The organism is Dysgonomonas sp. Shenzhen-Wh21 (assembly GCF_043392705.1).
Lineage (GTDB): Bacteria > Bacteroidota > Bacteroidia > Bacteroidales > Dysgonomonadaceae > Dysgonomonas.
This window is the reverse complement of record NZ_JAIXHZ010000041.1, coordinates 1-57,671: the sequence shown is the minus strand read 5'-3', so window position 1 is coordinate 57,671 and position 57,671 is coordinate 1. Positions and strand designations below refer to the sequence as shown.

The window sequence follows — 57,671 nt, the reverse complement described above, 5'->3', positions numbered from 1 at the left end:
ATCGGAATTTTGTCGCGAATAATCTTAAAGCTTAGTAAATCAGCTATTCCCTTGCGTTGTACTTTCAAGTTTACAGATGTTCCTTTCGGGCCTTTAAGACGTGACATAACATCTTTGGTAGACATTTTAACTCCGGCAATAAGCGTATCGTCTACATACAATATCTTGTCTCCTGCCCTAAGACCTACCTTCTCGGATGGCCCTCCCGGAAGCGCTTCGATAACATAAAGTGTATCCGTAAGCATATTGAAAGATATACCTATACCATCGAAATTACCTTCCAGCGGCTCGTTCATATCTTTTACCTCATCGGCACTGATATATGTAGAGTGAGGGTCGAGTTTTTCTAACAAAGCTTTCACTGCATCTTCGGCCAATTTGCCGTCGTCTACCTTATCTACATACATATTCTCAATAACGGCAATTGTTGTAGCTACTTTCTTAGATCCTTCGCTCATCTTAAACTGAGCAGAGGCGGCCAAAACAATGACAAAAAAACCGAGAACCGACATTAGAACTCTTTTCATACTAGAATTACATTTTGGGTAATCGCAGGTAACGCTGATTACATCTGATTTTTAATTAATCATTATTCAGTCCAGACTCATACCTTTGGGTATAAACTGACTGACATCGTGTCCGAATCGCAACAGTTCGCGTACAATAGTAGAACTGATATGTGTTAGTTCCGGTTCGGTAAAGAGTACGATTGTCTCTATTCCCGATATATTTCTGTTCATATCGGCAATCGTTTTTTCGTATTCGAAATCATTTACAGAACGGATTCCACGTATTATAAAATTTGATCCTGTTTCTTTGGCATAGTCCACAGTAAGGCTATCATAAGTACCTACCACTATGCGGCTGTCGCCTTTATACAAAGAACGGATCATATCGATGCGCTTGTCGAGCGGAAAGTAAGTTTTCTTGGTATCATTCACTCCAATAGCAATAACGATCTCATCTACCAATTCGAGAGATCGTTTCACTAATGAATAATGTCCTATTGTAAAGGGATCGAATGTCCCCGGAAAAATTGCTTTTCTCTTCATTCTTTAGTTAGCCATATCGGAGATAAACTTGATCCTGACAAGGCGTATTTCGTCTTCAGAATATTCGCCAAGTTCATTGATCGCAGCTTCCAGATCGTCCGATTCTGCTTCTTGAAAATATTCAAATATATCGTCGAGATGGTCTTCATCAATAACCTCTCTGAGGAAATAATCTATATTTATTTTTGTTCCTGAAAATACGATAGCTTCTACTTCGCTCAGCAATTCAGCAAAATCAATTCCTTTCGATTCGGCCAAGTCGTCTAATGCTACTTTGCGGTCGATAGCCTGTACGATGGCTACTTTTAGTTTCGATTTGTTTGCTACTGTTTTTACACGTAAATCTTCAGGTCGTTCTATTTCGTTTTCTTCAACGTGCTTCTTTATTATTTCAAGAAACTCTGTCCCATATCTCTTTGCTTTTCCTGCTCCTACCCCCGGAATATTTTGCAATTCCTCCATTGTTATCGGGTAGATTGTAGCCATAGCCTCCAGAGAGGGGTCTTGAAATATCACGTATGGGGGAACATTGTTGTGTTTTGCCATCTTCTTGCGAAGATCTTTCATGATAGAAAACAAAACCGGATCTACTGCCGATCCTCCTCCGCCGCCTTTCACCACTACATCATCGATATTCTCATCATCAGACAAGTCTTCTTCGTCTGCTGTGGTAATCTTGAACGATGCCGGTTTTTTCAAGAAATCTTTTCCTTTTTTGGTTACTCTCAGTAAGCCGTAATTTTCGATATCCTTATCAAAATACCCGGCTATTAATGCCTGACGTATAACGGCGTTCCATGTTTCATCATCGGTATCATCACCTGATCCAAATACATCTAAATCCTGATGCCCGTACGTTTCTATCTCGGAGGTTTCTTTACCTCTCAAGATATTGATAACGTAATCAGTTTTAAACTTTTCTTTTAATGCAATTACAGCTTCAATAGCCGTCAATAATAAATCTTTAGCTTCCACTTGTTTTTTAGGATTTACACAATTGTCACAGTTCCCACAATTTTTCTCTTTATATTCTTCTCCAAAATAATGAAGAAGTACTTTCTTCCGGCATAATGCAGTTTCGGCGTATGCTGCGGTCTCAAGGAGTAGCTGTTTTCCTATTTCCTGTTCAGCAACGGGCTTACCCTGCATAAATTTCTCCAGTTTCTGTAAGTCTTTGAATGAATAAAACGCTATACATTTTCCTTCACCACCATCGCGTCCGGCTCTACCGGTTTCCTGGTAGTATCCTTCAAGGCTCTTTGGCATATCGTAGTGAATCACATAGCGCACATCGGGCTTATCAATTCCCATACCAAATGCAATGGTAGCTACAATTACATTCACTTTTTCCATCAGAAAAGCATCCTGATTGGCAGAGCGTGTACTTGGGTCTAGTCCGGCATGGTACGGCAATGCATTGATATTATTTGTTTGTAATATTTCGGCAAACTCTTCTACCTTCTTTCTACTCAAACAATATATAATTCCAGACTTTGTGCCTTGCGATTTAATGTATTTTATTATATCCTTATCTACTTTATCCGTTTTTGAACGAACTTCGTAATAGAGGTTTTCCCTGTTGAATGATGATTTAAACACATCTGCTTCCACCATTCCAAGGTTCTTCTGTATATCCATTTGCACTTTTGGTGTTGCCGTAGCAGTAAGTGCAATGATAGGATGCTTGCCTATTTCGTTTACAATGGGACGTATACGTCTGTATTCAGGACGGAAGTCGTGCCCCCACTCCGAAATACAATGTGCCTCATCGATAGCATAAAACGATATTTTTATCTGACGCAGAAAGTCTATATTCTCTTCTTTTGTAAGAGATTCGGGTGCTACATATAATAGTTTTGTCTTTCCCGAAAGTATATCACCTTTTACTTGTTCTATCGCAGCTTTGTTTAGTGACGAATTCATGAAGTGCGCTACGCCGTCCTCTTCACTAAAATTTCGCATGGCATCCACCTGATTTTTCATCAGGGCTATCAGGGGAGAAATAATTACTGCTGTTCCCTCCATCAAGAGTGCCGGTAGCTGATAGCAGAGGGACTTTCCGCCACCCGTAGGCATCAACACAAAGGTATCTCTTCCATCCAGCAAGTTTTGAATTATTGCCTTCTGGTTACCTTTAAAATTGTCAAAGCCAAAATGCTTTTTCAATGAACACGTCAATATATCCTCTATATCCGGCATATAAATAGGCTATTAATTATTACGAAGATAAACCCCTAAATTTAATTCTCCAATATAAAATAGGCTATTTTTTGTCAAAAAAACAAACTTTATAATGAATTTCTTAGTTTTACGACTTGTGAGTTCTCCAATTGCTCTACGGCGTACTCTTTAGTAACATGCAGTTGAGCCTGCTTTGTGGAAGGGATATTAAACATAGCATCCATCATGATGGTTTCGACTATGGATCTCAATCCTCTTGCTCCCAATTTATATTCCACTGCCTTGTCTACAATGTACTCATATACATCATCTTCGAAGGTAAGATCAACGCCATCCATTTTGAACAATTTGACATACTGCTTAATGATAGAGTTTTTCGGCTCGGTAAGTATCCGGCGAAGAGCACTCCTATCCAGAGCGTCAAGATATGTCAAAATAGGCAGACGTCCTATAATCTCAGGGATCAGTCCGAAAGACTTCAAATCCTGAGGTGCTACATATTGCAGCAGATTGTTACGGTCTACCTGCGCGTTGTTTTTAGATGAAGCATAACCCACAACCATTGTATTCAACCGTTGCGCTATCTTCCTTTCGATACCGTCGAAAGCTCCACCACACACAAATAATATGTTTTTGGTATCTACGGCAATCATCTTCTGGTCAGGATGTTTACGTCCTCCTTGAGGCGGAACGTTTACAATCGACCCTTCCAGCAATTTAAGTAAGCCCTGCTGTACCCCCTCACCGCTAACATCACGGGTGATTGATGGATTGTCGCTCTTACGGGCTATTTTGTCAATTTCATCGATAAAAACAATTCCTCTTTCTGCTGCTGCCACATCATAGTCGGAGGCTTGCAACAGCCGGGTAAGAATGCTTTCTATATCTTCGCCTACGTATCCGGCTTCGGTAAGCACGGTTGCGTCTACGATTGCGAAAGGGACATGCAGTAGTTTGGCGATGGTACGTGCCAACAATGTTTTTCCTGTACCTGTAGGGCCAACCATAATGATATTCGACTTTTCTATTTCTATATCATCTTCCTTCCCTTGTAGTATACGTTTGTAGTGGTTATAAACAGCCACAGACAGATAGCGCTTGGCATTCTCCTGACCGATAATATATCCGTCAAGATACTCTTTTATCGTCTTTGGGTCGGGCAATTGTGTTTTATCTATACCCAAAGATGTTTTCTTTGCCTCTACGCTTTCTTTTACAATCTGATATGCTTGTTCAGCACAGCTATCGCAGATGTCAGCCGACATACCGGAGATAAGCATATTTACATCCTTATCGCTTCTGCCACAGAAACTGCAATAGCCGTTAGTATCTTTTTTTGCCATTTATCTTTTATGAGTAAATGAATCTGATTTTTGAATTATTGTTTATTTTTCATCAAAACATCATCCACCATTCCATAGTCTTTAGCCTCAGCCGAAGTCATCCAGTAGTCACGGTCTGAGTCTAGTGCCACTCTGTCAAATGGTTGTCCCGAGTGGTCTGAAATAATAGTATAAAGTTCTTTTTTTACCTTACCAATCTCACGAGCTGTGATTTCGATATCTGAAGCTTGTCCCTGAGCACCTCCCAGCGGTTGGTGAATCATAACGCGTGAATGCTTCAATGCAAAGCGTTTCCCTTTCTCTCCGGCAACAAGCAATACGGCTGCCATAGATGCTGCAATACCTGTACAGATTGTAGACACATCGCTGTTGATAAACTGCATAGTGTCATAAACTCCATAACCTGCATATACCGATCCTCCGGGAGAATTTATATAAATAGATATATCTTTGCCCGAATCGGCAGAATCAAGATATAGCAATTGAGCCTGTATTACATTGGCTGTATAGTCGTCGATCTGAGTTCCCAAAAAGATAATACGATCCATCATCAAACGAGAGAACACATCCATCTGAGCAACATTCAACTGACGTTCTTCGATAATAGTAGGTGATATATAACTGCTTGTTATATCGATATATTTATCAAGAGCTAGCCCATTCAAGCCTAGATGCTTCGTTGCATACTTTCTAAATTCATTGTTCATAACATTTTCTTTTTTTATTAAATAATGTTTTACCATTATTACTATAAACAATTATCATGCCACTCGTACAGGCATAAAAAAGAGGCTAATAGCACAGCCTCATTTCTTATAAACAAAGTTATAAATAAAAAATTGAAAAGCTGGAATAATAATGTATGTATTTTCCTTATTTATAATGTTAAAGACAAACGGACAGAAAGAAAACACTATCCTTCCTGTCCGTTATTTTTATCTTTTTTTCATTTACGCTTCTGTTTCTGCTTCAGCTGCTTCTTCTTTCTCAAAGAACTTGCGGAACTCGTCAAGCGAGATTACAGTTTCTTCGAGTCCAAGTTTTGATTTCAATACGTCGATGATCTTATTTTCCATTGCGCGATCGAGCAGGTTGCGTGCATTGTCTTTGTTTTTCAACATATCATTTGCATAGTTCTCAACCATTTCGTCAGGAAGATTCATCATTCCATATTGAGCAAACTGAGCTCTTGCCGCTTGCATAGCAATGATTTTCATATCTTCGTTTTCGATCTTGATATCGTTATCTTTTGCTATTTGCTCTTTTATCAGGTGGAATTTAAGATCTGCTATGATTTTCGGATAATCTGCTTCTACAGATTCAGCAGTTCTTTCTTCGCCCGAAGCAATAAGCCATCTTTTGAGGAATGCATCAGGGAATTGCAAGTCTCCTGTTTTCTTTTCAAGAAGTTCTTTCGCATCCAACAGGAATTTGTAGTCACTATCCGGCGCAAACTGCTCTGCTATAGTTTCTTTTACTTTTGCTTTGAAGTCAGCTTCGGTAGTTACATTGCCTGCACCAAAAACCTTATCGAATAGATCTTGGTCAAGCTCTGCTTCCTGATAACGAGTGATCTCTGTGATAGCAAACTGGAACTCAGCAGCTATTGTTTCTACCGCATCCTTTTCGATATGAAGCATAGATGCGATTTCTGTTTCGTTGCCATTGTAAGCTTTACCCGGATTGAATACAATCACATCTCCGGCTTTTGCACCTACAAATTTAGCTTGCTCTGCTTCGTCTTTCATATACGAAGGCATTACAATACCGGCTTCTACAAAGATGCCACCTTCTTTTACCTTACCATCTTCCAATTCAGAGATTGTACCTCTGATAAGGTCTGTTTCTTTTGCACCTTCTTCTATTTTTTCATATTTGCCATAGTTAGCTTTGTACGAAGCGATTTGTTTATCAACAAGCTCTTCGTCTACCTCAATAGCATAATATTTTACTTTATCTTTTTTTGTCAGTGATAATTTTATTTCCGGAGCAAGAGCCACGTCGAAATAAAATTCATAGTCACCTTCGAGTGAGAAATCTATTGGTTGTTGCTTTTCTTCGTTCGGAAGAGGCTCACCCAATACATTTAGTTTGTTGTCTTGTATATATTTATATAGATTTTCGCCAACAAGCTTGTTTACTTCTTCTGCCAAAATCGATTTACCATACATTTTTTTCACCATACCCATAGGTACAGTTCCCGGACGGAATCCCGGTATATTAGCTTTTTTTCGGAATGTCTTAAGTGCGTTATCAAGCTTTTCTTGATAATCCTCTTTCGTTACATTTATTTGTAATATAGCGTTTACACTATCTACATTTGTTAGAGATACATTCATCTTAACGAGTTTATTTAGTTATTGTTACAAATTTCAATCGAAATGCAAATGGAGTAAAAACACCACTCTATTTTTTGGTGGTGCAAAAATAGTCTTATTATTGTAATATTCAAAGTGAAATATAAAAACTTTATTTGTTTAACATACTAAAACATTAGATAGTTTATTAACAAACTAACTTTTACACAATTCATACTTTCTGAATTATTTAGGTATATCAGTGCAAAAAACTTAACAAAACAAGAGAGAGCTTAGCTGTAAATTATAAAATCAGAAGCGTCATTTTTCAAATAACAAATTATCTAATCTTAGAAATATTTACCTTCATCAACCGAAAGCGAAAAGTAACACTTAAAAAGAGGGAAGAAATCTGTTACTTTTACATACGCTCCGCTCCTGTGACCGCTGGTTGTTACTTTTTTTAGAAACGAAACACTTCCGCATGTATAAATACAAGCAAAAGAAAAAATTCGAGCCACCTACTCTACACATTACGTGATATTTGAGTATACAAAAGGCCTTTCAAGCACAAAAAAATTATATAAAAAAGAGGGGCATGCGTTAAAAAGATGTTTTGCAACATGTTTTATAATATTTTTTGATTAACTTTGCTTATAACATATTTTACATTATCAGTTTTGAATGATGACAGATAGTAATGCTGTTAGCTTGTCGGAAAGTATTCCTGAAATATGGAATCTGTTGAATGACAAAGAACAAACTATAATTGCCGCTAATGCGAGAATTATGGACTTCAAGAAAAATGAAGTGATATACAGGGAAGAAGAAATTCCAATGGAATTGATGTGCCTGTGTAGAGGGAAAGTGAAAATATACAAAGACGGTGTTGGCGGACGCAGCCAGATTATCAGAATGATAAGACCTACTCAGTATTTTGGATACCGCGCCTTTTTTGCCAACCAACCTTACGTCACGGCTGCTTCGGCTTTCGAACCCTCTACCATCTGTTTCATACCAATGAAACTTATCAACGAGATAGTCGCATCAAATTCTAAATTAGGAAGTTTCTTTATAAAAGAATTGGCAATAGACCTTGGAATAGCAGACGAGCGGGTTGTAAACCTCACTCAGAAGCATATCCGTGGACGTTTGGCCGAATCGTTGATATTCCTTATCGAGAATTACGGACTTGAAGAAGACGGTGCTACAATAAGCATCTACCTTTCAAGGGAAGACTTGGCTAACTTGTCCAATATGACTACATCAAATGCCATCCGCACCTTGTCAACGTTTGTTGACGAACATATCATTACGCTGGATGGTCGCAAAATAAAAATTATAGACGAAGAAAAGCTCCGAAAAATAAGTAAAATCGGATGATTACCCGAATCGCTCACAAGTATCTGGATTACCGATACAAAGAGATTGATAGCTTTATCAACAAACCTATCGAAACGCAAGAGAAGATATTGGAATATCTGCTCCGCAACGGTGAGCAAACATTCTTTGGGCAGCAGTTCAATTTTTCGGCTATAAAAAACAAAGACGATTTCAGAAAACAGGTTCCAATCTTCCACTACGAAGATTTGCGCCCCTATCTGGATCGGATCATTGTAAATAAAGAACAAAATGTACTTTGGAACAAGCCCGTACGTTGGTTTGCCATGTCGTCGGGCACTACAGAGGATAAGAGTAAATACATACCCGTAACTCACGAATCACTCACCAAAGGACATTACAAGTGCGGAGAGCAAATGCTTGCTATCTATGCACAAGCCAATAAGGATGCTAAATTCTTTTTTGGCAAAACACTAGTACTAGGCGGCAGCAAGCAAATAAACAACATAGGTGACGGCATATTCACAGGAGACATCTCTGCTATCCTTATCAAGAATCTATATTTCTGGGCAAAGCTTAGCCGTACACCCGAAAGTATCTCCTTATTACCTGATTGGGAAACGAAGTTGCAGGCACTGACCGACTATGCTATAAAAAACGATGTGAGGGCTTTTATGGGCGTACCTTCATGGCTACTCGTCTTATTGAAAAAGATAAAGACAGATACCGGACGCGACCTCACTGATATATGGCCTAATCTGGAAGTTTTCTTTCATGGTGGCGTGAGCTTTACTCCATTCGAAGAGCAATACAAGAAACTGATACAAAAGCCCGATATGTACTATTGGGAAACATATAATGCATCGGAAGGTTTCTTTGGGGTACAGTTCTCCAAAAACTCTAAAGAAATGCTGTTAATGTTGGATAGTGGCATCTACTACGAATTTGTCCCGATGAGTGAATGGGACAAGGAAAATCCCAAAGCATTAACACTGGATGAAGTAGAAACCGGACAGAATTACGCTATAATTATTTCAACAAACGGAGGGCTTTGGAGATATATGATAGGCGATACAATAGAGTTTTCGTCTACTACTCCTTACCTGTTTCATATAACAGGGCGCACCAAGAACTTCATCAATGCCTTTGGCGAAGAACTGATTATAGACAATGCCGAAAAAGCTCTGGCTGAAGCATGCAAGATCACGGGCGCACAAATAAACGAATATACAGCCGCTCCCGTTTACTTTGGAGATAACAACAACGGAGCACATGAATGGCTGATAGAGTTTACTGTAGAACCCAACAGCCTCGAAGATTTCACCCGTTTATTAGACAGCGAACTAAAAAAGGTAAACTCTGACTACGAAGCCAAGCGTTCATACAACCTATCGCTGAATATGCCAATTGTAAGAAGCCTACCGAAAGGAACTTTTAACGAATGGCTAAAGCATCTTGGCAAACTTGGAGGACAGAACAAAATTCCACGATTGTCAAACAACAGAGATTATCTGGAGAAAGTAATCGCATTTTGCGACACAATGAATTCATAGCCGGATACAAATCAAAAGAAGAAACATAAGACTATTCAATACGCCATTTCACCCATCTTTAACATATAAAAAAAGAAGCTACCCCTATGCGAGATAACTTCTTACGATATATATTTTGATGCTTCGTTTACAACAAACTTGCTGCTTCCTCATCTAAGAACCAATAAAGATATCCTTTCTTTGGATTTACTTTAGCAGCCGGATATTTATTCAAAAACTGTTCTCTGTTTTTAATGATATCCCTTACCTTCTCAGCTTTGTTCTTTCCTGTAGCAAGAAAAACGACATACTGTGCATTATTCACTACCTGACCGCTAAGGCTTACACGTTTCATTTTACTTTCGGGATGCTCACCTATCACACAGAAGTCTTTGCTATCCCACAATGATATCTGATCGGGGAAAATAGAGACAGTGTGTCCATCGTCACCCAGACCCAGCATTACGATTTCGAAGCAAGGAGCATTACGGCGCTGCATAACTTTTGTTTCCAAAATTTTGCTATACCATTCAGCCTCTTCTTCAGGCTCATTCTCGCCATGAATACGGAAAATGTTATTATTCGGAATTTTGGGAACTTTGTCAAACAAATGATCCTTTGTCATTCCATAATTATTCATAACATTTTCGGGCGGAACGCAGCGTTCGTCACCCCAAAAGAAAAACAGTCGCTGCCAGTCGATTGAATCTTTACAGTTTTCTGCCCAATAGTCAAAAATCACTTTTGGGGTAGTTCCACCAGACAATGCAAGGTTTACACGCGGATATACATCCATTAACTTTTGCAAAAATGCCGTAAAACCCTCACTCAGGGCTTTCGCATCCGAATAAATGTTAATCTCTTCTTTTATCATAATTCACAATATATTCCATCATCAGACAGGTTCTTACAAGGATATCTCCATGTGAGGTTTTTACCCTCAATCAGCTCATCGGCACAATTTGGCCCCCACGAGCCGGAAGGATAGCCATGTAAGGGAGCATCGGGGTTCTTCTCCCAGAAGTCGAGCAACGGTTGTACAAACTTCCATGTAGCCTCCAAAGCATCGCCACGGATATACAGAGTAGAATCGCCAACCATACAATCGAGTAAAAGACGTTCGTAAGCCTCAGGCAGATAAGTATCCTGTAGTTGTGAATAATGAAAGTCCATATTCACATTCTTAACCTGATAGCCACTTCCGGGTACTTTCATCTTTGTTTTCAACAAAAGACCTTCATCCGGCTGAATACGTATCACCAATTGATTTTCGTCGTTACTCATATCTGCACTTTCGGGAAATAATTTCTGAGGTGCAGGTTTGAAGTGAATAACAACTTCAGAGACACGAGTCGGCAAACGTTTACCTGTGCGTATATAGAAAGGAACTCCACCCCAGCGCCAGTTGTCTATAAAGAGCTTCATAGCCACATAGGTTTCGGTACGGGAATCGGCATCCACATCTTTTTCCTCACGGTATCCCTTGGCATATTTTCCTTTAACGTTAGCTGCAGTGTATTGCCCACGAATAACATTCTTAAACAAGTCATCGTTCGACATAGGTCGTAGAGCCTGAAAAACTTTCAATTTCTCGTTGCGAATCGAAACAGAGTCTATAGACATTGGCGGTTCCATTGCCACCAAAGCCAGCAACTGCAATAAGTGGTTTTGCACCATATCACGGAGTGCTCCCGAATGATCGTAATAGCCACCTCTGTTTTCTACGCCGATGCTCTCAGCAGCAGTTATTTCCACATGGCTTATATAGTTTCTGTTCCAAAGGGGTTCGTAAATACCATTCGCAAAACGTGTTACCAACATATTTTGCACAGTCTCTTTACCCAGATAATGGTCTATACGATATATCTGATCTTCATCATAACTTTCCTGAAGCGAAACATTCAGCTCCACAGCAGATTTAAGATCAATACCAAAAGGCTTTTCGATAATAATCCGTCTAAAATTACCATTCTCCTGATTCAACCCTTGCTCTGCCAAAAACTTAGGTATAAGCGGATAGAGCGAAGGTGGCGTTGACAAGTAAAATATATAATTACCTGCTGTACCCTCTTCCTTATCGAGAGCTTCGAGCCGTACTTTCAATTTGGAATATTCTGTCCCGTCATCTGTATTGATTGGCAGATAATGCAACTTCTGGCAAAACTGCTCTATTTCTTCATCCAAAGCATCTTTTGCCAATGCAAACTGCTTGATACCATCCTTCATCTTATCGCGGAAGGTATCGTCTGTAAACTGACTACGAGCTACACCAAGCACAGCAAAATTCTTGGGTAGTGAATTTTGTTTATGCAAGTCAAATATAGCCGGTATCAGCTTTCGGTATGTTAAATCACCAGAAGCTCCGAAAATAATCAAAGCTTGGTCTTGTATTGATTTTGATTTCATTAGCCCCTCCATTCTCCCCCAAAAGGGAAGTTTTTAAGTTAGCATTTCGTTATATTCTTTTCAATATTTCCTCGGAGATACTGCGGGGCTTAGTCTTTTTTGATTTCGTGACCACCAAACTGATTACGCATGGCAGCAAGAAGTTTCATTGCATACGAAGTTTCTTGTCGTGACTCGAAACGAGTGAAAAGCGATGCTGTAATAACATGAGCAGGAACATCAAAGTCCATTGCTGTTTGCACTGTCCAGCGACCTTCTCCGCTATCGGCTACATAATCTTTGATTCCGTCAAGATTTTCGTTACCCTCCAATGCATTACCGATCAGCTCGAGCAACCATGAACGAACAACCGAACCCTCCATCCACACACGTGATACTTTTTCCAAGTCTACCCCGTATGGTGAGTTCTTCATTATCTCAAAACCTTCGGCATAAGCCTGCATCATACCGTATTCGATACCATTATGCACCATTTTCACCATATGACCTGCACCACTTTCTCCACAACGCATATATCCGTTTTCGGGAGCCAGGCTTTTGAATATAGGCTCTGCAAAGTCACAAGCTTCTTTGTCTCCACCATACATAAGGCAGTAGCCATTCTGTAATCCCCATACACCGCCACTGGTACCACAGTCGAGGTAATGAACTCCTTTTTCTTTTATTTTCTTTCCTCTCTCTACAGTTTCTCTCCAGTAGCTGTTTCCTCCGTCTACGATTATATCATTCGGGCTAAGTAGCGTCAATAGTTCCGCAATGTTTTCATCCACAGGTTTTCCTGCCGGAACCATCAGCCACACAAGCTTGCGTCCTTCCAGTTTATTTACTAAATCCTTTATGCTTGTAGCCGGAATAGCACCCTTAGAGGCAGCCTCATCAACTTCTTTCTGAGTAAGGTTATAAACTACGACTTCATGTCCATGATTCAAAAGGCGTTCTACCATTTTGCCGCCCATCTTACCTAATCCAACGAATCCAATTTTCATCTTATTCTTATATTATCGTTTGTTATTTTATATAATTAAACAAGCAAATGCCTGAAAAGTTAATTTTCAAATCCTTGCTAAGTTACAATTTTTATAAATAACATCATAAACAACATGCTATTATAATATTCATAGATATGTATTAACACTAGAAATCAACACTTTAAACTCAAATTATACAATATAGAATTCTTCTATATCACAGAAACCATAATATAGTACACCTATTAATATAATATTCTTAAATACAGTGATAATTTGATGTTACAAGAAATAATATAGAAATGCAGGTCTAAAATAGTGATAGAAATTATAAATCTACCGTGAGATGGCTATACCATAAAACGAAAGAGGCGATTATTTTCAATAACCGCCTCCCTACTATATATAATTTCGATAATTATTCAGAAACTACTTCGAAAGGTATTTCTACAGAAACTTCTTTGTGAAGTTTAGCGATAGCTTTGTAGCTACCTACTTCTTTCACAGCTTCTTTGATAAGAATAACTTTTCTATCTACATTGTAGCCTAATTTTTCAAGAGCTTCTGCTATTTGAATATTAGTTACAGAACCGAAGATAGTACCTGTAGAACTTGTTTTTGCACCAATAGTAAGTGAAATTCCTTCCAACTTAGCAGCCAAATCCTGAGCATCTTGTTTGATTTTCTCAAGTTTGTGAGCGCGTTGTCTTAGGTTTTCAGCTAATACTTTCTTTGCAGACTCTGATGCTATCACAGCTTTACCTTGGGGAATAAGGTAGTTACGTCCATAACCGTCTTTTACAGTTACGACTTCATCTTTATATCCTAAGTTAAGGATGTCTTCTTTTAATATAACTTGCATTTCTTACTCCTCCTTATTTATTTCATTAAGTCTGTTACGTAAGGAAGCAAAGCCAAATGGCGAGCTCTCTTTACAGCTTGTGCAACACGACGTTGGAATTTCAATGATGTACCTGTAATACGACGAGGAAGAATTTTTCCTTGTTCGTTAAGGAATTTCTTTAAAAACTCAGGGTCTTTGTAGTCGATGTATTTAATACCATTCTTTTTGAAACGGCAATATTTCTTTTTCTTCACATCAACTGAAGGCGGAGTCAAATATCTGATTTCTGATTGTTGTGCCATAGCTTAATTCTCCTTTACTTCTTCTTTTTTAGATGATTTTAAACTTCTTCTCTTCAATGCATACTCGTGAGAGAACTTATCTTGACGGAAAGTCAAGAAACGGATCACACGCTCGTCGCGACGGAAGTTAATTTCAAGTTTAGCGATAACAGACGGATCAGCTTCGAACTCTAACATCGCATAAAAACCGGTTGATTTCTTCTGAATTGGATAAGCCAATTTGCGAAGTCCCCAGTTTTCTTCACTTACTATTTTGGCCCCTTCATTGACCAAAAGAGTCTTGAATTTTTCTACCGCTTCCTTCATCTGAACATCAGACAAAACGGGAGTTAAAATGAAAACGGTTTCGTAATTGTTCATAAATTAATTAATTATAAATTAAACATACATTTTTACAAATGAGGTGCAAAGATAGGCTTTTTTATCAAAACAACAAATGCTAAACTGTCAAAAATTGTTGTACTTACCAACTTCTTATCTTATTTTTGTGATGAAAATCAGAAAACAAACATGCATGAAGACCGAGGAAACATTGAACTTAGATCAGGATTTAGACCTGATATTTCCCATTATCAACGGTAAAGTATCGATGGCCATTAACAGAATGATGTACAGGAACTTCAAAAAAGAAGGTCTGGATATCACTCCCGAGCAATGGACTGTCCTTGCTTTTCTGTGGCGCGAAGACGGGGTTACACAACAGACGTTATGTAATTCAACATTTAAAGATAAGCCTAGTATGACACGCCTGCTAGATAATCTTACAAAACAGAATCTGGTGTATCGCAATGCTTCGGTTAGCGATCGTCGGTCCAACCTTATCTATCTCACCGATTTAGGCAAGTCGATCAAGGAAAAAGCCGGAAAAGCTGTTTACACCACCATGGAAGCCGCACTCGACGGAATAGACGAGGAAGGGCTAAAACAGGTAAGAGTACTGCTTGCCGCAGTGTTCGGCAACGTAAGTCAAGCCTTGGACGACAAATAAATCAGGGACTGATAAGCAGATTCATATAAATAGGTAAATGATCACTGTATCCACCAAGATATTTGAAGCCTGAATAGGTCCTGAACGGTTTTTGTCCACCATACTTTTTATTGTCTGCCTCTAACAAGAATTCAGCCGAAAAAACGTGTACGGTTTTATCTTTTACAAATACCTTTCCTCCTTTTTCTAACAGCTTTCCATTGACAACTATTTGATCAATAAAACCCCATTTACCCTTATACTTATAAGAGCCTGCTCCCTTTTTGTCAACCCTGTCGTAAAGAAGGTTATACAAACCTTTAACCGAGATATCGGATTCGATCCTTTTTCCTCCGAGCACTTCGGACATACTTACATCATTCGGGTAGTCGTTAAAGTCTCCCATAATGATAATGTTAGCCCCTTTACGAAGGTGCAAGACACTGTCTACTTTGTGCCTCAACAGTTGGGCGCACTTTATACGGTGCGGTCTGGTCTTGCGGATACCTTCACGCCGTGATGGAAAGTGACAAATAAAAACATCTAACAACGTACCATTGATCACCTTGCCCGTGACATGCAATATATCTCTGGTAGAGCGCACCGAGTCTCCTAAATCAGGCGTATATGATTTCCGGCTCACGATCTTTATCTGATCACGTTGATAAAGAAGAGCAACATTAGAACCCCTCAAGTCTTTCGACCGAGTGATCACATATTCATATTTATGTTTCTGTAATGCGGTTCGCTTTGTAAGATAATAAAGAACAGAGTCGTTCTCCACTTCGCATAGCCCTACTATCGCCGGAGGATATTCCTCCCCTACCGAAGATATGACTTTGCTGATGTTATGCAACTTCTGCCAATAGCGATAATTAGTCCAATGCAACTGTCCGCCGGGAGTAAATTCATCATCGTTTGTCGCCGGATTATCTTTCGTGTCGTACAGGTTTTCAACATTGTAAAACATAACCCGAAACTTTTCCTGCGCCGTCAGAAACAAGACGAAAGCACACAAGAGCACCAAGAACAACAGCCTTTTACTCACCCCGTTCATAGCAGCCAATATCAGAATCGGTATCCGCAAGTCTCGAACGTCCTTTTAGATCGTAAGGAAGTAGCAACGAATAAGATTTGTCTGCCTTACCGATAGCAGGTGATGTGGCTTGCAGTTCGAAATTATATGAATAGTCCTTATTATTATTTATATTTACAAACAATGGTTCTGCGTTCCATACAGTATTTACAAAGTGCTCATTCTTTTGTTCAAGGGCTTTAATCAGGCAGTTCTGAAATTTATAGTTGTACTCGACTGTACTAACTCCACTTAGCAGCAGTTCACCCGAAGCTGAGCCGGATACAATAGAGTTGATAAAATCACATTTATCCAAACCATAAGCCTTTCCCTCATACACATTCCCGACAACCAGACACTCCTTTTGACGCATCGACCATCTATAATAATTAGCCAGCGTGCAATGTAAGAAGTTGTATTTCCCGCCGATCAACGAAATAGCCGCACCTTTTGAATTCGAAAACAGGCAATTCTGAAAGTTTATATAACAGTTTATCGCCAACAAGCCATACTCTGATGTATTCTGTACAATTGTATTTGTAAATTCTGCCTTCTTGTATTGGGTATCTGCCGGCGAAAAAGTTACTCCCCGCACTGCATTTTTTACAATTACATTATTGAGAATATTCTCATAACTATCAGCATGGAAAGTTATCCCGGTCCACTGTCCGGGAGTATTATCGTATGGTATATTTCCGTCTATATTATCAAAACGGCTACCCCTGAAAACGATTGGTTCTTGTACCGTTCCTTGCGCCCTGATAGTACCATGTACATCTACAGTCGCATTGTTCCGCAAGAAGAAAGTAGTACCTTTCTGCACTTCCAGAGTCACACCTTTATTTATGGTAAGCGAATTGTATATAAGCAGTGGTTTATCTCCTGTTATCACCGAGTCGGTTGTCACCACCTTGTCTTTCCAGATATATGCATCTTGCCCTACGGCCTCCAACTGCACATACTGTATATTACCGTTCACAGCCAAGCGAATAGAATCCCTTATCAGGACTGGGTTCTTTGTATTGGTGGGATCTACCGTTACCTCAACAAATCCGTAGAGACTATCCTTTTTCAGTATATCCACATTGGAGAGCTTGGTTCCTTTTTCGCCGTCTATGTTCATACGGAAACTGCTTTTTGAAGCGTTCACCAATTCGATGGATTGTATGGTTAGTGAGTTATTATTTCTATTATATATCTTAAACTGTTTTGTAGCCGAGCCCAAGGTTGTAAAAACGGTATCGAAACGAATTGTATCATTAGAGAATGAGAGCGTGAGTTCTTCGCTATCCGAAAAGTCATTACCCTCCTGACAGCTATTAAATAACATAAGAAACAAGACTAGCAGGACAGAAGCCCCGGTGGACTTCATTAATGAAGAAAAGACATTAATCTTGCTTGGCTCTACTACTCTATATTTCATTTGTTACAGTTATTAAGTTTGGTGTTACTTTTTGATTACTTCGTATTCATCTATCATACAACAACTTTCATTTCACTGATTGTTAAAAAGTAACAAAAGTAACACTTTTTCTATTGTTTTTATTTGTCACCTTTTACATTCGGCAACTAAGCCTCTTCTACTAGATAATTATAAATATAAAAAATTGTGCGTTAAACAATTAGCATTATCCGATAACAATATTATACAAAAAGTCTTAGTATCACAAGAAAAGAGGCTGTCTTATAGTTTTTTTTCATCAGAGCTTCTTTGTCATCATCTTCACTTTCCTCTCCCGATATCCAATTCAAGATGTTCAAGATATCCAATATGACAAAAAACAGTAAAAACTACCAGATAGCCTCTTTTATATATCAGATCTCTATAAGCCGCATACTCCGTCTATCGAGCACGATTGACCGCTTATAATTTCTCCCTTTCCGGACGAAGCCCCGCTTGCTTCCCATTCGGCATAAGCCTCATTCAGCACTTTGAGATAATCTTCCACAGGGATAGAGCCTTGCACCACTTGCTTATTATTAAACAAATAGAAAGGAATATATTCCAATCCAAGCTCGTTTTCACTGTATTCTATATCCTTCTTTATTTCCGAAAGATATTTATCACTATCGAGCATAGCCAAGATTTCAGATTCTTGCAGACCGATGCTTGTACCTAACAGTACCAACACAGCAGGGTCGCTTATATTCTTACCTTTGACAAAATAAGCATCAAACAAAACTTCTTCGGCCTCAGTTCCCAAACCAGACTCCTTTGCCAGTTTCACCAATCTCAAAGCATCGGATGTGCTAACCACAACGAGATTATCAAAGTCATAGTCTAACCCAACTCCCTTAGCCATCTGCGCCACTTTGGCCTGCGTACGGCGAGCCTCATCTTCGGACATAGCAAACTTCTTGGCAAAATAAGTGTAAATAGATTGTGTTCCGGCTTTCTTCGGCAAGCTAGGATCTAATTCATAGCTGTGCCATACAACCTCTACATTCTTACGATGCGGGAATTGCTCCAAAGCTTTTTCGAGCCTACGTTTTCCAATATAGCAGTGCGGACAAGCTATATCCGACCATATATCTATTTTCATTTTATCCATAATTCAATTGATTTAATTAATACTAAGTAATAAGAACAATATACGATTGTATTTGTTACTTGACTACTTAAAAAAAGAGAAAAAAAGATATGAGCGTATGTCAAAAGTAAATCTTTACAATCAAAGTCACTTTTTACACACACCCATACTCGTATTCTTACAACCGGCTTCTCTTTATTTAGCCGGAATATTCTTCAACACTTCCAATAAGAAAGGCCACCATTTGGCTACAGAAGGAATTTCTATCTGCTCTTCGGGAGAGTGCGCGTTACGAATTGTCGGACCACATGAAATCATATCCAAATGCGGATATTTCTCCAAGAACAGACCACATTCCAATCCGGCATGTATAGCCATTATTTCAGGTTCTTTACCATACAGGCTTTCGTATGCCTTCTTAGCCACCGCCAATACTTTAGAGTCCGGATTTGGCTTCCATCCGGGGTAGCCTGCCGAATGCACAACCTCAGCTTTAGCCAATGTAAATACTGCATTTACAATATTACCCGCATCATCTTTCAACGAGTTGGTAGAGCTTCTTTGGCTTGTTGTTATAACAATTGTATTGCCTTCTTTCATCTTCACGGATGCCAGATTTGTAGAAGTTTCTACCAAATCGGGTATTTCATGGCTCATCGCCAATACACCATGAGGACAAGCATAAATTCCGTTCAGCAAGTTACCGGTTGTTTCCTTATCGATAACAAAAGCCGGTATATCTGTCGAAGACACCGTCATTTTCACATTCGGGTCTACAACCTTGAGTTCGCCCTCTATTTGCGGAACGAGCGTATTCAATTCTACGATTACATCTTCCTTCTTGCTGTAAGGTACTCCGGCAATAGCATAAGCCTCGCGGGCAATCGCATTGTGAAGGTTTCCTCCATCGATCTCGGCAAGGACCAAATCTTGTTTTTTATTGAGTTCCCACAAGTAGCGGTTCAATATCTTATTGGCATTACCCAATCCTTTGTGAATTTCGGCTCCTGAGTGTCCTCCGTTCAATCCATTTACCTGAACTTTGAACCAAAAATAATTTGCAGGTACTTCTTCTTTCTTATATGTAAATGTAACAGTGGTAATCTTCCCTCCGGCACATCCTATATATATTTCACCTTCTTCTTCTGTATCCAGATTGATAAGCACGTCTCCGGTAAGGAAATCTTTTCCTAAAGCATACGCCCCTGTCAAACCTGTTTCTTCGTCTACGGTAAACAAACATTCGAGCTTGCCATGCTCTATTGTATCAGACGCCAAGATAGTCAAAGCAGCAGCAACACCCATACCATTATCAGCACCCAGGGTTGTTCCTTTGGCTTTGAGCCAATCTCCATCTATATAGGTTTCTATCGGATCGTTGTCGAAATCGTGCTTGGTTCCGCTATTTTTCTCGCACACCATATCTACATGCCCTTGGAGTATTACGGTCGGAAGATTTTCTTTACCCTTGGTTGCCGGTTTTGTTATCAAAACGTTGCCTGCATCGTCTTTTTTGGCTTGCAGGTTATGTTTTTTTGCGAATTCTAATAGGTAGGCGATTATTTTTTCTTCTTTTTTAGAAGGTCTCGGAATTTGAGTTATTTCGTGGAAATAATTCCATATACCACTCGGTTTTAAATCTTTAATTGTCATATTAATATTTTAATTATTACTTACACTTTCATAATAACATATAAAATTAAAGAGATATACCTTAAAATGCAATTTTTTTACAACTTTTAAAGGTTTAAAATTGATGTTGTTTTAACATAAAGATATATCTTTGCCAAGTCGTTAAAAAACACAGGCATAATTGCGCCTTGTTTTTTGCTACAGGATAAGATTAACTAAATGTTTTTATAAATGAAAAATATCTCTTACATTATTAATGGCGTTTTTGCTGTTGCAATAATCGTCCTTTTCATTTTATTTTTCACATCTAATAAGGGAAACACAGGAACTGAAGACTCATCTCTCACATTCACAAAAGGAGACTCTACCGGCATGCTTCCTATAGCTTATGTAAATGTAGATTCACTTTTGATAAACTACAATTATGCTAAAGATGCGAATGATGCGTTGATGAAAAAGTACAATAGTTCAAATGCTACTCTTACCCAAAAGCAAAGACAACTAGAAGCCGAAGGCGCAGAATTTCAGAGAAAAGTTCAAAACAATGCATTCTTAAGCCAAGAAAGAGCACAGCAAGAAGCTGCACGCATCCAGAAACTGGAAAGTGACCTGCATGCAATGGCTCAAAAATTGCAAGAAGATTACATGAGAGAACAGCAAAAAGTAAATACACAGATGGCCGATTCTGTTCGCCTGATATTGAAGGAGATGAACAAAACAGCCAACTACCAAATGATATTTAGCAATACAGGTTTGGATAATGTTCTGTTAGCCAAAGATGGTTATGATATTACACAGAAGGTGATAACCCTGTTGAATAGCCGCTACAAACCTGAAGCTTCTAAGTAATAGGTAAATGATTAAAAAATAGGGTAACACCAAATTGGAGTTATCCTATTTTTTTGCAGTATAGAGAAAAAATCAGCATTATGGACACGTATGGACTAATCGGATACCCTCTGAAACACTCATTTTCCAAGAAATTCTTTACCGAGAAATTCGAAAAGGAGGGAATTGATGCAGAGTATCTCAATTTTGAAATTGAAGATATCTCTCAATTTACTGATATTATCCGCAACTATACAACCCTTAAAGGTCTGAATGTAACAATCCCATACAAAGAAAAAATAATACCATACCTCGATGGACTCGACAAAGGGGCTGAAAGTATCGGGGCAGTAAATGTGATAAAAGTAATCCGAGACAAAAACAATGCAACAAGATTGATCGGATACAACTCCGATATTATCGGATTTCAGGAGTCTATCAGGCCGCTTATCAATACGGCTATCCATAAAAAAGCATTGATATTAGGAACAGGCGGTGCATCCAAGGCGGTAAAAGGAGCGTTAGATGCACTAGGCATAGAGTGGATATATGTATCGAGAACTCCGAGTGAAGGACAATTATCATACAACGATATTGACTCACAGGTAATGGAGAAATATACCGTCATCGTCAACACATCGCCACTCGGCACTTTTCCGGACGTAGACAATGCCCCCGACATCCCATACACCCTACTCACAGACAGACACCTACTGTTCGATCTGGTGTATAATCCGGCTGAAACAAAGTTTCTGAGGCTGGGCAAAGAGAATAAGGCTAGTATAAAAAACGGAGCCCAAATGCTCGAGCTGCAAGCCATTGCGGCATGGAAAATATGGAATGAATAAATTCCTTGGTAAGACAAATAGAAATGTGAAAGAAAACTTATACCTTTAAAGTCAAAAATCAAGATGAGAATTATAAATCTTTCAGAGCAAAACACTATCCTCAATCGTTTTGTCAGCGAATTGCGCGATGTAGACATCCAAAAGGATAGTATGCGTTTCAGACGAAATGTTGAACGCATAGGAGAAACAATGGCTTATGAGATCAGTAAAACACTGAATTATGCGCCGCTCGAAACTCAAACACCTCTGGGTACATCGATTACAAATGTGCCTACCGACCCTATCGTTATCGCTACAATACTTCGTGCAGGACTTGTTTTTCATCATGGATTTCTGGAATGCTTCGACAAAGCAGAGAATGCTTTTGTTTCTGCCTATAGGAAATACAGAGAAAACCATCAAAGTTTTCATATCCACATCGAATACATCGCTTCTCCACAAATAGAGAATAAGGTTTTGATCCTTACCGACCCGATGTTAGCTACAGGTGGCAGTATGGATTTATCATATCAGGCGCTATTGACAAAAGGTGAGCCAAGCCATGTGCATATAGCGACTATAATAGCAAGCAAGCAAGCTATTGACTATTGTGCAAAAAACTTCCCTCAGGAAAAGACTACAATATGGGCTGCGGCTATCGATCCAGAACTGAACGAATCGGCATATATCGTTCCCGGATTAGGCGATGCCGGAGATTTGGCATACGGAGAAAAAGAATAAATACGATATTTATAAAATCAAAAAAGAGGAAAAACTTATCTTTCCTCTTTTTTTGCTATATATCGCTCTACTAATTAGTTCCTTTTGGAATACAACCAAGCTGTTTCGTATTTTGGATTCTCTTTACGGAATGTGTCCAAAAAGCCTTCGGCTTCAGGCTTATCAGAGAATGAAGCTACATAGATACGGAAACGACCTCCTGCTTCTAAGATATTTACACTCTGAAGACCACTCTTCTTAATCTTGTCCAACAAACGTTCTGCTCTCGATTGCGTATCCTCTCCTCCTACAATGATATAGTATGTACGTAAAGATTGAGGCGGTGTTTGAGACTCTTTATTCTCTACCTTGGCTTCTACAACCTTAACAGAATCAGGATCTAATAATGGTTTTACTTGTTCTGCAAGAGAATAGATAAAGCCCGATTGCTGAGGTATCCCGCTTTGCATATCTGTATTGTTACTTACATTTGCCGATGGCACTGTGAATAAAAACATGGCAACCACAGCAGCAGCAACACTTCCGAGAGCATATTTAATCGGAAAGCTTTTTCTCGAAACAGACTCCCGTCTATTTATATCCGACAGATTGCTTAACCCTACAGCGGTAAGACCATAAAGAGATGGAAACACAAAAGATGGATTAGCCTCGAACAGAAGTTTACCTTCCTTATTCATATATAAACTACCCAATCTTCCACAAGTTACAGGCTTTTGAGTAGAAAGCTCTTGTTTTAACCCTTTGACAAAATCTTTTATTTTTTGCAATGCAGCATTATATGTCATTTTCCCGTCTCTTATATAATAAGAGACGATTACACCATCATCATGCTTCAGATCAGGGTTGAAAGTTATCATATATCCGGGTACGGAAACATTAGCATCAATATGATGCAATGGTTCCTCCTGATTGACAATAAACCCACCCAACTCTGGTATAATCACACAGTTATGGATTGGCAAGGCAAATTCTAAATATGTAAAGACTTTGTTTTCCATAGAGGCAAAGATAATTATAAGTTGTAGAAATGAAAAAGATGATGTTCTCTTTTATTTAAAAAGTTACTAACAATTAACCGTGAAAATTGTTAAAAAAAAGTTACTTTTGGGACTAATTAGCTAAAACAGAATATGGAACTTGAACAAATTATTACAGAGCACATCCGAAAGTCTATCTCTGTAAAGGAATCTATACTATCCAATCCGGCGATCATGGCAAGTATCAAAGATGCTGCTACAGCAACAGTGGATGCTTATAAAAGAGGAAAAAAAACACTGATTGCAGGAAATGGAGGAAGTGCTGCAGATGCACAACATATAGCCGGGGAGTTTGTCAGCCGATTTTATTTCGATAGGCCCGGAATTCCTTCCATAGCATTATCAACTGATACATCTATTATAACAGCAATAGGAAACGACTACGGATTCGACAGACTTTTTGAGAGACAAGTGCATGCTCAGGGTGCAGAAGGCGATATTTTTATCGGTCTTACAACATCCGGCAACTCCGAAAACATTGTCAGGGCACTGCATGCATGTAAAGGAAAAGGCATAAAATCTATAGTTTTGACGGGTAAATCGGGAGGCAAAGCTTCTGAGCTATCTGATATTTGTATAAAAGTTCCGTCGGAGGAAACTCCAAGAATACAGGAATCACATATACTTATAGCTCATATTATTTGCTGTATCGTTGAAGAAGAGTTATTTGGAAATCAAAAGTAGCCTCAATCTTGATTGTATTGAAACCGACTCCGGATACCAATATATATATTATCTAAAATTGTTTTAACTTAAAAATTAGCTACATTTGTAAAGTTAAAAATAACAAACATTGTATGATCGAGACACAATATCAAAATAGATTACCCCTGAACCATCTGACAGGCACCTAGATACACGCTGATGGTTGTTGCAAAAGGATATTTATAGATTATTGAATTGTTTACTAAAATAATAAACCTTGAATACAAATTAACATAGAAAATCTAGAGTCATTGCTTTTAAGCCTTTAATATTTTAAATATATGAAAAGAGTTATTCTTTATTTTTTTATTTCATTAATTTCAGGAAACCTGTTGTTTGCCCAGATGTCCGACTCACAGGTCATAGAATATGTTAAAACAGAGGCAGCCAAAGGAACTTCCCAACAAATGATTGCTACCGAACTTTTGAAGCGGGGAGCAACTCAAGACCAGCTATTAAGGATAAAAAGTCAGGTAAATCAGCAAAATCAGAATACCAGCAATATAAACACCCCGACAAGCAGACCGACACTCAGAAAAGACGTAACGAGTGAAACGTACGCTCTTAGAAATGACTCCATAGCCAGACAGTTGGAATACCAACGAGAATATGGCCTTTTAGAAGATAACAAACCTGTAATTTTCGGTAAAAATATATTCAACCAAAAGAATCTTTCATTTCTACCTAATATGAATATCCCGACGCCCGAAGATTATAAATTAGGACCCGGTGATGAAATAGTCATTGATATCTGGGGGGCTTCTCAAGCATCACTGCAACAAATAATTTCTCCGGAAGGGAGTATTGTAGTAGACAGGCTTGGCCCTGTTTACTTAAACGGAATGACAATAAGAGAAGCGAACTCTTATATACAACAAAAGTTTTCTAGTGTTTATTCAGGCATCGGTAACGAAGGAGGATCTTCCCAAATAAAACTTACTTTAGGCCAAATACGTACTATCCAGATAAACATATTAGGAGAGGTTGCTGTACCGGGTACATATGCCTTATCTTCTCTCTCATCGGTATTTCATGCTTTATACAATGCAGGAGGGATAAATGACATCGGTTCTTTACGTTCTATTCAACTGTATCGTAAAGGTAAGCTCATAAAAACAATAGACATCTATCAGTATCTATTGAATGGGAATGCAAGTGGCGAAACCCGTTTGATGGATGGAGATATTATTATGGTTCCTCCATACATCTCTCTTGTAGAGATAGTAGGGAAAATAAAACGCCCTATGTTTTATGAGATGACAGTAACCGAAACCCTTTCAGACTTAATTAAATATTCGGGAGGTTTTACAGGCGATGCATACAAAGACAAAATAGATATTACTAGAAAAACAGGAAAATACGATAAGGCCTATACTGTTAGTTCTAAAGATTTTGAGAATTTCATATTAGACGATAAAGATAGCATCTTTGTTAGTGCGGGCTTAAATCAGTTTGACAATAGAGTTGAAATAAAAGGTGCAGTATTCAGACCCGGTTACTATGAAGTGGGCGAACAGATAAAAACAATAAAGAATCTAATCGAGAAAGCCGGAGGTATTAAAGAAAATGCATTCCTCAACAGAGCGATACTCACAAGGGAAAGAGCAGACTTAACTCGTGAAACAGTTCCTATTAACTTGAAAAATCTTCTTGAAGGCCGTACCGCAGATATCAATCTGAAGAAAAATGATATGCTTCTTGTGGCTTCAGATAGTGTATTAGTTGAATTGGGCAGCTTCACAATTTATGGCGATGTACAGGTTCCGGGTGAATATGACTATGCCGAAGGAACAAGTATCGAAGACTTAATCATCAAAGCTGGAGGTCTTCTGAAATCAGCCTCTTTAGCAAAAGTGGATGTTTCGAGAAGGATCGTTGACCCTTTAAGTATTGAGAGCCCAAATGTGATAGCCGATATCTATACATTTAATATAAAGAATGGATTGGTAGTAGATGGTCCACCCGATTTTGTATTGAATCCATACGATCAAGTTTACGTAAGGCGTAGTCCGGGATATATCGAACAAAGAAATATAGAAATTGCGGGCGAAGTTCTATTTCCGGGCAAATATGCTTTGAAGGAGAAAACCGAAAGACTATCGGATATTGTAAAACGAGCTGGCAATTTAACCCCCCATGCATTTTCTGCCGGAGCAAGGTTGTTAAGAGAGAAAACAATAATGGAAATGACTGAAGAGAGAAAAGCTATGCAAGCCCTATCAAAGGGACTGAAGGACTCTATTTCTACAGATTTACTAAACATTAATCCTTATTACTCAGTAGGTATAGAATTGGACAAAGCGATTGCAAATCCAAAATCAGAATATGACCTTGTTCTTCGAGAAGGAGATCAACTTATTGTACCGGAATATGATAACACTGTAAAAATTAATGGTTCCGTCATGTACCCAAATACTGTTCTATACAAAAGAGGACAGAAAGTATCTTATTACATTAATCAAGCTGGAGGATACAGTGATTTGGCAGAAAAGAAAAGAGCATATATTGTATATATGAATGGAACTGTTGCTAAGGTTAAGGGTTCAAATAGAGATGCAATCCAACCCGGATGTAATATTGTTATCCCATCTAAGGAACAGAAAGAGAAAATGTCATTAGCTCAGATATTAAGCCTAGGTACCAGTGTTACATCTATGGCTTCTGTCGTTGCTTTATTAATAAATAATTTGAGCAAGTAAAATGGAAGGACAAAGACAAAATAATATATCAGAGGAAAAAGAAATTGACCTGCTAGCATTAGGTAAGAAAATCTGGCTAAAGAAAAAGTTTATACTAAAAGTTGTTGGTATAGGTTTTATTTTCGGATTGGTAGTTGCCTTTAGTATACCTAAGGAATATACAACGACGGTGGTGCTACTCCCAGATACCCAGTCCTCATCATCTGGGACATTGAGTTCTTTGGCATCTTTGGCAGGCATAAATTTAGGGGGAGCTCCCGGAACAAACGCTTTGGCCACGCCAGATCTATACCCAGATATTGTGAATTCTTCACTTTTCTCACAAGGGTTGTTAAATATTGTTGTAATGGATTCTGAAAAAAAAATCGACACAACTTTATACGCATACCTTAATAATTATCAGTCAGCAGCATGGTGGAATCACATATTAGGAGCTCCTAGATTATTGAAAGGACTACTTTCATTTGAAAGGAACAAAGATATAACAGACAAGAAGGAGACTTACAACAATTACTTCATACCAAAAGAAGAACAAAAAATATTAGATAATCTGAAGAGCAGATTAGCTATAGGCTTTAATAAAAAAACAGGAATTACAACTATTGATGTTACAATGCAAAGCCCTGAAATTTCTGCATATATAGCTGATACATTAACATCATATCTCCAGTCATATATTATTGATTATCGCACGCAAAAAACACGTCAAGATTTAGAATATGCACAAAAGTTATATCAAGAATCCAAAGAAAATTATTATAAAGCACAGAAAGATTTAGCTGTATTTATTGATGGTAACCTGAATGTCGTCTCCGCCTCCTTCAGAACAACCCAGGAGCGATTACAAAATGAAGTTAATCTGGCTTATTCTGTTTATAACCAGACAGCACAACAACTTCAATTAGCAAAAATAAAAGTACAAGATAACACTCCTGTTTTCACTGTCATACAGCCAGCAGTACAGCCACTGGAACCTTCTAAGCCTTCGAAAAAATTAATTATGATCGTATTTTTATTTTCATCTTTAATGGGTGCATCAGCATGGGTACTAAAAGACGATTTATTGGGAATATCGAAAAAGAATACTGAAATAAAATAATTTTGATTCGCAAACTAAAATATAAGCGTATATCCAAAATTGTAAGGATTTCATATATGCTAAAAATTGACAAATAAGCTTTAATGGAAGATAAAAAACGTTTAGGTATAAACCTTGTAGCGCAGCTATTTGCGTTTATTGTAGGATTTATCATTAACTTCTTCTTAGCGCCTTTTGTTATAGCTAAATTAGGAGCTGAGGCATATGGGTTTATCGGACTAGCTAATAACTTTGTTTCCTATACAACACTAATAACCATCGCACTTAATTCAATGGCTGCTCGTTTTATAACAGTCAGTTTTCATAGAGGTGATACTGAACTCGCAAAAAAATAGTTTGCCTCTGTGTACTATTCGAACCTTTTCTTAGCTATAGTTATAGCACTTTTTGCAATATTTATAGTTGGATTTCTTAATTACCTTATACAGATTCCACCTGAACTAGTTGGAGATGTAAAATTATTATTTGGATTGACATTCATTAATTCAATTATAGCACTTACCTCTAATGTATACTCTATAGCTACTTTTGTTAAAAACCGATTAGATCTATCCTCTCTAAGAAATATAGTTTCTAATCTATTAAGAGTACTCTTTATAATAACACCTTTCCTGCTATTTGTACCACATCTATGGTATTATGGTATCTCTGCCATAGCAGCAACTTTATTTATTGCAATAACTAATCGCAGATTAACTCGAAATTTACTGCCTGGTTTTAAAATAAATAAGTCATTATATGACTTTAAGTTAGTAAAGGAACTTATTTTTTCGGGAGTCTGGAATTTATTTAGCAAATTAAGTGAAGTATTATCTACAGGTATAGATTTATTGCTCGCCAATCTTTTTATTAGTGCTACGGCTATGGGTACACTTTCTATCAGTAAAGCTGTCCCAATAGTAATCTTATCTTTGTGCAGTTCTATTGCGGCAGTATTTGCCCCTAAATTAACAGAATTGTATGCGAAAGGTGAGATTCTGCAGTTAAAAAAAGAACTATTGAACAACATACGAATTATGGGTATTTTGTCTGCGCTTCCACTAATAGTATTCCTTATTTTAGGTGAAGTCTTTTTTCAGTTTTGGGTACCTACACAAGATGCTAATCGTTTAAGTGTTCTTTCTTCAATTGCTATATTAAGTATGTTGATCCTCATGCCGATAGAAAGTTTGTGGAATATTTTTACTATTACAAATAAAGTAAAACAAGTATCAATAACTTTATTTATATTCAACCTTCTTTTATCTGCGACTATTTTTATAGGAATCTTTTATTTTGATAGCGAATATCATAAACTTTTGTCTATTGTCGTTGCACATTTCATTTGGGGTGCAATACGAGGTTTAACATATTTACCAATATATGGCGCGAAATGTCTAGGGCTCAAATGGTATACATTCTACCCTTTGATATTGAAAATTCTATTTCTATCTACAATAATAATAATTAGCCTCTCACTCTTGAAACGATATTTCATCATTAATAACTGGCTGGATTTCATACTATATGCTTCCCTTATAGGTATAATTACCACAATTATCATGGGCATATTCATTTTACAGAAAAACCAAAAAGCAAAGATTATTTATCTAATAAAACAAAGATTACTTTAGTAATAATACAAAGAAATATGAAAAAAAAAGCTAAAATAATTGCATTATATCTACCTCAATTTCATCCTACACCTAATAATGATATTTGGTGGGGAAAAGGATTTACTGAATGGACTAACCTTTGTAAAGCAAGGCCTCTTTTTAAAGGGCATTATCAACCTAGAGTTCCTGCAGATCTTGGATTTTACGATTTGCGAATGCCTGAAGCTAGAAAAATGCAAGCTGACATGGCTCGAGAATACGGTGTTGATGCATTTTGCTACTATCATTATTGGTTCGATGACAATCACCAAGAGCTGGAGAGACCCTTTAATGAGGTCCTTAGTTCTGGTGAGCCTGATTTTCCTTTTATGCTATGCTGGGCTAATGAAAGTTGGCATACAAAGTTTTGGAGACATGATGGCACCTCTGAAAAAAAATTACTTGTAGAGCAAAAATATGGAAATGAGAACTCAAATATATTACATTTTGAACATTTACTCTCAGCATTCAAAGACCCTCGCTATCTTAGGAAAGATGACAAACCTCTGTTTATGATATACAGACCTCTAGCGTTTCCTAATGTAAAGGAATTTATCGAATTGTGGCAAAAATTAGCTATCAAAAATGGATTGAATGGAATTTATTTTATAGGACAAACTGAATATGTTGATTCTGTAGGGGATGAGATTCTAGCTTTAGGTTTTGATGCAGTGAATGCTGTACGTCTTTATGAAGAATTCTCTTACAATAAGAAGAAGAACTTGTTGACAAAAATTTATCTGAAAACATTAAAACTAACAAAGGTTAAATTTTTCCCCAAAAACAGAAGAATTGACTATAGAAAATGCTATTCTAAGTTTGTTGGAGAAAAAGAGAAAGAAGAATTTATAGTTCCAACCTTAATCCCTAATTTTGATCATACCCCAAGAAGTGGTATGGGAGGACATTTATTAGATAACTCTACTCCGGAATATTTTGGCATGCATGCTAAGCAAGTTTTTGAAACATTAAAGATGAAAACAGATAATGAACCCCTTGTCTTTATTAAGTCATGGAATGAGTGGGGTGAAGGAAACTATATGGAACCTGACCTTCGTTACGGAAAAGGCTATTTAAAAGAACTAAAGAAAGCAAAAGAAGAGTTTGAATCTTAAAAACAAACATGTATGATCCCCAAGACTATTCATTACTGTTGGTTTGGAAGAAAACCATTGCCTGCATTAGCTATAAAGTGTATAGAATCATGGAAAAAGTATCTTCCTGATTATGCGATAAAAGAATGGAATGAAGACAACTTTAATGTAGACATAATACCTTATACACAAGAGGCATATAACGTAAAGAAATATGCGTATGTAAGCGACTATGCACGCTTTAAAGTTCTACATGACGAAGGAGGGATATATCTGGACGTTGATGTAGAAGTATTAAAGTCTTTAGATAGCTTGTTAACAAATAAAGCATTTGCTGGATTTGAAACAGACACGATGGTTGCTCCTGGCCTAATATTAGGTGCAGAAAAAGAAGATAAATTAATAAAAGATATTCTGAATAGATATAATAACAAATCATTCATCCTATCTGATGGATCTTTCAATTACGAGACTGTAGTTGTTCACATGACAAATATCCTGGTTGAAAAAGGCCTACTGTTAAATGGTAAATTACAAACCATATCCGGATTGACAATCTATCCTTCTGATTATTTTTCGCCAAAGTCATTCGAAACAGATAAGATAAATATTACTAAGAATACATACACAATTCATCATTATGCAGCCAGTTGGGTGCCAAGGTATATGCAACTGGAGAAGAAAATTTGGAATCTTTTGAATTTAAAGAACAGATATTTTCTTGCGAGATTCGTAGCTAAAATAAAGAAAATAAAGAATAAAATATAAGGACGGAATTGTCCGTTAAGCAATTTAATAAATGAAACCCAAAAGACTAAGCATTATAGTCCCTGTATATAACGTAGAACCATACATAGCAAAGTGTTTAACGTCCATATATTCGCAAGATGTGCCCTTTGATACTTATGATGTGGTTATTGTTAATGACGGGACAAAAGATAATAGTATGAGTATTGTCAGTAAATACATGCACCAATATTCAAATATAACTATTATCAATCAAGAGAATAAGGGATTAAGTGAAGCGAGGAATGCTGGTCTAAAAATTGCTGATGGACAATATATCTGGTTTATCGACAGTGATGATTGGATAGAAAAAGATGTTCTTAAGAAACTCTATCAGCTGATAGATAAATATGAAGCTGATGTCTATGCTACCCCGCTGAATAGAGTAAAAGATGACATCAATATAGGGAATGATTTTTCCATAGCTGATAATATTCTTATAAAAGGTAAAAATTACCTGTTTGAAAATTTGCCTTACGGTGCATCTCCACGCTTTATACTAAAGCGAGATTTCTTACTTGTTAATAATTTAAAATTCCGTCCCAACTTATTACATGAAGACGGAGAGTTTGGTCCTAAAATGTTATATCTTGCAAATGATATTTACATCATGAGCAATTCTATTTATAATTATCGTCTTCGTTCCTCTGGTTCAATAATGAGTTCGTGGAAAAAGAAAAATTCAGAAGACTTAATTTGTATTCATAAAGATTTAGCTATTTTTTGTACTAATATGATAGAAGACATTAATGACAAAAGGAAGTTTAATGTTATTATTTTTAATACACTAAGAGTTTCAATTCTATTTGCCAAAGATCAATGGCAGACAAAAGAATTTAAAGAGTTTTATAATGAGTATAAAAATTATATAAAAGAAAAAGCATGTAGTAATATAAATAGATTTACATTTAAGCATTTTGGTTTTAAGGTGTTCTTCAGTTATATTCTTATCTATATAAATCCCATATTCTTTTATAAATGTAAAAACTTATTATGATTATTTTTGCATACTTATATAAAGTAATAAATAAAATCTTTAGGGTTTTGATGAAAACTCAATGGGTTATTACATTCCTTAAGCTTAAACTAAACGGAGTGAAGTTTTCTTCTGATTTTAAATCGAATGGAATTCCTATTTGTCATATCGATCTAGATGCTGAAGTATCTATTGGATATAAGTTTAAGATGAATAATGGACTTCTTAATAATATGATAGGGAGGCAACAACCTTGTTTTTTTGTAGTAGCAAAGGGAGGTGAATTAAATATAAAGAACAATGTAGGCATAAGCGCAACTGCAATAGTTTGCTGGAGTAAAGTAGAAATCGGAAATAATGTACGCATAGGAGGAGGAACTGTTATATATGATACGGATCATCATTCACTAGACTATAAAGAACGCACAGCAGTTCCTGAAATTAAAGAGAATATTAAAACTTCTCCTGTTATTATAAAAGATAACGTATTTATAGGTGCAAACTCAACTATATTGAAAGGAGTAACAATAGGTGAAAATTCAATTATTGGAGCATGTTCAGTTGTGACTAAGAACGTTCCAAAAAATGAAATATGGGCAGGGAATCCAGCCAGGTTTATTAAATCTTTAGGTTAATGGGATCAGTAGGTAACTACATATTTTTAGAAACACTTCTATTATTTATTTTCATCTTTTGTGGATTTGGAATAAGCAAAGGCAGAAAAGATCAATTTTGGATCTATTCGAGCATTGTTATTATATCATATTCTTTAATTAAAGGACTAAGATATGGTAGAGGTCCTGATTATCTATGGTACAAGCTCCAATATGAGAATATGGATCTTGCAGAAAAGAAAGAATTGGGATTTAGATTTGTAAACGAGATTCTCAGCGCACTGGATATACCGTATTATGGAGCATTTATTCTTTATAGCTTCGTCCTGATAGTTGCTGTAATGATGCTACTGAAAAACTATAGAGAAATAGCCATGTATGCTCTACCTATATTTTTTATTGTTACAGGCTCTTATTGGGCCACTGCTGCAATTCGACAATATTTAGCAATGGCCTTTATCCTTATCGCATTCTTATATTTAATGAAGGATCATATATGGAAATGTTTGGGTTTTATGCTTATTGGGATACTAATTCATACTGCATCTTTTATCTTTCTGCCTTTTTTCTTATTATTTTATTATATAAAAATTCCTATTAAATCTCCTTATCCACTTATTGCATTATATTTGATTGTCTTCTTTATGTGGAAAATTGAATATTGGAGTGAATATGTTATTCTTTTTGATGCTCTTAGCTTAGATAAGGATGTGAAATTTTCAGGTTATTTAAACAATGCTGAATTTTGGTTTACTGATGCAGGATCAGATGGAAATATAGCATCTATCACTCTTTTATTTAGACGGTTATTATCAAATGTAATCCTTATTTATTTTGGAGTAAAATATTTGAATCGTATCCAGAACTTCAGATTACCTTTTTTCCTGTTTTATCTCTCAATTATTATATTAAAAGTATCTGGAGATATTGAACTGCCGATGAGGATCGGTCTTGGGTTTAATACTTTCGAAATGTTTGTAGCAGGAGTTGTACTATCAGAGACTAAAAAGACAGATATTTATACCTTTTGCGCTATGTTTTTTTTAATAATAAATTACGGGTATAATTGGATTGCACCCTTATTATCCGCAACCCCTGAAACAAGTATGTTTATATGGGATATCATTCATTAAATAGATAAAAAAGATGGAACTAGTTTCTATTATTATTGCAACATATAATGCTGAAACATTTTTAGAACGAGCTATTAGAAGTGTTTTAGACCAGACTTACCCTAATATAGAATGTATTGTCATTGATGGTTGTTCGACCGATAATACATTAAATATTCTTGAGAAATACAAATCTGAAAAATTTTGTGTTCTATCAGAACCTGACAAAGGTATTTACGATGCATTAAATAAAGGATGGAAATTAGCAAAAGGAGATTGGATACATGTTCTAGGATCCGATGACGAATTGCTCCCTGATGCAATAAAGGTGTTAATCGAGGAGTCAACTGGATTTGATGTAGTATACGGAAATACTATTGACCGTTATCCTAATGAGACTCTAAGATATTGGACGGCTAAAGATTATACTATGATTAAATATGTAATGATCTGCTGTCATCAAGGAATGATTATGAGACGTTCGGCGATTGAATCTATGGGTGGGTTTAATACTAAATATCCCTTAAGAGCTGATTTTGACTTAACTCAAAAGTTATATTTGCAAGGATATCACTTTAAACAAATAAAAAAAGATATTGCATATTTTTTTATTGAAGGGACAAGTGGTATGGCTCCTTTACATACAGATATTGAACGTTATAAAATACTTAAGGCTAATAAATCAACAAAGTTTCCATTTTTTGCATTTTCTTACTTTTTTATTAGAAAAATAGTCAAACGGTTTTTGATATTCTTAAGGATTAAAAAAAAATAATTATATATTAAAAATGCAGCATACTATAATATGAATCCAAAACGAAAAAAAGCATATAGCAGTTATTTAAAGCATATAGGAACATTCTTAATATTTATAATAATATTTAATTCGTGTCAAGACGAAAAGGCTGAAGATATAGAATATATAAATAAACACACTAAAATAATTGCTCATCGAGGATATTGGAATATTAAGGGTTCTACTGAAAATTCGATATCTTCACTGACTAATGCACAAATGAGGGGATTTTACGGATCTGAATTTGATGTATTTATTACATCTGATGGGATACCGGTTATTAGTCACGAAAAGTATATAAATAAAATGACCATTGAAGATACACCCTATAAAAATATTAAAAATTATATATTGAGAAATGGTGAAATATTACCAACTTTAGAAAGATACTTAATTGTAGGTGCAAAACATAAAGAGACCAAACTAATATTGGAGATCAAACCCCTTTCAACAAAAGATAAAGAAGATGATGCGGTCAAAATCATAAGAGAACTAGTTGGAAATTATAATATGGATGAACAAGTTAATTATATCTCTTTCAGTTTAAATATTTGCACAAAAATGCGAAAATTGAACCCTTCAGCTAAGATATTTTACACAAATGGAGATTTAGCTCCATCAAGAGTCAAAGAACTTGGGTTAAGTGGTATTTCATATAATTATAGTATCTTTAATAAAAATATCAACTGGATCAAAGAAGCAAAAAATTTGGGTTTAATGACCAACGTATGGGTTGTAAATGATGTAGAACTGATGAAAGAATTCTTAAAGGAAGATGTAGATTTTATAACTACCGACGAACCCGTAATGTTGACACAAGTAATACGAAAAAATACTAGCAAATGAAAAAAATAAATTCACATGAACTGCATGCACTTCTTCTAGATTTAGCTATTACATTTGATAGAATATGTAAAAACAACAAAATACCGTATTATATGCTAGGAGGAACTATGCTAGGGGCTGTTCGACATCAAGGATTCATTCCATGGGATGACGATATGGATTTTGGAGTCTCTTCCGAATTCTTTCCTATATTATTAGAAGCCTTATCATTAGAACTACCCGAATACTATAAAGTTCGAACAATAAAAAATTGCGATCTTTTTTATGTGAATTTCATCAAGATAGAAGATACTCGAACGTTGATTAATGAAGTGGGTAAGTCTGAATGCAATGATAAAATAGGGGTCTTCTTGGATATTTTCCCTTTATATAGAACTAATAGTAAGAAAAGTATATTTAGTTTAAACTCAATTATTGTAAAACTAGTTACTCTACAAGCTATCATATTCACTGATACATCTCAGAGAAAAGGAGTGAAAAAAAAAATAGCTTCTATAGCTAAAATTATTTACCCATTCTCGCGTTTCACTATTCATAAATTAATTGATTATCTATTTAAGCTTAGAGAGCATCACGGAAAAAGGAATGATTGTATTTGTAATTTTTATGGGGCTTGGGGATTAAAAGAGCTAATATCAGCGAAGATAATCGGAAATCCAAAAGAATATAAATTTGAAAACATTACACTTTCTGGTGTAGAAAATAGCGACGCATATTTAAAAAGTTTATATAATAATTATATGGAGGTACCTCCAGTCGAAAAACGTCGCATTCACTTAAAGGAAATGTTTTTTGTATCCAAAGATCATATTTAAATAGCATAGAGTAAATTTTACACATGAAAAATAAAGCAATGAATTGTTTGTAGTTAATATTATGATAAAAGATAAGTTAGTCATTTACACATCGGGAACATTTGATATGTTCCATAGTAATCATTTAAAAATGATTGAATATGCAAGAGGTCTAGGTGATATATTAATAGTGGGTGTTAGTACTGATGAGTTAGTTAGTTCTTATAAACCTGTCCCAATCATTCCTTTTGAGGAACGTATTGCCATAATTAAAGCTTTAAAATACCCTGACATTGTAATTCCTCAAGAGTCTTTAGATCATACGGATGTTGTCAGGAATCTAAATATAGACGTCTTTGTTGTAGGTAATGATTGGGTAGGAAAATACGATTACTTAAAAGAATTAGGAGTACAAGTCTGTTATTTTCCGTATGGCAAGGGTATTTCCAGTTCTTCTCTAAAACAACAAATAAGTGAAAACTATGAGAAATTAAAAAAACAGTCAATTATACGGAAAAATCCCGATATTAAATAAACAAAACAAATGAAAACGGCGGTTATTACGGGTAGTACAAAAGGAATTGGATTAGCATTATCAAAAAGAATGCTTACATTAGGATATAAAGTATATATGACTTACTTCCATGATGATGCCCATGCGGAGATTTTATACCAAACATTTTCTCAGAAATATAATAATGACCATTTTGTTATAGACAAAGTTGATCTATCTAATCGCGATAAGGCTATTGAATATATTTATAAATTAAAGGAGGAAGTTAAAGCTATTGATGTTTTGATATTGAATGCAACCGTTACGGATCGTACCCCTTTTGAAAATATGGAACTAGATAGTTTTGAGAAAGTCTTAAGAACAAATGTAACGATACCATTTCTTTTTGTTCAATCCTTATTAAACAATATAAAACTCAGCAAAGATAAATGCATTATTTTTACAGGCTCTATAATGGGTATATACCCGCATCCTTTATCTATAGCCTATGGTGTAAGTAAATCAGCTGGACATGCATTAGCAAAAAATCTAGTGAAATTTCTAGAGCCTTATGGAGTAAGAAGCAACGTGATTGCGCCTGGATTCGTAGAAACAGAAATGCAAAAAGATAAGCCTATGCATATTAGAGAAAATATATGCAATAAACTATCCTTGCATCGTTTTGCTACCGTTGAAGAAATTGTAGATGCATTCATATTTGTTATTAATAACCAATACATAAATGGCACAATCCTAGAAATTGATGGAGGTTATTGTTATAAGTAATTATATAGTTGCCTCTTGTTTATGAAAGATAGGCACAAGAAATAGAAGGTCTTTCAACATCAGAAGGATTAGCAATGCGTTAGATTCATAGAGCATATATTTTTGTATTTGCGGAGACACATAAGCCATATACTTGTTATTAATTAGATTAGACCTAAAAATAAATGAAAATAGCGATTGATATGACTCCACTTTATAATAGAAAATTAACAGGAGTTGAAAATTATGGTATAGAACTATATCAGGCATTAATAAAAACTAGTGCGGATGTCTATCCTATATTCAGAATGGAAAATATATTAGATAACAATCCTAATACCATTATAATAAAAGAATCAAATAGACTATTAGTAGACAATCTATTACTTTCTAAAACGGTGAGGAGTTTAAATATAAAATCTGTTATTTTCCCTATTTTTCCTCCTCCAATAGATATTTATTGGAGAAAAAAATATTTAGTTGCAACAACAATCCACGATCTAGCATTTAAGCACTTTTCTTCTACTCTTTCTTTAAATGCTCGCATTTATATAAAGCCTAAATTAAATTTAGCATTGAAGCATGCTGATAAAATTATTACTATATCAGAAACTGTAAAAAAAGAGATAGAAAAATATACAAATAAACAAGTTATTAATTGGGGTGAAAATATTTCAAAAAAATACTTGCAAACAGAAGATTATATAAAAGAAGCATTCTTATCCCAATGGGAATTAAAACCTGATAATTATTTTCTATCCGTCTCAACTATTGAGCCTCGGAAAAACTTCAAATATTTACTTCAGATATTTAAAGAATATAGGAATATTGACCATAGCATTAAGCTCGTACTAGTTGGACGGAAGGGTTGGGGGAAAGACAAAGAACTTAATCGATTAGTAACAGAACTATCTAATTCAATTATATTCACAAATTACATTTCTAATGAAGAGTTAATGACTCTATACCATTATTCAAAAGCTTTTTTCCTTTTATCCTTGTATGAAGGATTTGGCAGAACTCCATTGGAGGCATTAGCCTGTGATGCGAGGGTCTTTGTCTCTGACATACCTATTTTTAGAGAAACTTTAAAGGAAAATGTAATTTATCTACCATTAAATGACATTGATAATTGCATAAAAATATTGAATAATTACGATTTTACATCAAATAAAAAGAAAAATATAGATATTCCATTTGACATTTTAGATAATAATATTTCAAAAAACTTTAAAGACCTAATTAATTAATAATGAACACAGTTGGAATATTAAACATAAAAATTCAGAATTTATCTCGCCAGAACTTATTAGAACAACTTAATGAAGGAATATTAATGCCTATAAATGTAGATGTTCTTATGAAACTTCAAAAAGATAAATCCTTCTATAATGTATATAGTGCAGCGAACTGGGTTGTGTGTGACAGTAAGATTATAGCTCTTAGTTTAAAATTTTTAAAAAATCAGATAAAAGAAGTTATACCAGGCTCTTCTTTTTTCCCTCTATTTTATAATTATCACAAAAAGAATGAAAAGATAAAAATATTTTTACTTGGAGCTGGGCCTGATGTTGCTGTTACTGCAATGAAAAAAATCAATGAGAAAGTAGGCCGTAAAATAATAGTCGGAGCACATGCTCCCTCGTATGGCTTCGAAAAGAACCCTAAAGAATGTGAAGATATTATCCAAATGATAAATAAAACTGATGCTACAGTTCTAGTGGTTGGTGTTGGAGCTCCTAAACAAGAGAAATGGATATATAGTTATAAAAATAAACTCCCGAATATAAGATTATTTATGGCACTTGGAGCCACAATAGATTTTGAAGCAGGCAACGTCAAACGTGCACCTAAGATATTTCAAAAATTAGCATTAGAATGGCTTTATCGTATGATTAAAGATCCTGGAAGATTGATAAAACGCTATTTGGTCGATGACATTCCTTTTTTTTATTATCTATTACAACAAAAATTAGATCTTTACAAAAACCCATTTAGAGAATAAAACTATGAGAAAAGTTATTGCATCCCAAATACAGACTTCTATTGATGTTAAACAATTAATTTTATCTGATGAGTTATTTCTGCTTGATATACAGAAAGCAGCTGATATAATAACTAGAGCCTATCAGAATAACAAGAAAACTTTACTCGCAGGAAATGGCGGAAGCGCTGCTGATGCACAACATATTGCTGGCGAATTTGTTAGCCGCTTTTATTTTGACCGTCCAGGTTTACCCGCGATTGCATTAAGTACAGATACTTCTATATTAACAGCCATAGGTAATGACTATGGATATGAAAAACTTTTTGCAAGACAGGTGCAAGCACAAGGCAATGAAGGTGATGTATTTATTGGTTTTAGTACCTCTGGTAATTCTGAAAATATTCTTTTAGCTTTAGAAGAATGTAGGAAAAAAGACATCTATAGTATTGGGTTAACAGGACAGAATGGAGGCAAGATGAATAATCTCTGTGATTTAACACTAAAAGTGCCGTCTTTAGAGACTCCACGAATCCAAGAATCTCATATTTTAATCGGACATATTATATGTTGTATTGTGGAAGAAATTATATTTAAAGACCTAAAACCTTCAAAAAATAAGCAATGATCATACGTTCTAAAGCCCCATTACGATTGGGCCTAGCAGGTGGAGGAAGTGATGTTTCTCCCTATAGTGATGAGTATGGAGGATTAATTCTAAATGCCACAATAAGTTTATATGCATATTGTACTATTGAAGAAACTGATAATGGATTAATATCAATTAATGCTCCAGATATAAATAAATTTGCCGATTATCCTGTCTCTAAAACATTACCTATAAATGGCGACTTAGATCTTCACAAAGCTGTATATAACAGAATTGTAAAAGATTATAATATAAAGCCTCAATCATTTTCTTTAACAACCTATTCTGATGCTCCTCCCGGAAGCGGTTTAGGTTCTTCATCAACTATGGTTGTTTCTATAATTAAAGCATTTGCGGAATGGTATAATCTTCCATTAGGTGAATATGAGATAGCTAGATTAGCATATGAAATAGAACGAATCGAACTTAATCTTAGTGGAGGAAAACAGGATCAATATGCTGCAACTTTTGGAGGTTTCAATTTCATGGAATTTAGAAACAATGATCAAGTTATAGTAAATCCGTTGAGAATAAAACAATGGATTATCGATGAGCTTGAAGCATCCATCGTCCTTTATTATACAGGAGCATCTAGAGAATCAGCAAAAATTATTGATGAGCAGAAAAAGAATACCTCTTCAAAAAATATGGAGGCGATTGAAGCTATGCATAGAATTAAACAAAGTTCTATAGATATGAAAGAAGCTATTTTAAAAGGTGATATTACTCAGTTTTCAAAAATTTTAGGTAAAGCGTGGGAAGATAAGAAAAGAATGGCCAGTTCTATATCAAATAGCTATATTGATGAAATTTTTGATATTGCTTTAAATGCTGGAGCTTTTACAGGTAAAATATCCGGAGCAGGAGGGGGAGGATTTATTATATTTATTGTAGATCCCCAAAAGCGAATAAATGTAATTAATGCTCTAGACAAATTAAGAGGGAAAGTTGTCGATTTTCTGTTCAGTAAAGGGGGATGCCATAGTTGGAAAATTTATAATAAAATAAATTAATTTAATCATGTCACACTCTCTCCACATATCCACTTCTTCCAAAGAAGAGAAATACCTCACTCTCCTACCCCAGCTAAAAGGCTTACTCGAAGGGGAGACAGACACTATTGCCAATATGGCAAATATATCTGCGGCCTTGAAAATGACATTTGGATTTTTCTGGGTAGGGTTCTATATAGTAAAAAGAGAGGAACTCGTGCTCGGCCCATTCCAAGGAACAATAGCCTGTACCCGAATCAAATACGGCAAAGGCGTTTGCGGCACAGCATGGAAAGAAAAGCGAACGGTTATAGTAGAGAATGTTAACGAATTCCCCGGGCATATAGCTTGTGATGCCGCTTCGCAGTCCGAAATAGTAGTGCCTCTATTCAACCATAACGACGTGATTGCCGTTTTAGATGTAGACAGTGAACATCTCAATCATTTCGACAAAACGGACGCTCTCTACCTCGAGCAGATAGTAAAGTTCCTTGAAGATAAAATCAATTAAATCGTTTTAGAAAGGAAACAATAAAGGAAGAGCCAGTATCATAATTATTCCCATAATCACTTGCAAAGGCAAGCCGACCTTCATATAATCCATAAAGGTATAACGTCCCGCAGTCATTACTAATGCATTGGGTGGAGTTGAGAATGGAGAAGCAAAACACATACTGGCCGCAACTGCTACAGCAAACAAGAATGGATAAGGACTCACCCCCATCCCCTCTGCAGCCTTCAAGGCTATAGGTGTAAACAACACAGCTGTGGCAGTATTACTTATAAACATAGTGAGCAAAGACGTACAAAAGTAAATCCCCGCAAGCAATGCATAAGGGCCCATATCTCCCAAATGATTAACTAAAGAACCCGAGATAAGAGTATCTACTCCTGTATTCTGAAAAGCAGTAGCCATCGGCAACATTGCACCAATCAGTACTACACTTTCCCAGTTTATACTATTATACGCTTCTTCCATATTACGAAGACAGCCCGTTACCACCATCAGCACAGCAGCTAACATAATAGCAATCACCGAAGGGAGAATCTCTAACACCATTGCCAATACCATCAATATCATTATCCCGGCTGCAATAGGAGCATTCTGATCCAATGTTACTTTAGCGGCCTCTTTCAATGGTTGACCTACAAGCACCAGATCATCTTGCCTGTTGTCTAAATTTGCCAAATCTTTCCAAGTACCCTGTATCAAAAGAGCATCCCCCGAATGCAACTTAGTATCTTTAATATCCCGCATCTTATATTCATTCTGACGCTGAATACCCAATACATTTACATTATACTCTTCCCTGAAACTAATTTCAGAAATTGTACGATTTATCAATCTGGAATTAGGCATAATAAAGACCTCTGCAATACCCGACTCCTGAAATCCTGCGAATGGAGTTTCATCGGTTTTTTTCTCCAAATGGAGATCATTATCAGAAACAAATCTTTCTATATTTTCTATATCTCCGAGGCAATATAATACATCATCTTTCAATATTACCGACTTGGGGCCTGCAACCTCCTCTATAAACTTTTTTCTGAATCTCGAATTACCATTCTTACGTATAATTTTACTGATACTGATATCGTAGGTTGAAGCAATCTTTAGTTCGGCAAGCGTTTTGTTCAACAATGGCGAATCAGACTTTACCTCTACCTTGTACGATTGTTGTTGCAGTTGGTATTCCTGAGCCAATTCAACCAAAGATTTTCCTTCTTTCTTCTTGCCCGATGATGAATCACTCTTTGAAACAAGCAGCTTGCTCAAGAAGAAGAGAACGACAACACCAATACCCAACGCAATGAAACCGATAGGCGCAAACGAGAAAAAGGATAAAGCCTCATATCCGGCATCAACAAGCGCATTCTGAATCACAAGATTGGGAGGTGTACTAATCAACGTAAACATCCCCATACTACTGGCAAAAGCCAAAGGCATAAGGTAACGACGTGGACTTATATTGGCACTCGCAGCCATACTCACAATAATAGGCATCATCACGGCCACAGTGCCCGTATTACTCACAAAAGCTCCGATAGAAGCCGTAACCAACATGACCAGAATAAATAGTTTATTCTCATTCTGCCCTGCGGTCTGAAGTATTTTGCTACTTATCATCTTTGCCAGCCCTGTGCGGAAAATACCGGCTCCTACGACAAAGAGACCAATCATCATAATTACAACCGAATTAGAAAAACCGGCTAATGCTTCGGTAGGAGTCAACACTCCGGTTAATGCCAATATGAGCAGAGCACATACAGCCACAAGATCTGAACGAACCTTTCCTCGCATGAAGAAAAAAGATGCGACCAACAAAGTTGCTAATGTTATATTGATAGGAGATAGTAAAGACGAAAGTTCCATTTGCGTAATTGTTTATAATTCCTTTCCAGTTTGTAAACAATGCAAAGATAAAAAATACTGATTCATCCAGCTACTTGTTTCTAACAACAACAATAAAAAGATAAGAATTGTTTGTATTTTTTCACTTTCGTTGAATACGAAGTCTTTTTATAGAAAAAGGAACATTATACGAAGGATTCCCTTAAGGCTTGCTAAGGAGAAGAATTTAGTTGTCTCTGAACAGAATGAAGCGCCTAAGACTTAACAGTCTACAAGCAAGACTCCGTTCTGTTCAGAAAACAACAACATACAAACACGCTTCTGTGTACAAAGATACTTATATGTGAAAAAGGAATATCTTTCTATAAATTATATTCTAAAACACTACAAAAACAAGAATGTTCACACATTTAGTTATACGCTAATATTTTTTAAATGTTACATAAATATTAAAAAAACAGATTCTCAATCAACAACTACTCCTTTGATATTTGCAATACTAATTCCTCTGAAACAATCATCAGCGCAGTTATTTTCACTATAACCACACAAGGAAATCATTCCTTCGTTTTTTGTTTCAAAATAAGTTTGCGTATCTTTTCTTTTTTTCAACCAGTCTTGTTTTGCCTTTTCATAAACTTCATCGAGAGTTAAAACATCCGATGCCGGCGTATTTTTATGACTACCTAGTTCTAATACGTTTTCAGTCCACTCCAATTCAAGATTAGCATTTACTTCACTCGGATAGCCGGTATATTTAAAGCTTCGCCTATTTACTTTGCCATCATAAATAGTGATAGTCGTTTGCCAGGAATAACCAACCCATGTACCTCCGGTTGTTGTATATTCGTATGTATTATTGGTTTGTTTCTTAAAACGACTCCATGCTTCCTGACTATCCTTAAATCTATCTTCGTATTCAAAATTATCATTATCACAAGATGTGAAAACAAAACCAACGAACAACAGTATAAGTAGCATTTTATGTTTCATAGTCTATACACTTTGGGGGTCTTTATTAGCAATATATTATTTTTTCAAACTAGATGTTTTTATTTTAGCAACACTTTCTGAATAGAAATAAGCAAGTTCATCTCCTATAATATTATGATGCAATACGAGTCTTTTTCGTTGCATTTACTTTTTATATATCTCAAAAAAAAATAAAACTTGACAATTTAAGGATATATCAATCCGTTCAGTACAACAAAGATAATCTATATATTCCTTTGCAGTACAATGGATATTTTATTTGAAAATTGAGACTCCATAAGAATTTTGGCAAGCCTTTTGCTATATACTTATCAACATCAATTTGGATACAATAAATTACGCTTGTTAATTTGTTGACAATATCTTTGTTATTAGCTGAAAATAAAATAAATATAAAATATGAAAGAGGATATTTCTGATAAAGATCTTGAAAGAGATGAATTTGTAGAAACAGACAATCTGACAAATAATCAGACAGAAGAAAATGCAGGAGACGAAGCAAGTGACAATGTGACCGATTGGGAAGCAAAATACAATGAGCTCAACAACTCTTACCTGCGCCTTAATGCTGAATTCGACAACTATCGCAAACGTACATTGAAAGAAAAAGCCGAGCTGCTTAAATCAGGTAGCGAAAGAGTGTTGCTTGACATCATAGCGGTAGTCGATGACTTTGAGAGAGCATTAGACAACATCTCTAAAACGGAAGACATAGATGCTGTAAAAGAAGGTATAGATCTTATATACAGCAAGTTTTCAAGCTTCCTTACCAAGCACGGAGTAAAAGAGATAGAAACCATCGGTCATGCATTCGACACCGATAAGCATGAGGCGGTAACTACTATTCCGGCTCAGAGCGAAGAAGACAAAGACAAAATCATAGACAGTATACAGAAAGGATACACACTCGATGATAAAATCATCAGATATCCTAAAGTAATTGTTGCAAAATAAAACAAGAATATTTCGATGGCAACAAAGAGAGACTACTACGAAGTGCTAGAGGTAACCAAGACCGCAACATCTGAGGAAATAAAAAAAGCATATCGCAAAAAAGCAATTCAGTATCACCCCGACAAAAACCCGGGAAACAGTGAGGCAGAAGAAAAATTTAAGGAAGCTGCCGAAGCCTACGAAATACTGAGCGACGAGCAGAAACGTGCCAAATATGACAGATATGGACACGAAGCTCCGGGCGGATTTGGCGGCGCAGGAGGATTCTCGATGGATGACATATTCTCTCAGTTTGGCGATATATTCGGCGGGCACTTTGGAGGAGGATTTGGCGGGTTTGGCGGTCAACGTGGCCCTAGAACAAACAGAGGTTCAGACCTTCGTGTAAAAGTCAAATTATCTCTGAAAGATATCGCATCGGGCGTAGAGAAAAAGATAAAAGTAAACAAATTTGTTTCTTGTACGCACTGTAAAGGTACAGGAGCAGACAAAGGCACAGCCTACGAAACATGTTCGACCTGTAAAGGCTCGGGTGTTGTTACTCGTGTGATGAACACCATTTTGGGGCAAATGCAAACACAATCTACATGTCCGACATGTAACGGTGAAGGAAAGACCATTACGAAAAAATGTGCTCACTGTGCCGGAGAAGGTATCACCCGCGAAGAAGAAGTGATAACCATCAACATTCCTGCCGGAGTAGCAGAAGGCATGCAACTATCGATGAGTGGTAAGGGAAATGCAGCCCGCCATGGTGGTATAAATGGCGACTTGCTTATCTTGGTAGAAGAAGAACCGCATCCTGAGTTGTTCAGAGACGACAATGATATAGTTTACAACCTACTGCTGAGTGTTTCTACAGCCGCATTGGGTGGTAATGTCGTTGTACCTACTATAGACGGAAAGGTAAAGGTAACGATAGAACCGGGAACACAGCCGGGTAAGGTTTTGCGACTCAAAAATAAAGGTCTGCCAAGCATCAACAGATACGGCACGGGAGACTTGTTGATAAACATCAGTGTCTATATTCCCGAAAACCTGAGCGACAGCGAGAAAGAAACCCTCACAGGATTGGAAAACTCTCCTAACTTTCAGCCTAGCAAATCGGTAAAAGAGAAGATATTCACTCATTTCAGAAAAATGTTCGATTAATCTCAATATTATTTAGATAAATAAAAAGCAATTCTTCCTTCTATAAGGGAGAGTTGCTTTTTTATTTCTCCTGATCTATATAAATGATGTAATATTTCATTTTCTATTATATCTTTGTTATAACCTAATGTTTATACAAATACAGCGAGCGATGAAGATTAAAGATATTCTGCATGTCATAGAACAGATTGCCCCTATTCCTTTGCAGGAAGGATTTGATAATAGTGGAGTGCAAATAGGAGATATACATCAGGAAGCCAAAGGCGCAATTGTTTGTATAGACGTCACCGAGGCCGTAATGGACGAAGCGATAGCCTTAGGCTGCAATCTGATCATATCGCACCATCCTCTGGCGTTCCGCAGCTTCAAATCTCTCACAGGCAAAAATTATATCGAACGCTGCATGATAAAGGCATGCAAGCACGACATCGTTGTATATGCAGCCCATACCAATCTGGATAATGCCTCGGAAGGAATTAATCAGTATTTGGCTGATATGCTCAACCTGCAACATGTAAGGATTCTTGATCCGCAAAAGGACAAACTACTTAAGCTTGTAACCTTTGTTCCACATTCACATGCCGAGCTTTTGCGCAATACATTGTTCAATGCAGGAGCCGGATCGATAGGCAACTACGACTCGTGCAGCTACAATATTACAGGAGAAGGAACATTCAGAGCAGGTGATGAAGCCAAGCCCTACTGTGGCGAAATAGGCGAATTGCACACCGAACCCGAGACACGCATCGAAATGGTATTGCCTGTATACAAGCGGTCGGAAGTTTTGCGCGCACTCATCTCGGTACATCCCTACGAAGAACCCGCATACGATTTCTACGCTTTACAAAACGAGTGGAGTAAAGCCGGAAGCGGTATCGTGGGTACGCTGCCCGAAGAGATGGACGAAGAAGATTTCTTATACTTGCTCAAAGACACATTCCACCTCAATATGCTGCAACACTCGCCTTTGCGTGGCACCCCCATACGCGATGTGGCTATATGCAGCGGCAGCGGGGCATTTCTTATTCCGAAAGCAGTTTCTTACAGCGCCGATATTTTCATCACGGGAGAAGCTAAGTACAACGACTTCTATGACGTGGAAGACAAAATATTGCTTGCAGTGATAGGACATTACGAGTCTGAAATTTTCACAAAGAATATTTTTTTCGATATTATTTCAAAAAAATATCCTACCTTTGCAGTATATATGTCAGGGTTTGACGTAAATCCTGTAAAATATTTGTAATCAGGCGGTGACACACTCCCGCTTATTACGGATGATGTAGTAAGAAGATAGTTGAAGCTATTCGATTACTGCATTTTTTTATGATAGAAATTCAATAAACAAAAATATCTTATGGCAAAAAAACCGACAGAAAAAGAAGTAACGGTAGAAGAAAAGCTACATACGCTTTATCATCTACAGCTGAAACTATCTGAAATAGATAATATCAAAATCCTACGTGGAGAACTTCCTCTTGAAGTAGCCGACCTTGAAGATGAAATCATCGGATTGGAAACTCGTATCAAAAAACACGAGGCTGAATTAAAAGAAGCTGAAACTGCGATTTCGCATCAAAAGCAAAAAGCAAAAGACAGCGAGCTTAAAATTGCAAAATACAAAGAACAGCTTGATAATGTTCGCAACAACCGTGAGTTCGATCACCTCAGCAAAGAGATAGAGTTCGAAACATTGGAGATTGAGTTATCCGAAAAACGCATCCGCGAATTTAGCCAAGATTCAAAAAGCCTTGCTGAGCAAATAGAAAAGAGTAAAGCTTTTCTTAGCGAACGTGCTGCCGACCTTGCTCAAAAGAAAGAAGAACTGGATGGCATTGTATCTGAAACAAAACAACAAGAAGAACAACTTCGCGACGAAGTGAAAGATATCGAGGCCGAAGTAGAACCTCGTTTATTACAAGCCTTCAAGAGAATTCGCAAAAGTGCACGCAACGGTTTGGCTGTTGTATGTATAGAGCGTGGTGCTTGCGGGGGTTGCTTCAACAAAATTCCACCACAAAAACAAATGGATATCAAAATCGGTAAGAAAATTATCGTTTGCGAATATTGTGGTCGTATCATGATTGATCCGGAACTGATAGCAGCAGAGTAACTTATCAGAAAATAACATATTTTACAAATAATCGGAAAGGTTAAAAAGATCTTTCTGATTATTTTTTTTGCTTTTTTCTTAAACATTATCTTCCACATCTTGTTCTATTTATTATACACTGAAAAACAAAATGGAAAACTTTTCCACAATATACAATTTTTACATATCTAATTTTCAGGTAATTAAATTTTAAAACGGAAAACTTTTTACTTTGTTAATAAATATATATTGCAAAATTTGTTTCATCATCACATAATCTGTAATATTGCATTAACAAAAAAAAATCAAGAGAAACAGACGAAATAATTTATATAAAAAAAACATAAACAAATGGCACAGAAGGTTTACACTTTTGACGAGGCGTATAAAGCCGCACTTGATTACTTTAACGGTGATGAGCTAGCCGCTAAAGTATGGGTTAATAAATACGCCCTAAAAGATGCGACAGGCAATATCTACGAACAATCGCCCGAAGATATGCATTGGAGATTGGCGAACGAAATAGGCCGTATAGAATCAAAATATAAAAATGGACTCACCACCCAAGAGCTATACGACTTGTTTGACCAATTTAAATATATTGTGCCGCAAGGAAGCCCAATGACAGGGATAGGTAATGACTATCAAATAGCATCATTGTCGAACTGTTTTGTTATCGGCATGGATGGATCATCGGATTCATACGGGGCTATTATCCGCGTTGACGAAGAACAAGTACAACTGATGAAACGCCGTGGAGGTGTTGGACACGATTTATCACACATACGCCCTAAAGGATCACCGGTAAAGAACTCAGCTCTTACATCTACCGGACTTGTCCCTTTTATGGAAAGATATTCCAACTCTACACGTGAAGTCGCTCAAGACGGACGCCGTGGAGCTCTTATGCTTAGCGTATCGATCAAGCACCCGGACTCGGAATCATTCATTGATGCCAAAATGATAGAAGGAAAGGTTACCGGTGCCAATGTTTCGGTGAGGATAGACGATGCCTTTATGCAAGCAGTAGTAGACGGAACACCGTATACACAGCAATACCCGATAGACTCGGACAACCCGACTACAGTAAAAGAGACCGATGCTACCGAGCTGTGGAAAAAGATAGTTCACAACGCATGGAAATCGGCCGAACCGGGAGTATTGTTTTGGGATACCATTATCAGAGAATCTGTGCCTGACTGCTATGCAGACCTTGGATTCAAGACTATATCTACAAATCCATGTGGCGAGATCCCTCTTTGTCCTTATGACAGCTGCCGTCTATTGGCAATCAATTTATATTCATACGTAGTGAATCCATTCAAAGAAGATGCATATTTCGACTTCGAACTATTCAAAAAACACGTAGGACTGGCACAACGAATCATGGACGATATTATCGATCTTGAAACCGAAAAGATAGATAAGATCCTGAACAAAATAGAAATCGACCCTGAGAACGAAGAAGTTAAATGGCCTGAAAGACATCTATGGGAAAAAATTCGTAAGAAAACACTACAAGGCCGTCGTACAGGAGTAGGTATCACAGCCGAGGGCGACATGATTGCCGCTATGGGCTTGCGCTACGGAACAGAAGAGGCTACAACTTTTGCCGAAGAAGTACACCGCACACTGGCTATTGCTGCATACCGTGCCTCTGTGGAACTGGCGAAGGAACGTGGAGCATTCGAAATATTCGACATCGAACGTGAAAGAAACAATCCTTTCATCAATCGTTTGGCTGAAGTTGATCCGAAGCTATACAAAGACATGGAAAAATACGGACGTCGCAACATAGCATGTCTTACAGTAGCACCTACAGGAACAACGAGCTTGATGACACAGTCGACATCAGGTATCGAGCCGGTATTCCTCCCGGTGTATAAACGCCGCCGCAAAGTGAATCCGAACGACAAGGAAGTCCGTGTAGACTTTGTTGACGAAAACGGAGACTCTTGGGAAGAATATGTCGTATTCCACCATAAGTTTGTGACATGGATGGAAAGCAAAGGATATCCTGCTGCCAAACGATATACAAATGAAGAAATAGACAAGATGGTTGCCGAATCTCCTTACTACAAGGCTACTTCAAACGATGTAGACTGGCTACAGAAAGTAAAAATGCAGGGACGCATCCAAAAGTGGGTAGACCACTCTATCAGCGTAACCATCAACCTGCCATCTGATGTTTCGGAAGACCTCGTGAACCAGCTCTATATAGAAGCTTGGAAAAGCGGATGTAAAGGATGTACTGTGTACCGTGACGGATCACGCGCCGGAGTTCTTATTGCCAACGACAGCAAAAAGGAGGAAGAAGACTGCGGAGACTGCTACGAACGCCCTCAGATAGTAATGGAACGTCCTCGTGAACTGGCTGCGGATGTCATCAAATTCCAAAACAACAAGGAAAAATGGATTGCTTTCATCGGCTTATTAGACGGACGCCCTTACGAGATCTTTACCGGATTGTCGGACGATGACGAAGGCCTTGTGCTTCCGAAGAACATCAATCAAGGTGTGATTATCAAAACAATGAACGACGAAGGTCAACGTTCATACGACTTCCAGTTTAAGAATAAGAGAGGTTATAAAACAACAATCGAAGGATTGAACGGCAAGTTCAACCCGGAGTTCTGGAACTACGCCAAACTGATATCGGGAGTCTTGCGTTACGGAATGCCCATCGATCAGGTTGTAAAACTTGTTCAGGGACTTGAACTCAACAGCGAAACTATCAACACATGGAAGAATGGTGTTGAACGTGCGCTGAAGAAATACCTACCGAATGAAACAGAAGCCAAAGGTCAAAAATGTCCTGTCTGTGGACTAGAGACATTGGTGTATCAAGAAGGTTGTATGAAATGTACAAACTGTGGTGCATCAAAATGCGGATAAAGCATTTTTCAATAATAATAACAAAGCAGCAAGACAAATCGTCTTGCTGCTTTTGTTTTTTATTGTATTTTTGTAGCAAACTTACAATAACTTCATGTACGCCCAGAAGAATAGCTTCGACGATGGAGTATCTCTTGTTCGGAGAATATACAACAACACAGAGAAACTCTTGCACTCTATCAGCAACACCAAAACAAAGACAAGGACGTGTTGGATAGTTGTGATAGTAATCTGTTTCACAGCTATATATTCACTAAACAGGCTGACTCCTATTATATCCGATGACTTTGCATACCTCTTCATTTATGGTGAAGATGGCCGTATCACTTCCATCAAGGATATTATACATTCGCAAATCAACCATTACTACATGTGGGGTGGACGCTCCGTTGTTCATTTTATTGCACAAGTACTGCTAATGCTGCCTAAATATATAGCCGATTTACTAAATACACTAGTTTATTTAAGCTATATATCCTTAATCTACCTGCACATAAAAGGAAGTGCAAAGAATAGTATTCTTTTATTTTTAATGGTCAATCTGGGGGTTTGGTTCTTGCAGCCCGTACTTGGAGACACCGTCTTTTGGCTGACAGGCTCTGCCAACTACCTTTGGGGAACATGGCTAATTTTACTATTCCTTTTGCCCTTCAGGCTGTACACTGGAAGAGTATCAAGGCCTATATTACAAGCTTTTTACTCTGTGTGTATTTTCATACTGGGAATACTAGCCGGATGGACAAACGAAAACACAGCGGCTGCAATGTTAGTGATTGTTATAGGCTTTTTCATATATTATCGTTCACAGAAGTGGGCTATTCCTGTTTGGGCTATTGCGGGATTTGCCGGAGCTATTATAGGCTTTATCATCATGATAGCTGCTCCGGGAAACTTTGTAAGAGCTGGAGAATCTACATCATTCAGCCTATACAACTTAAGTTACCGCCTATTTATGTGGACGCTGACACTTTTTTATTATAGTGGACCTCTTTTTCTTATTACTCTCATTTCCATTATCACTTTCAGTCGTTTTTCGAGAGGAGATAGAAAGGACAAAATGAAGCTTGTGCTCATATATGCAGTAGCGGCTATTGCAGCAGTATATGCCATGCTGGCTTCACCTACATTCCCACGCAGAGCACTCTTTGGGGTTGTCACTTTCCTTATTATTGCCATAGGCATCTGCCTTTACAATCTGGATTACAAAAACGTATTCTTGAAGCAAATAAGACTTATCGTAATATCAATATCACTGATGGCTTTCTTATTTACCTTTTATCTCAGTTGGAAAGAAATCAATTCGTACAGTAAGATCGTAGCTCAACGTGAAGCCACTATAAAACAAGCAAAAGAAGAAGGTTTAGATTATTGTGAATTTACACGATACAACGGCAGTTCGTACATCCACGGAGAAGACCCATACTCGGAAGTGCTTATGTCTCGTTATTATGGGATAACGATCAAATTAAAAGATTGAAGCGGAATTAAGCTAGAAGATATCGATCCCCATCAGTGTACCTGTAATAATACCGGCTACACCCAAACCTACCAATAACACTCCTATGATCTTATTAAATATCTGAAGCCCTCTGGGATTGAAGCGGGATCGCAGTTTATTAACAAAGTAAGTGACCAGCAACCACCACAACATAGCTCCGATACCGATAAAAGATATGGTAAGAAGATCGTACCCGAAAGGCTTATCTGCATCAATCACATTGAAGCGAGCAAACAGGGCTATATAAAGAAATAATGTAGCGATATTGGAAACGGTAAGTCCTAGCGAAGATGCAAAGACCTTCCAGAAAGACATAGCATTTTCTTTTAGTTTTGTAAGGCTTTTCGACGGGTTTTTATTGAAAACTACATACCCGAAAGCAATAAGAACAATACTACCCACAATCTTAAGAGGACCTTCGTGTTGTTGAATAAATTCGGTACTGAACCCTAGACCTAAAGCTGCAATAATAGCAAGCAATGCTATCAGCATATCACCCACAGCCGCTCCGAGTCCGGTTATCAACCCTTGCTTCTTTCCTTCGTTCAGAGTACGCTGAATACACAGCATACCAACAGGCCCCATAGGAGCAGAAGATAAAAAACCAATAAATAATCCTTTTATAATGATATATACCATTAACTATATATTAGTGGAACACCCTGTCTGTCAACAGGGAAAAACTATAAGGTTTCATTTTTTTATAGTTAAGAGTCCCTCTCAGCTTCACAAAGATAGCATCAAAATCTTAGAATATGACACAAATGCGGTAAAACCGAGTTTGAGATTAAGTATTTTTAATCTAATCGAATCATCATCGGCGGTTTAAAAATATCAATTTATATTTTCTTTTATCTTATTAAATAAAAAATTGAAAAGTCGAGAATAAAAAGGAAATTTGAAGAAAAATGTGTCTCAAGAGTCTTACACCATCCTTGAGACACATTTATATTTATATAGAACTTATCTTAAGACCAATAAAGAATGTACGAGGCAATGATGGTCCGTAAATATATTCAGAATCCCTGTTAGGGCCTTTGTCGTAATCTTTCTGTATCTGATTGAACATATTCTGTATTCCGCCATTAATCTCCACTTTGTTAGTAGCATTCAGATTGAAGAAATAAGACAGCTTCACGGTCATATCCACAAAGCTGCGTGTTTTTACAGTCACATCTTTTTCAACACCTTCTGCACCGGAAAAGTGGGGAGCCAACATAGAGCCGGTATACACTCCCGACAAGGAGACGGCATAGCTTCTCTTAGGTGTAGCGGTTGCAGAAAAGAATCCATACGTATCAGGTGATCGGAGCATCTTCTTCACAGGTTCTACATACGACTCTGACGACCAGCTTACAGGTTCTGTATAGCGGCTTCTCTGCCAAGTAAATCCACCTTGCAGCTCAAGCCAATCGATAGGCTGTATTGTTGTTTCCAGATTTAGCCCATATACGTATGCACCATCACCATTCTTGCGGGTCATTATAATATTACCCATAGCGTCGGTTCCTGTTTCTTCTACTATAAATACCCGGTTTATCTTATTATAAAATCCTTCGACAAGAAAATAGGAATAAAACTTATTATTAAACAAAGTATAATCAAATCCTCCATTGATAGCATTCGAATATTCGCGTTTCAGGTTTTCACCAAGAACAGTAATCGTAGCCTTTCCTCCAATAACAGGTACATCCAGATCAGAAGCTATTATTTCAGGAGCTCTGTATCCCATCGAATACGCTGCACGCAGATTCACCTTCTCTCCCACTCTGTATCTTATACTCGAACGGGGAATGATATTTACATTATTCAATTTATTATGCTTATCACCTCTTATACCTACAATGAAAGTTAGCTTGTCGTCGCGCCACTCATTCTGCGCATAGAGGCTGCTTACATTCAGAATTTGCTTCATATTCCGGCTATGAATCGTATCATGAAGGTTTGTATACTCTTGTGTAAAACCTACAGTAAACTTAGCAGGCATAAACAGCAATTTATCGGTATTCACCTCGTAACGAACAGTACCTGCAGCTGCCAGTTCGGATGTATTACCATAGCCATTCAGATCACGACCACCGCCATAATAACTATCTCTGCCTGTCTTTTGTATAGAGCCATTCACAGTCAGCTTACGCTTGTTATCGTCACTCGAATGTATATACCCCACGCTCCCGGCATGTATACTATAATCTGTAGTCTCGGCTATCTCGGCTTCGTGGGGTGGGCGATTGAGATTATCTCCTCCCCTTCTGTACTCGGAGATATAGTGATATTCGAGCGTGAGCTTATCGTTTAAAGTAGGCTTTGTAAAACTGCGGAAGCCAATAGATGTCGCCTTATTTTTTCCAATTTCGGAGAAACCATCATCGTTGGCATCCCACGCATTACGATGGCGCATATTAGCAAATAATGAAATACCCGAAGTCTTCGTTCGGTCTACAAATGAAGAGTTGAGAGACAGGATATTATCAGCCGATTTTCCGTCTATCAAAGACATATTGTATTTTGCTTGATAAGAATTCTTCTCCGGCTCTTTTGTTATCACATTAATAACTCCGCCTATTGCATTTGCGCCATATAGAACAGAGCCACCACCTCTGATTACTTCGACTTGTTCTATCATATTGGTCGGCATCTGTTCTAATCCATACATTTTAGACAGGGATGTAAATACAGCTTGTCCGTCAATAAGCATTTGCGAGTACTGACCTTCCAATCCATTGATACGAACTTCTTGTGTACCGCAATTCTGGCAATTAGTCTCTACACGCAAGCCCGGCATATAATTCAAGCCTTGCGAAAGCGATACGGAGTTGGTAGCCTCAAATGTTTTTGTTGTAAGCTCGTTTACCACCACAGGCGAAATTTTCCGATTGAGAGCCCTCAATGATGCTGTTACTGCAATTTCGCCGAGCTGCTGATTCTCGGGTTCTATATACATGGTCACATTTCTGGTAACGCCCTGCCCTATAGTTACCTCTTGCCTTATGGGAGCATATCCTATATACTGCGTTACCAGAATATATGTCCCTGCGGACATTCTGTCGATGGAGAAATGACCTGTCTCGTCTGTTACGGCAACATGGTTGGTTTTATCGATATAAACGGTTACACCCGGAAGGTGCTCTTCGGTTTGTCCATCGAGCACATGCCCTTTGATGAATGACGTTTTCAATTGCGCTATAGAACTTATAGCATATAGTATATAGAATGACAAAAGTATAATCTTTTTCATATTGATTAAAATATATAATATGGTACAATAACAATGCAGTAATGCACCATTTTGTATGATGTATTGGCAACACAAATCTCGTCGAAGAAATTTGCATTACACTTTTTTGGGAATAAGTTAAATGAATAGAGATTGAAGCATGAACACTTCAATCACAAGGAGGAAAACGATTCCTCATAATTAGACTTTATATTGTCTCAGGATAGAAACGAAGGGGGTGCTCTATAGTTGGCAGAATACAGAACAGGAGGAATTACATCCTTTAGTATTACCTGCTTGTATGTAAAGATTATCTCGGGAATGTATATATCACCGATATAGGAAGACACAGCCTCAAAAGAAGCTAGATTGGATAACTGATTGAAAGTAAAGAAACCGGCTGAGGTATGATGATGAGTTTCGAATGGCAGTTGCCTGTTATCGTCGCCATCTTTTGCCAGCTTCTTATATGGATGTGAGTGCACATAAACCACTCCATTGTAGACGTGGCTATGTACAAAATAAGATACACAGCCCAGATATCCTATATACAATAGGAATAATACTCTGGCTGT

Annotated in this window: 54 protein-coding genes (1 of these 54 running past the window's edge); 32 read left to right on the top strand and 22 right to left on the bottom strand. The window is 37.1% G+C overall.

The genetic code is table 11. The annotated features are described in order from the left end of the window. From LDB17_RS02350 to tig, 6 genes are all read right to left on the bottom strand, one after another. On the bottom strand, positions 1 to 527 hold the 5' portion of the coding sequence (locus LDB17_RS02350; RefSeq protein ID WP_135104823.1) for a S41 family peptidase. 1,069 nt of this gene lie to the left of the window's left edge; only the first 527 of its 1,596 coding nucleotides appear in the window; its start codon is at positions 525 to 527; its stop codon lies beyond the left edge, outside the window. Between the two features lie 66 nt (positions 528 to 593). Next, positions 594 to 1,052 (bottom strand): pantetheine-phosphate adenylyltransferase, encoded by a 459-nt coding sequence (gene coaD / locus LDB17_RS02345; protein ID WP_252638602.1) that lies wholly within the window; start codon positions 1,050 to 1,052, stop codon positions 594 to 596. Between the two features lie 3 nt (positions 1,053 to 1,055). Next, on the bottom strand, positions 1,056 to 3,251 hold the full coding sequence (recQ, locus tag LDB17_RS02340) for a DNA helicase RecQ (protein WP_252638601.1): 2,196 nt from the start codon (positions 3,249 to 3,251) through the stop codon (positions 1,056 to 1,058). 89 nt (positions 3,252 to 3,340) lie between these two features. After that, positions 3,341 to 4,576 carry an ATP-dependent Clp protease ATP-binding subunit ClpX gene (clpX, locus tag LDB17_RS02335; RefSeq protein WP_252638600.1) on the bottom strand — a complete coding sequence of 412 codons (1,236 nt, stop codon included), beginning with the start codon at positions 4,574 to 4,576 and terminating at the stop codon, positions 3,341 to 3,343. A gap of 35 nt (positions 4,577 to 4,611) precedes the next feature. Beyond that, positions 4,612 to 5,283, bottom strand: a complete 672-nt coding sequence (gene clpP / locus LDB17_RS02330) for an ATP-dependent Clp endopeptidase proteolytic subunit ClpP (protein ID WP_252638599.1) — start codon at positions 5,281 to 5,283, stop codon at positions 4,612 to 4,614. Positions 5,284 to 5,526: 243 nt separating this feature from the next. Beyond that, positions 5,527 to 6,915 carry a trigger factor gene (tig, locus tag LDB17_RS02325; protein ID WP_252638598.1) on the bottom strand — a complete coding sequence of 463 codons (1,389 nt, stop codon included), beginning with the start codon at positions 6,913 to 6,915 and terminating at the stop codon, positions 5,527 to 5,529. Between the two features lie 645 nt (positions 6,916 to 7,560). On the opposite strand from tig, the gene LDB17_RS02320 reads away from it, so the two are divergent. Beyond that, on the top strand, positions 7,561 to 8,256 hold the full coding sequence (locus LDB17_RS02320; protein WP_135105280.1) for a Crp/Fnr family transcriptional regulator: 696 nt from the start codon (positions 7,561 to 7,563) through the stop codon (positions 8,254 to 8,256). Continuing rightward, positions 8,253 to 9,767: a GH3 auxin-responsive promoter family protein gene (locus tag LDB17_RS02315; protein WP_252638597.1), complete on the top strand. Its 1,515-nt coding sequence runs from the start codon at positions 8,253 to 8,255 to the stop codon at positions 9,765 to 9,767. Before LDB17_RS02320 ends, LDB17_RS02315 begins: the two co-directional genes overlap by 4 nt. Before the next feature lie 127 nt (positions 9,768 to 9,894). On the opposite strand, the gene pgl is transcribed toward LDB17_RS02315, so the two are convergent. The 6 genes from pgl to rpsF form a co-directional block, all read right to left on the bottom strand. After that, the gene (gene pgl, locus LDB17_RS02310; protein ID WP_252638596.1) at positions 9,895 to 10,620 is read right to left on the bottom strand and encodes a 6-phosphogluconolactonase; all 726 of its coding nucleotides are present in this window, start codon (positions 10,618 to 10,620) and stop codon (positions 9,895 to 9,897) included. Continuing rightward, entirely contained in the window at positions 10,617 to 12,152 is a 1,536-nt protein-coding gene (zwf, locus tag LDB17_RS02305; RefSeq protein WP_252638595.1) for a glucose-6-phosphate dehydrogenase, read from the bottom strand. The genes pgl and zwf overlap by 4 nt, the downstream gene beginning before the upstream one ends. Positions 12,153 to 12,241: 89 nt before the next feature. After that, on the bottom strand, positions 12,242 to 13,138 hold the full coding sequence (gnd, locus tag LDB17_RS02300; protein ID WP_252638594.1) for a phosphogluconate dehydrogenase (NAD(+)-dependent, decarboxylating): 897 nt from the start codon (positions 13,136 to 13,138) through the stop codon (positions 12,242 to 12,244). A 400-nt stretch (positions 13,139 to 13,538) separates the two neighbouring features. After that, positions 13,539 to 13,982 (bottom strand): 50S ribosomal protein L9, encoded by a 444-nt coding sequence (rplI, locus tag LDB17_RS02295; RefSeq protein ID WP_006843293.1) that lies wholly within the window; start codon positions 13,980 to 13,982, stop codon positions 13,539 to 13,541. Positions 13,983 to 13,999: 17 nt separating this feature from the next. After that, positions 14,000 to 14,266, bottom strand: a complete 267-nt coding sequence (gene rpsR, locus LDB17_RS02290) for a 30S ribosomal protein S18 (RefSeq protein WP_006798740.1) — start codon at positions 14,264 to 14,266, stop codon at positions 14,000 to 14,002. Positions 14,267 to 14,269: 3 nt separating this feature from the next. Further along, entirely contained in the window at positions 14,270 to 14,626 is a 357-nt protein-coding gene (gene rpsF / locus LDB17_RS02285) for a 30S ribosomal protein S6 (RefSeq protein ID WP_006843294.1), read from the bottom strand. A gap of 154 nt (positions 14,627 to 14,780) precedes the next feature. Here rpsF and LDB17_RS02280 point away from each other — a divergent pair, with 154 nt between their 5' ends. Beyond that, on the top strand, positions 14,781 to 15,254 hold the full coding sequence (locus LDB17_RS02280) for a MarR family winged helix-turn-helix transcriptional regulator (protein ID WP_135104813.1): 474 nt from the start codon (positions 14,781 to 14,783) through the stop codon (positions 15,252 to 15,254). 1 nt (position 15,255) lies between these two features. On the opposite strand, the gene LDB17_RS02275 is transcribed toward LDB17_RS02280, so the two are convergent. From LDB17_RS02275 to LDB17_RS02260, 4 genes are all read right to left on the bottom strand, one after another. Beyond that, positions 15,256 to 16,203 carry a hypothetical protein gene (locus LDB17_RS02275; RefSeq protein ID WP_252638593.1) on the bottom strand — a complete coding sequence of 316 codons (948 nt, stop codon included), beginning with the start codon at positions 16,201 to 16,203 and terminating at the stop codon, positions 15,256 to 15,258. Between the two features lie 70 nt (positions 16,204 to 16,273). Further along, positions 16,274 to 17,731: a choice-of-anchor Q domain-containing protein gene (locus LDB17_RS02270; RefSeq protein WP_252638592.1), complete on the bottom strand. Its 1,458-nt coding sequence runs from the start codon at positions 17,729 to 17,731 to the stop codon at positions 16,274 to 16,276. A gap of 400 nt (positions 17,732 to 18,131) precedes the next feature. Next, positions 18,132 to 18,860 carry a DsbA family protein gene (locus tag LDB17_RS02265; protein WP_252638591.1) on the bottom strand — a complete coding sequence of 243 codons (729 nt, stop codon included), beginning with the start codon at positions 18,858 to 18,860 and terminating at the stop codon, positions 18,132 to 18,134. A gap of 174 nt (positions 18,861 to 19,034) precedes the next feature. Further along, positions 19,035 to 20,492: an aminoacyl-histidine dipeptidase gene (locus LDB17_RS02260; RefSeq protein ID WP_252638590.1), complete on the bottom strand. Its 1,458-nt coding sequence runs from the start codon at positions 20,490 to 20,492 to the stop codon at positions 19,035 to 19,037. A gap of 210 nt (positions 20,493 to 20,702) precedes the next feature. On the opposite strand from LDB17_RS02260, the gene LDB17_RS02255 reads away from it, so the two are divergent. The 3 genes from LDB17_RS02255 to upp all read left to right on the top strand — a co-directional run bounded on the left by LDB17_RS02255 (position 20,703) and on the right by upp (position 22,867). Then, positions 20,703 to 21,320: an OmpH family outer membrane protein gene (locus LDB17_RS02255; RefSeq protein WP_006843300.1), complete on the top strand. Its 618-nt coding sequence runs from the start codon at positions 20,703 to 20,705 to the stop codon at positions 21,318 to 21,320. Between the two features lie 80 nt (positions 21,321 to 21,400). Next, entirely contained in the window at positions 21,401 to 22,147 is a 747-nt protein-coding gene (locus LDB17_RS02250; protein ID WP_252638589.1) for a shikimate dehydrogenase, read from the top strand. A 63-nt stretch (positions 22,148 to 22,210) separates the two neighbouring features. Next, entirely contained in the window at positions 22,211 to 22,867 is a 657-nt protein-coding gene (gene upp / locus LDB17_RS02245; RefSeq protein ID WP_135104806.1) for a uracil phosphoribosyltransferase, read from the top strand. Between the two features lie 74 nt (positions 22,868 to 22,941). Here upp and LDB17_RS02240 read toward each other — a convergent pair whose 3' ends face one another. Next, entirely contained in the window at positions 22,942 to 23,865 is a 924-nt protein-coding gene (locus LDB17_RS02240) for an SPOR domain-containing protein (RefSeq protein WP_252638588.1), read from the bottom strand. 132 nt (positions 23,866 to 23,997) lie between these two features. Between LDB17_RS02240 and LDB17_RS02235 the strand changes: the two genes are divergently transcribed. The 20 genes from LDB17_RS02235 to LDB17_RS02140 all read left to right on the top strand — a co-directional run bounded on the left by LDB17_RS02235 (position 23,998) and on the right by LDB17_RS02140 (position 42,453). Continuing rightward, positions 23,998 to 24,588: an SIS domain-containing protein gene (locus LDB17_RS02235; protein ID WP_252638587.1), complete on the top strand. Its 591-nt coding sequence runs from the start codon at positions 23,998 to 24,000 to the stop codon at positions 24,586 to 24,588. Positions 24,589 to 24,890: 302 nt separating this feature from the next. After that, positions 24,891 to 27,308, top strand: a complete 2,418-nt coding sequence (locus LDB17_RS02230; protein ID WP_252638586.1) for an SLBB domain-containing protein — start codon at positions 24,891 to 24,893, stop codon at positions 27,306 to 27,308. A 1-nt stretch (position 27,309) separates the two neighbouring features. Beyond that, positions 27,310 to 28,407 carry a Wzz/FepE/Etk N-terminal domain-containing protein gene (locus LDB17_RS02225; protein ID WP_252638585.1) on the top strand — a complete coding sequence of 366 codons (1,098 nt, stop codon included), beginning with the start codon at positions 27,310 to 27,312 and terminating at the stop codon, positions 28,405 to 28,407. 83 nt (positions 28,408 to 28,490) lie between these two features. Beyond that, positions 28,491 to 28,742 (top strand): hypothetical protein, encoded by a 252-nt coding sequence (locus tag LDB17_RS02220; RefSeq protein WP_393924867.1) that lies wholly within the window; start codon positions 28,491 to 28,493, stop codon positions 28,740 to 28,742. Between the two features lie 9 nt (positions 28,743 to 28,751). Beyond that, positions 28,752 to 30,020 carry a hypothetical protein gene (locus LDB17_RS02215; RefSeq protein WP_393924866.1) on the top strand — a complete coding sequence of 423 codons (1,269 nt, stop codon included), beginning with the start codon at positions 28,752 to 28,754 and terminating at the stop codon, positions 30,018 to 30,020. Between the two features lie 17 nt (positions 30,021 to 30,037). Then, positions 30,038 to 31,156 (top strand): glycoside hydrolase family 99-like domain-containing protein, encoded by a 1,119-nt coding sequence (locus LDB17_RS02210; RefSeq protein WP_252638583.1) that lies wholly within the window; start codon positions 30,038 to 30,040, stop codon positions 31,154 to 31,156. A 12-nt stretch (positions 31,157 to 31,168) separates the two neighbouring features. Continuing rightward, positions 31,169 to 31,903 (top strand): glycosyltransferase family 32 protein, encoded by a 735-nt coding sequence (locus tag LDB17_RS02205; RefSeq protein WP_252638582.1) that lies wholly within the window; start codon positions 31,169 to 31,171, stop codon positions 31,901 to 31,903. 31 nt (positions 31,904 to 31,934) lie between these two features. Next, a complete protein-coding gene (locus LDB17_RS02200; RefSeq protein WP_252638581.1) occupies positions 31,935 to 32,918 on the top strand; it encodes a glycosyltransferase family 2 protein in 984 nt (327 codons plus the stop codon). A gap of 50 nt (positions 32,919 to 32,968) precedes the next feature. After that, entirely contained in the window at positions 32,969 to 33,532 is a 564-nt protein-coding gene (locus tag LDB17_RS02195; RefSeq protein WP_252638580.1) for an acyltransferase, read from the top strand. Then, on the top strand, positions 33,532 to 34,644 hold the full coding sequence (locus LDB17_RS02190) for an EpsG family protein (protein ID WP_252638579.1): 1,113 nt from the start codon (positions 33,532 to 33,534) through the stop codon (positions 34,642 to 34,644). The genes LDB17_RS02195 and LDB17_RS02190 overlap by 1 nt, the downstream gene beginning before the upstream one ends. A 13-nt stretch (positions 34,645 to 34,657) precedes the next feature. After that, positions 34,658 to 35,398, top strand: coding sequence for a glycosyltransferase family 2 protein (locus LDB17_RS02185; RefSeq protein WP_252638578.1), 741 nt, complete (start codon positions 34,658 to 34,660; stop codon positions 35,396 to 35,398). Between the two features lie 30 nt (positions 35,399 to 35,428). Beyond that, positions 35,429 to 36,265, top strand: a complete 837-nt coding sequence (locus LDB17_RS02180; RefSeq protein ID WP_252638577.1) for a glycerophosphodiester phosphodiesterase family protein — start codon at positions 35,429 to 35,431, stop codon at positions 36,263 to 36,265. After that, positions 36,262 to 37,080 carry a phosphorylcholine transferase LicD gene (locus LDB17_RS02175; RefSeq protein ID WP_252638576.1) on the top strand — a complete coding sequence of 273 codons (819 nt, stop codon included), beginning with the start codon at positions 36,262 to 36,264 and terminating at the stop codon, positions 37,078 to 37,080. Before LDB17_RS02180 ends, LDB17_RS02175 begins: the two co-directional genes overlap by 4 nt. A gap of 61 nt (positions 37,081 to 37,141) precedes the next feature. Then, the gene (locus LDB17_RS02170) at positions 37,142 to 37,594 is read left to right on the top strand and encodes an adenylyltransferase/cytidyltransferase family protein (RefSeq protein ID WP_252638575.1); all 453 of its coding nucleotides are present in this window, start codon (positions 37,142 to 37,144) and stop codon (positions 37,592 to 37,594) included. 9 nt (positions 37,595 to 37,603) lie between these two features. Continuing rightward, positions 37,604 to 38,338, top strand: a complete 735-nt coding sequence (locus LDB17_RS02165) for an SDR family NAD(P)-dependent oxidoreductase (protein ID WP_252638574.1) — start codon at positions 37,604 to 37,606, stop codon at positions 38,336 to 38,338. 164 nt (positions 38,339 to 38,502) lie between these two features. Continuing rightward, positions 38,503 to 39,567 carry a glycosyltransferase family 1 protein gene (locus tag LDB17_RS02160; RefSeq protein ID WP_252638573.1) on the top strand — a complete coding sequence of 355 codons (1,065 nt, stop codon included), beginning with the start codon at positions 38,503 to 38,505 and terminating at the stop codon, positions 39,565 to 39,567. Positions 39,568 to 39,569: 2 nt separating this feature from the next. Beyond that, the gene (locus LDB17_RS02155; RefSeq protein WP_252638572.1) at positions 39,570 to 40,322 is read left to right on the top strand and encodes a WecB/TagA/CpsF family glycosyltransferase; all 753 of its coding nucleotides are present in this window, start codon (positions 39,570 to 39,572) and stop codon (positions 40,320 to 40,322) included. A gap of 4 nt (positions 40,323 to 40,326) precedes the next feature. Next, positions 40,327 to 40,929 carry an SIS domain-containing protein gene (locus tag LDB17_RS02150; RefSeq protein ID WP_252638571.1) on the top strand — a complete coding sequence of 201 codons (603 nt, stop codon included), beginning with the start codon at positions 40,327 to 40,329 and terminating at the stop codon, positions 40,927 to 40,929. Next, the gene (locus LDB17_RS02145; protein WP_252638570.1) at positions 40,926 to 41,963 is read left to right on the top strand and encodes a dehydrogenase; all 1,038 of its coding nucleotides are present in this window, start codon (positions 40,926 to 40,928) and stop codon (positions 41,961 to 41,963) included. Before LDB17_RS02150 ends, LDB17_RS02145 begins: the two co-directional genes overlap by 4 nt. A gap of 7 nt (positions 41,964 to 41,970) precedes the next feature. Next, positions 41,971 to 42,453 (top strand): GAF domain-containing protein, encoded by a 483-nt coding sequence (locus LDB17_RS02140; RefSeq protein ID WP_252638569.1) that lies wholly within the window; start codon positions 41,971 to 41,973, stop codon positions 42,451 to 42,453. A gap of 6 nt (positions 42,454 to 42,459) precedes the next feature. On the opposite strand, the gene LDB17_RS02135 is transcribed toward LDB17_RS02140, so the two are convergent. Together LDB17_RS02135 and LDB17_RS02130 are read right to left on the bottom strand one after the other, a co-directional pair. After that, on the bottom strand, positions 42,460 to 44,289 hold the full coding sequence (locus LDB17_RS02135) for an SLC13 family permease (RefSeq protein ID WP_252638663.1): 1,830 nt from the start codon (positions 44,287 to 44,289) through the stop codon (positions 42,460 to 42,462). A 471-nt stretch (positions 44,290 to 44,760) separates the two neighbouring features. After that, positions 44,761 to 45,288 carry a hypothetical protein gene (locus LDB17_RS02130; RefSeq protein ID WP_252638568.1) on the bottom strand — a complete coding sequence of 176 codons (528 nt, stop codon included), beginning with the start codon at positions 45,286 to 45,288 and terminating at the stop codon, positions 44,761 to 44,763. A 399-nt stretch (positions 45,289 to 45,687) separates the two neighbouring features. Here LDB17_RS02130 and LDB17_RS02125 point away from each other — a divergent pair, with 399 nt between their 5' ends. The 6 genes from LDB17_RS02125 (at position 45,688) to LDB17_RS02100 (ending at position 53,858) form a co-directional block, all read left to right on the top strand. Further along, complete coding sequence (locus tag LDB17_RS02125) at positions 45,688 to 46,242, top strand: nucleotide exchange factor GrpE (RefSeq protein ID WP_252638567.1); 555 nt, start codon at positions 45,688 to 45,690, stop codon at positions 46,240 to 46,242. A gap of 15 nt (positions 46,243 to 46,257) precedes the next feature. Continuing rightward, positions 46,258 to 47,394, top strand: a complete 1,137-nt coding sequence (gene dnaJ / locus LDB17_RS02120) for a molecular chaperone DnaJ (RefSeq protein ID WP_135104783.1) — start codon at positions 46,258 to 46,260, stop codon at positions 47,392 to 47,394. Positions 47,395 to 47,545: 151 nt separating this feature from the next. Then, positions 47,546 to 48,640, top strand: a complete 1,095-nt coding sequence (locus LDB17_RS02115) for a Nif3-like dinuclear metal center hexameric protein (RefSeq protein WP_252638566.1) — start codon at positions 47,546 to 47,548, stop codon at positions 48,638 to 48,640. A gap of 111 nt (positions 48,641 to 48,751) precedes the next feature. Beyond that, a complete protein-coding gene (locus LDB17_RS02110; RefSeq protein WP_252638565.1) occupies positions 48,752 to 49,507 on the top strand; it encodes a zinc ribbon domain-containing protein in 756 nt (251 codons plus the stop codon). Positions 49,508 to 49,837: 330 nt separating this feature from the next. Beyond that, entirely contained in the window at positions 49,838 to 52,381 is a 2,544-nt protein-coding gene (locus LDB17_RS02105) for an adenosylcobalamin-dependent ribonucleoside-diphosphate reductase (RefSeq protein ID WP_252638564.1), read from the top strand. 94 nt (positions 52,382 to 52,475) lie between these two features. Beyond that, positions 52,476 to 53,858, top strand: coding sequence for a DUF6056 family protein (locus LDB17_RS02100; RefSeq protein WP_252638563.1), 1,383 nt, complete (start codon positions 52,476 to 52,478; stop codon positions 53,856 to 53,858). Between the two features lie 12 nt (positions 53,859 to 53,870). On the opposite strand, the gene LDB17_RS02095 is transcribed toward LDB17_RS02100, so the two are convergent. The 3 genes from LDB17_RS02095 to LDB17_RS02085 all read right to left on the bottom strand — a co-directional run. After that, positions 53,871 to 54,518 carry a LysE family translocator gene (locus LDB17_RS02095; RefSeq protein WP_006843332.1) on the bottom strand — a complete coding sequence of 216 codons (648 nt, stop codon included), beginning with the start codon at positions 54,516 to 54,518 and terminating at the stop codon, positions 53,871 to 53,873. Between the two features lie 313 nt (positions 54,519 to 54,831). After that, positions 54,832 to 57,117 (bottom strand): TonB-dependent receptor, encoded by a 2,286-nt coding sequence (locus LDB17_RS02090; protein ID WP_252638562.1) that lies wholly within the window; start codon positions 57,115 to 57,117, stop codon positions 54,832 to 54,834. A 197-nt stretch (positions 57,118 to 57,314) separates the two neighbouring features. Continuing rightward, the coding region (locus LDB17_RS02085; RefSeq protein WP_393924865.1) for a hypothetical protein at positions 57,315 to 57,671 on the bottom strand (357 nt) is incomplete at its 5' end.

Coding starts and splice junctions, on each gene's coding strand:
- coaD (WP_252638602.1), bottom strand. CDS start 1,052: ATGAAGAGAAAAGCAATTTTTCCGGGGACATTCGATCCCTTTACAATA.
- recQ (WP_252638601.1), bottom strand. CDS start 3,251: ATGCCGGATATAGAGGATATATTGACGTGTTCATTGAAAAAGCATTTT.
- clpX (WP_252638600.1), bottom strand. CDS start 4,576: ATGGCAAAAAAAGATACTAACGGCTATTGCAGTTTCTGTGGCAGAAGC.
- clpP (WP_252638599.1), bottom strand. CDS start 5,283: ATGAACAATGAATTTAGAAAGTATGCAACGAAGCATCTAGGCTTGAAT.
- tig (WP_252638598.1), bottom strand. CDS start 6,915: ATGAATGTATCTCTAACAAATGTAGATAGTGTAAACGCTATATTACAA.
- LDB17_RS02320 (WP_135105280.1), top strand. CDS start 7,561: ATGACAGATAGTAATGCTGTTAGCTTGTCGGAAAGTATTCCTGAAATA.
- LDB17_RS02315 (WP_252638597.1), top strand. CDS start 8,253: ATGATTACCCGAATCGCTCACAAGTATCTGGATTACCGATACAAAGAG.
- pgl (WP_252638596.1), bottom strand. CDS start 10,620: ATGATAAAAGAAGAGATTAACATTTATTCGGATGCGAAAGCCCTGAGT.
- zwf (WP_252638595.1), bottom strand. CDS start 12,152: ATGAAATCAAAATCAATACAAGACCAAGCTTTGATTATTTTCGGAGCT.
- gnd (WP_252638594.1), bottom strand. CDS start 13,138: ATGAAAATTGGATTCGTTGGATTAGGTAAGATGGGCGGCAAAATGGTA.
- rplI (WP_006843293.1), bottom strand. CDS start 13,982: ATGCAAGTTATATTAAAAGAAGACATCCTTAACTTAGGATATAAAGAT.
- rpsR (WP_006798740.1), bottom strand. CDS start 14,266: ATGGCACAACAATCAGAAATCAGATATTTGACTCCGCCTTCAGTTGAT.
- rpsF (WP_006843294.1), bottom strand. CDS start 14,626: ATGAACAATTACGAAACCGTTTTCATTTTAACTCCCGTTTTGTCTGAT.
- LDB17_RS02280 (WP_135104813.1), top strand. CDS start 14,781: ATGAAGACCGAGGAAACATTGAACTTAGATCAGGATTTAGACCTGATA.
- LDB17_RS02275 (WP_252638593.1), bottom strand. CDS start 16,203: ATGTTTTACAATGTTGAAAACCTGTACGACACGAAAGATAATCCGGCG.
- LDB17_RS02270 (WP_252638592.1), bottom strand. CDS start 17,731: ATGAAATATAGAGTAGTAGAGCCAAGCAAGATTAATGTCTTTTCTTCA.
- LDB17_RS02265 (WP_252638591.1), bottom strand. CDS start 18,860: ATGGATAAAATGAAAATAGATATATGGTCGGATATAGCTTGTCCGCAC.
- LDB17_RS02260 (WP_252638590.1), bottom strand. CDS start 20,492: ATGACAATTAAAGATTTAAAACCGAGTGGTATATGGAATTATTTCCAC.
- LDB17_RS02255 (WP_006843300.1), top strand. CDS start 20,703: ATGAAAAATATCTCTTACATTATTAATGGCGTTTTTGCTGTTGCAATA.
- LDB17_RS02250 (WP_252638589.1), top strand. CDS start 21,401: ATGGACACGTATGGACTAATCGGATACCCTCTGAAACACTCATTTTCC.
- upp (WP_135104806.1), top strand. CDS start 22,211: ATGAGAATTATAAATCTTTCAGAGCAAAACACTATCCTCAATCGTTTT.
- LDB17_RS02240 (WP_252638588.1), bottom strand. CDS start 23,865: ATGGAAAACAAAGTCTTTACATATTTAGAATTTGCCTTGCCAATCCAT.
- LDB17_RS02235 (WP_252638587.1), top strand. CDS start 23,998: ATGGAACTTGAACAAATTATTACAGAGCACATCCGAAAGTCTATCTCT.
- LDB17_RS02230 (WP_252638586.1), top strand. CDS start 24,891: ATGAAAAGAGTTATTCTTTATTTTTTTATTTCATTAATTTCAGGAAAC.
- LDB17_RS02225 (WP_252638585.1), top strand. CDS start 27,310: ATGGAAGGACAAAGACAAAATAATATATCAGAGGAAAAAGAAATTGAC.
- LDB17_RS02220 (WP_393924867.1), top strand. CDS start 28,491: ATGGAAGATAAAAAACGTTTAGGTATAAACCTTGTAGCGCAGCTATTT.
- LDB17_RS02210 (WP_252638583.1), top strand. CDS start 30,038: ATGAAAAAAAAAGCTAAAATAATTGCATTATATCTACCTCAATTTCAT.
- LDB17_RS02205 (WP_252638582.1), top strand. CDS start 31,169: ATGATCCCCAAGACTATTCATTACTGTTGGTTTGGAAGAAAACCATTG.
- LDB17_RS02200 (WP_252638581.1), top strand. CDS start 31,935: ATGAAACCCAAAAGACTAAGCATTATAGTCCCTGTATATAACGTAGAA.
- LDB17_RS02195 (WP_252638580.1), top strand. CDS start 32,969: ATGAAAACTCAATGGGTTATTACATTCCTTAAGCTTAAACTAAACGGA.
- LDB17_RS02190 (WP_252638579.1), top strand. CDS start 33,532: ATGGGATCAGTAGGTAACTACATATTTTTAGAAACACTTCTATTATTT.
- LDB17_RS02185 (WP_252638578.1), top strand. CDS start 34,658: ATGGAACTAGTTTCTATTATTATTGCAACATATAATGCTGAAACATTT.
- LDB17_RS02180 (WP_252638577.1), top strand. CDS start 35,429: ATGAATCCAAAACGAAAAAAAGCATATAGCAGTTATTTAAAGCATATA.
- LDB17_RS02175 (WP_252638576.1), top strand. CDS start 36,262: ATGAAAAAAATAAATTCACATGAACTGCATGCACTTCTTCTAGATTTA.
- LDB17_RS02170 (WP_252638575.1), top strand. CDS start 37,142: ATGATAAAAGATAAGTTAGTCATTTACACATCGGGAACATTTGATATG.
- LDB17_RS02165 (WP_252638574.1), top strand. CDS start 37,604: ATGAAAACGGCGGTTATTACGGGTAGTACAAAAGGAATTGGATTAGCA.
- LDB17_RS02160 (WP_252638573.1), top strand. CDS start 38,503: ATGAAAATAGCGATTGATATGACTCCACTTTATAATAGAAAATTAACA.
- LDB17_RS02155 (WP_252638572.1), top strand. CDS start 39,570: ATGAACACAGTTGGAATATTAAACATAAAAATTCAGAATTTATCTCGC.
- LDB17_RS02150 (WP_252638571.1), top strand. CDS start 40,327: ATGAGAAAAGTTATTGCATCCCAAATACAGACTTCTATTGATGTTAAA.
- LDB17_RS02145 (WP_252638570.1), top strand. CDS start 40,926: ATGATCATACGTTCTAAAGCCCCATTACGATTGGGCCTAGCAGGTGGA.
- LDB17_RS02140 (WP_252638569.1), top strand. CDS start 41,971: ATGTCACACTCTCTCCACATATCCACTTCTTCCAAAGAAGAGAAATAC.
- LDB17_RS02130 (WP_252638568.1), bottom strand. CDS start 45,288: ATGAAACATAAAATGCTACTTATACTGTTGTTCGTTGGTTTTGTTTTC.
- LDB17_RS02125 (WP_252638567.1), top strand. CDS start 45,688: ATGAAAGAGGATATTTCTGATAAAGATCTTGAAAGAGATGAATTTGTA.
- dnaJ (WP_135104783.1), top strand. CDS start 46,258: ATGGCAACAAAGAGAGACTACTACGAAGTGCTAGAGGTAACCAAGACC.
- LDB17_RS02115 (WP_252638566.1), top strand. CDS start 47,546: ATGAAGATTAAAGATATTCTGCATGTCATAGAACAGATTGCCCCTATT.
- LDB17_RS02110 (WP_252638565.1), top strand. CDS start 48,752: ATGGCAAAAAAACCGACAGAAAAAGAAGTAACGGTAGAAGAAAAGCTA.
- LDB17_RS02105 (WP_252638564.1), top strand. CDS start 49,838: ATGGCACAGAAGGTTTACACTTTTGACGAGGCGTATAAAGCCGCACTT.
- LDB17_RS02100 (WP_252638563.1), top strand. CDS start 52,476: ATGTACGCCCAGAAGAATAGCTTCGACGATGGAGTATCTCTTGTTCGG.
- LDB17_RS02095 (WP_006843332.1), bottom strand. CDS start 54,518: ATGGTATATATCATTATAAAAGGATTATTTATTGGTTTTTTATCTTCT.
- LDB17_RS02090 (WP_252638562.1), bottom strand. CDS start 57,117: ATGAAAAAGATTATACTTTTGTCATTCTATATACTATATGCTATAAGT.